Here is a 54,920-nt window from a genome sequence, read left to right on the forward strand (position 1 = left end):
TCCTCCAGGAAGCCCAGGTCGAGCATCCGGTCGGCCTCGTCGAGCACCAGGGCCTGGATCGAGCTCAGCTTCAGCTGCTTCTGCTTGCACAGGTCGAGCAGGCGGCCGGGGGTGCCGACCAGGATCTCGACGCCCTTCTTGAGCGCCTCGACCTGAGGCTCGTATGCCACCCCGCCGTAGATCGGCAGAACCCGGACACCCCGGGTGCTGCCCGCCGCGGCGAGGTCGCGGGCCACCTGAATGCCCAGCTCACGGGTGGGGACGACGATCAGGGCCTGGGGCTGCCCGGTGGCGCCCTCGACAGGGGAGGTGACCCGCTCCAGCAGTGGCAGACCGAAGCCGAGGGTCTTGCCGGTGCCGGTGGGCGCCTGGCCGATGAGGTCGGTGCCGCGCAGCGCGATCGGAAGTGCGTACTCCTGGATCGCGAACGCGTGAGTGATGCCCGCCTTGGCCAGAGCCTCCACCGTCTCGGCGCGAACGCCCAGCTCAGCGAAGGTGGGGCTGTCGGGACGGACCGGCGCGCGGGTAGTTACGGGGACTAGAGCTTGCTCGTTGTCGGTCATGAAGTTTTACGGGTGCCCTCTCGTGGTGCGCCCGTCGAAAAGCTCTGGGGCGCGGTCTCGTATAGGCGCGGGCCGCACGCTCGAAAGCGGGCCACACGCTGGCCGTCGACTCGACAGATCGACGGCGACTCAGGCCACTCTACCCGACCTGCTAGCAGACGCATCCAAGAGAGAGTTACGGGAGGGCACCCTGAGACCAGGGTGCCCTCCCGTGATGAAACTCAGCGAGCGTTTCAGCGTGTGGTGAAGCCGAACGGGCGGTGCGACGCCTCGGCGATCTCCACGTAGGCCACCTTGGTGATCGGAATGATCACCTTGCGGCCCTTCTCGTCGGTGAGTGTCAGGACACCGTCCTTGGCCAGAGCCTCCGTTACGGCCTGCTCGACCTCCGCCGGAGTCTGAGCGCTCTCCAGCACAAGCTCACGCGGCGACTGTTGCACGCCGATCTTGACCTCCACGGAGCCCCTCCTCAAGAAATCCGTCTACCCGATCGAAAGGCTATCCGATTTCCGCAGCCGTACCGGCCGTTGAACCACCCTGCAGCGGGAAGCTGGCGATCCCACGCCAGATCAGCGCAGCTACGAGCGCTTCGGCTTCAGCTTTGGGCGTACGCCGGCCGTTGGCGAGCCAGAACTGCGCCGCCTGCCCGGCCGCCCCGGCGAGGCCGGAGGCGAGCAGTTCGGCCTGGTCCGGCCGGAGGCCGGTGTCCGAGATGATGGTGTCGGTCACGGCCGCGATGCAGCCCTGCTCGACCCGCTCCACCCGCTGGCGGACCTGGGGGTCGTTGCGCAGGTCCGACTCGAAGACGAGCCGGAACGCCTCGCTCTCGTGATCCATGAAGTCGAAGTACGCCCGGACGGCGCCCTTCACCCGGTCCTTGTTGTCGGGGGACGCCAGCATGGCCCCGCGCACCTTGGCGATTATCGCGTCGCAGTGCGTGTCCAGCAGGGCCAGGTAGAGCTCCAGCTTGCCAGGGAAGTGTTGGTAGAGAACGGGCTTCGAGACGCCCGCCCGCTCCGCGATGTCGTCCATCGCGGCGGCGTGGTAGCCGTGCGCGACGAAGATCTGCTGCGCGGCGGCGAGCAACTGCTTGCGTCGCGCCGATCGGGGCAGGCGGGTGGGTCGTGCGGTCTGTTGCCCGCCGGACGCAGCGGTCATTTCTGTGAACCTCCAGGGGGTCGGTCCCCGCGGTTTGGCTTCCTGGATTGCCCGGATCGGCTCATGTCGCGGTCGTGCGGGCAATTGTCGCGACGCTGCAACTTATCGCCACTGCAACGACACGGTAGCCTCAGCGGGGGCGAGCGAGGAGCACGCGGTGGATGAATCAGGGCATTCCGGAGAAGCCGGAGCCTCAACGGGTGGCAACGGCGCCGACTCGCATGACCGCAACCGGGTGAACGGCTGGGCGAGCACCGACAGTCCGTGGTCCAGCAATGGAGCTGCATTGGAGCAGGGAGTGGACACGCCACCATGGCGGCGTCCGTCGGATGGGCGAACCTTCGGCCGGCAGCAGTTCCCACCGGAACGACCCTTCGGGGCCGCGCCGTCGTCGGCTGTTCCGGCGCCCCAGCCGGGCTCCGAGATTCCCCCGCCAGGGGACACCGCTCCGTGGCCGGACCGCAACCGCCTCGCCGACATCCTCGGCCACCGGCGGCCTCCCGCGCCGTCGTCCGGGGCGCCCGCCCCGAGCAGCGCACCCCCGTATCCGTACGAGGGTGATCTCGACGACTCGTACCGCGATCCGGGACCGCAGCGCGGCTCGGCGCCGCTGACCCGGCCCGACTGGGCTCCCGACTCGCCCGCGCCGGTCTCCTCCGAGCCGATCCGCTCCCGGCACGCCCTGGTCACCGACACGCTCGCCCAGGGACTGCCCCAGTTCGACGCCCCGCCGGCCGACGGGGACCCGGCGACGGCCCGTTCGGCGTACGATGCGTCGAGCTTCCCGCATCACCCGTCCTATGCACCGCCCCCCGCGTTCCCGGGTCTCCCGGAGCCGGCCCCCACGGCCGGCACCGAGGGTGAGCCGAGCGGGACACTGCCCCAGCGCGTCCCGGCCCAGCCGGACGTCCCGAGAGTTCCGGAGCCGCCCTCCGTGGAGCCATCGGCCGAAGCGCCCGCCCTGGCGCGCATCGCGACGCACCTGCGTCGCGGTGACGTCGTGCCGGCGCAGGAGCGTCAGGAGGGCTTCGACGTCCAGGACATCCTCGCCGCGGTCCGCGAGGTCGACGGTGTGCGTGACGCCTCGCTGCGGGCCACCCCGGCGGGGGCGCACAGCCTCCGGCTGGACCTGTCCGACGGCGCCGACCCGGCCGAGGTGAGCCGCCAGGTGGCCCGCCTCCTCCAGGACCGGATGGGCCTCGACGCGGCCATGCCCGGTGACCCGCCGGCCGCCCTGCGCCCGCCGTCGAACCCGTCCCGGACCCCGCTGCTGCCCACCCAGCCGACCCGGCCGGGCCGGGCCGCGGCCCCGGTCGCCCCGGTGTCGTCGATGCCCGTGCCCGCACCGATCCCGGTCGCTCCGGTGCCCCCGGTCGCGCCGGTGTCCGCCATGCCGCGGATCCCGGTCGAGGAACCCCGGCCGCGGATGGTGAACGCGGGCGCCTCGCTGGTGCCGGCCGACGCCTCCAGGCCACGCCCACTGGACCCGGGCGACAACCCGGGCCCCCGCGTGATCATCGAGAACGTGCACGTCAACACGTTCGGTGCGGACGCCACCGTCGAGGTGCGGCTGCGCGCCGGCGGGCGGACCGCCTCCGGCGTGGCGACCGGCCCGGCCGTCGACGGCTACCTGCTGCGCCTCTGCGCCACGGCCACCGCCGGCGCGGTCGACGACCTGCTCTCCGCCTCCCAGCACCAGGACGGCCCGGCCCGCTGCTTCGTCGAACACGCCTCCGCCGTCTCGTTCGGCCCGATGCAGGTCGCCGTGGTGGTGCTGCTGTTGTCCTGCGGCGGCGGCTGGGTCGAGCAACTGGCCGGTTCCGCCGTGGTCACCGGCGATGACCGGCACGCCATGGTCCGCGCCACACTGGCGGCGGTCAATCGGCGGCTTGAGGCACTCTTGGCTTGATGAAGGGTGCGGTTCTGGCCGACGACAGTGCGCTGTTGCCGGCGGATGTGGTTCCGCCTCCGTGGCCCGCGCGCCGGGTCACGGTCGGCGGCGCGATGCTGCATGTCCGCGACACACCGGCACAGAGCCCCGGCGCCGAGCCCGCCGTCTACGTGCACGGGCTCGGCGGCTCCGCACAGAACTTCACCGATCTCGCCGGGCTGCTCGCCGACCGGCTCGACGGCCAGGCGATCGACCTACCCGGTTTCGGCTACAGCGACCCGAGCCCGCGCTACTCCATCGCGGCCTTCGCGGCCACCGTGATCGACTACCTGGAGCACGCCGGCCGCGGCCCGGTCCACCTGATCGGCAATTCGCTCGGCGGCTCCATCTCGGTGCGGGTCGCGGCCCTGCGGCCCGACCTGGTGCGCACGCTCACGCTGATCTCCCCGGCCATGCCGTTCCTGGACCCCCGGCGGACCGCGCAGGGCCCGGTGCTGCCGCTGCTCGCGATGCCCGCCGCCGATCGCCTGATGGCCTGGGCGCTCACCCGGGTCACCGCCGAGCAGATGGCCGAGCAGGTTCTGGCCGCCTGCTTCGGCGACACCACGAGGGTGCATCCGCAGCGCCGCGCCGAGGCGCTGGAGGAGATCCAGCTCCGCTACACGGTCGCCCACTACCCGAAGGCCTATCTGGGCACGCTGCGCGGCCTGGTCAGCAGCTTCCTCCGGGCGTACCTTCCGGGAGCCGACTCGCAGTGGCGCCTCGCCGCCCGCATCCAGGCGCCCACCCTGGTCATCGGCGGCCTCAACGACCGCCTGGTCGACCCCCGCGTACCCGCCCAGGTCGCCAGGGTCATTCCGGACGGCCGCCTGCTGATCCTCCCCGGCGTCGGCCACGTCGCCCAGATGGAGGTCCCGCGTCTGGTCGCCCGCGGCATCATCGGCCTGCTCGACGACACCCGATGACCCTCCCGGCCGTCCTTCCGGCCTGCTGAGCCCTCCCTTCCTCCCGGCGACGACTTCTCCGGTACGGGCTACCCGCTCTCGATCGTGTATTTCCGGATCGCCTGCCCGGTCCGGGCCGCGGAGCGCCCGCCGGGCTGATGCGGTGGTCCGGGTCCTTTCCGGCACGTAGGCACGCCCCGGGACGAATGAGGTTGCATGTTGTAACAAAGGGCACAAGATCTTCGATGGGTGGGAAGCGGAAGCCCGGTGTGGGAATCTGGGAGCCGATGATTTCGCCTGCCGCCCCGCCCCGTGAGTCGCGGACCTCGTCCGGCACGGACCGTTGGCGGCAGTCCTGGCTGATCGTCCTGCTCGCCACCGCGGTGCTGTTCGCGGCCGTCGCGATCGGCCGGCAGTTCCTCGCCGGCGCCGCCCCGCCCGGCAACCCGGTGGCCGCGGCCTCTCCCGCCGAGGCGGCCGTTCCCGCACCGTCCGAGGTTCCGTCGATCGCGCCGGGCAGCCCGTCCCCGGCCGTCCCGGCCGATTCCACCGCGGCCGAGACACCGGTGTTCCCGGCCGACGGCGTGATGCAGATCGACGGCGCGGTCCCGGCCGAGGGGTCCGGTGATTTCGAGTACGCGGGCGGTCGCAGCCCCGTCTACGGCACGCGGGGCCCGGTGCTCCGCTTCAAGGTCGCGGTGGAGAAGGGCAGCGGCGAGGACGTGCCCGCCTTCGCCGCGCAGGTGGTCGCCACCCTCTCCGACGAGCGCGGCTGGACCGGTTCCGGCGGGCTGCGGATGCAGATGGTCGACAGCGCCGAGAAGGCGGACTTCACGATCTACCTCGCCACCCGGGAGACCGCGGGGCTGATGTGCGAGCGGGGCGGCACCAACATCCGGATCGGCGGGGTGCCGTTCACGTCGTGCCGGGCCACCGGGAAGGTCATCCTCAATCTGGACCGCTGGCGTAAGTCGGCCCGTCCCTACGTGGAGTCGGGTGCCGGTCTGGCCGCGTACCGGCAGTACGTGATCAACCATGAGGTCGGGCACGAGCTGGGCCACCGGCACGAGGGCTGTCCCAAGGCGGGCGGCCCGGCCCCGGTGATGGTCCAGCAGACCCTCACGCTTCGTGGCTGCAAGCCCTACTCGTGGCCGCGCCGCAACGACGAGAACCTGACCGGCCCGTCACTCTGACGCTGTTCCGGTACGGAAATCCGAAAGTCCTGTGACAGACGGTGAGTCATGGCAGGCTGGCGCTTGCTATGGCAAACGCGACAAATGGCCCCAATGATCCGGACGCCGGCACCGGTCGGCGTGGCCGGGCCGAGCGTTCCCGCGCCGAGGCGGATCCCGCGGCGCCCCCGGCCATGCCCGCACCCACCCCCGCCCGCCGGACACGCTCCGTGGCCGCCACCGCCAAGCCCGCCGAAGACCGGCCCACCAGGACCCGCCGTACCCCGCCACTGCCCGCCATGCCGGAGCCGGCGGAAGCGGGAGCGCCGGAACCCACGGAACCCGGAATGCCGGAACCGCCGGCCATGACCCGCGGCATCGTCGAGCTCGCCGCCTCACGGGCGGCCCTCGAACCCGAGCCGGAGCCGGCCACCCCCGCCGGCGGCGAACCGATGGCGGCGCCCGGCGCCTACCCGAATTCGCGGGCCACCGGAACCCGCCGATCGAGCCGGTCGACCGGTCCCGCCATCCGTGCCGTTCCCGGCGGCACCCGGCCCGGCACGGGCAACCGGCCACCGCCGGCCTCCCGCCCACCCACCGGCCCGCCGGAAGCCCTCCGCCCGCAGCCAGGACCGTCCGGCGAGGACGGCCGGCTCGAGACGCCCGGCGCCCCGGCGCGACCCGAGCGGGAGGACGGACCCGCGATCGTCGAGCGCCCCGGCGCCCATCGGGCCGAGACTCCGCCCGGCACCGTCGGCTCCGGCCTGGAACCGCATGCCGGCCTCGCCGGTGCGGAGTCGCACGCCGAGCAGAACCTGCGGTACCCGCCGACGCGGAACCGCCCCGGGCTGCCGCCCAGCGTCCGCCTGCCCGCGGAACTGCCGGACAACCTGTGGCCCCCGCCCGCCCTGATGGACCCGGGTCTCGCCGGGAACCTCCATGTGCCGGTGCTGGTGCCCCCGCGGGCGGAGGAGCCGTCCCCGGACGAGCGGCGCCGGCCGACGGCCGAGGCGCTCCGGGAGGAGGAACCCGACTTCCTGCCGTCCGTGCTGGCGCGCGGCGGCCACGACACCGAAACCGAATACGTGCCCGTGCACTCCCGGGACGACGAGGCTCCGCCCCGGCATGCGGCACCGCCCCGGATCCGGCGCCGCCGGAGGGCCGTGCTCGTCGCGTACCTCCTGATCGTCGCCCTGGTGTTGATCGTCGGCCATCAGCTTCGCGACCGGCCGGACCCACTCGTCCCCGGGCAGGAGGCCGCGCAGCGGGCGGCCGAACCGGCGGGTATCGGCCCGGCGGCCGGTCCGGTGCTGCCGGAGACCAGGCTGGAGCCGGCCGAACCGGCCGCACCGACGACAGGGGCGGTCGAACCGGTCACCGGGGAGGACGACGAGCCGATGGCGAAGGCGGGCGATTTCCGGTACGCGCGTGGCCGCGGCCCGATGCTGGGCACCGACGGCGAGTTGTACCGCTTCCGGGTGGCGGTCGAGAAGATCGTCGACGACACGTCGGCCAGGGAGTTCGCCGAGGCCGTCGACGGGACGCTGGGCGATGACCGGAGCTGGGTCAACGACGGGCGGCTGCGGCTGCGGCGGGTGGCGAACGGCGGTGACGACGTGGACTTCACGATCTTCCTGGCGTCGGGGCCCACCTCGGAGGAGATGTGCGCGGCAGGCGGCCTGGCCACCGAGGGGTACACCTCGTGCCGGATCCCCGGTCAGGTGATCATCAACGCGGACCGGTGGGCCGACGCGATACCGGACTACGAGGGCCGGCTGGAGCAGTACCGGGAGTACACGATCAACCATGAGGTCGGCCACGAGCTCGGGCACGGGCACGAGAAGTGCCCCGGTGACGGCGAGAAGGCCCCGGTGATGATGCAGCAGACCTTCGGTTTGAAGGGCTGTACCCCGAACTCCTGGCCCTACCTGGACGGCGAGCGGTACGCCGGTGAGCCGGTAGCCTGAGTTATTCCGCGATCCCGCATGTCGGGCCCGTGTCCAACGTCATGGATCAGCGCCCGCGAATCGAGCAACAATGGGCGGCGATCCTTACCACCGAACCCGGGGAGTGAATGTGGCTCTGCCCCCGCTCGTCGAGCCGGCCGCCGAGCTGAGCGTCGACGAGATCCGCCGCTATTCGCGACACCTGATCATCCCCGATGTCGGGATGGACGGGCAGAAGCGGCTGAAGAACGCCAAGGTCCTCGCCGTGGGCGCGGGCGGCCTCGGCTCGCCGACGTTGCTCTACCTGGCCGCGGCCGGTGTGGGCACGCTCGGCATCATCGACTTCGACACGGTCGACGAGTCGAACCTCCAGCGTCAGATCATCCACGGCGTCTCCGACGTCGGCACGCCGAAGGCCGAGTCCGCGGCCCGCAGCATCGCCGAGGTCAACCCGCTGGTGAACGTGATCATTCACAACACCGCGCTGGACCGCGACAACGTCAAGGAGATCTTCTCCCAGTACGACCTGATCGTCGACGGCACCGACAACTTCGCGACCCGTTACATGGTCAACGACGCCGCGGTGCTGCTCGGTAAGCCGTACGTCTGGGGTTCGATCTACCGCTTCGACGGCCAGGCCTCGGTGTTCTGGGAGGAGCACGGTCCCTGCTACCGCTGCCTCTACCCGGAGCCCCCGCCGCCCGGCATGGTGCCGAGCTGCGCCGAGGGCGGCGTCCTCGGCGTGCTGTGCGCGTCGATCGGCTCGATCCAGGTCAACGAGGCGATCAAGCTGATCACCGGCATCGGTGAGCCGCTCGTCGGCCGGCTGATGGTCTACGACGCCCTGGAGATGGAGTACCGCAAGATCAAGGTTCGTAAGGACCCGAACTGCGCGCTCTGCGGTGAGAACCCGACGGTCACCGACCTGCTCGAGGACTACGAGGACTTCTGCGGCGCGGTCTCCGAGGAGGCCGTGGAGGCGATCACCGGCTCCACGATCAGCGTCCGCGAGCTCAAGGACTGGCAGGACAGCGGCAAGGACATCTTCCTGGTGGACGTCCGCGAGCCGGCCGAGTGGGAGATCAACCGCATCCCCGGCGCGGTGCTGATCCCGAAGGGCGAGATCCTCTCCGGCGAGTCGCTGGCGAAGTTCCCGCAGGACAAGCAGATCGTCCTGCACTGCAAGTCGGGCGTGCGCTCGGCCGAGGCCCTCGCCGCGCTCAAGGCGGCCGGCTTCAAGGACGCCGTGCACGTCCAGGGCGGCATCGTCTCCTGGGTCAACACGATCGACCCGTCGCTGCCGTCGTACTGAGCGGACATCCGTCACACTGAGGAGTCATGATCTTGGCTCCTCAGTGTGAGGCTGCAGTGACAGAAACGGACCATTGCGACAGATGGTCGAAGGCGTCAGCGAATCACAGATTCGGCGGGTAGTTTCGTGACCGTGGTCGATATCGATGCCGCGATCGGTTACGTCATGGCTCATGGTGACCCGGTCGAGCGCGCGCGCCTGTCATATCTGCGGACCGGTCAGCCGGCTACCCCGGAGATCATCGACCGGCTGTCCGACGGGCAGATGGTGGAAGGCGGCTGGCCGGCGTCAGCCGACGGCCAGGTCCCCTCGGTCGATGCCAGCTGTTTCCGTCTCAGCGAGCTCGACGACCTCGGTGGCCTGCGGGCCGGCCCGGTCGCGGAGCGCGCGTTGCACTGGCTCGCCGGAGCCCAGCGTCCCGACGGCACCTGGCAGGAGCACGAGTCGCTGGCCGGCGAGGCCCCGGCCTGGGCGATGCCCGGCGACCCGGAGGCCACTCTCTACCTGACCTCGGTGGCCGGCTTCTGGCTGACCGCGGCGGCTGTCGAGACCGACCCCTACCAGACGCGCGGGCACTACAACGAGGTGCTCGCCCGCGCGGCCGGCTTCGTCGCCTCCCAGTTGCGGCCGGACGGCTCCTGGCCGTCGTTCCTGGCGGCCGGCTGGCACACCGCCGGCCTGCTTCACCAGCAGCAGTATTTCTACGAGTCGTCCCGGGTGCAGATCGTCCTCGGCGAGCGGCTGCCCGACATGGCCCCGGCCGATGTCGCCGCGATGGCGGCCGCTCTGCGCCGGGTCAACCTGGGCGACGACTGGCTGCTGCGGAACGCGCGCAAGCGCCTGGGGGAGACTCAGCGGCCGGACGGCGGCTGGGACAGCAACGAGGGCCCGATCTTCGACGTCAACGTCACCCTGACCGCCCTGCGCGCCTGCCGCTGAGCCCTCTCGGAGCGATCACTGCCGGCGCCGGCTGGATTTCGTCCGCTTGCTCGTGCTGGGCTGGGGCGCGGGAACGATCCGCGCGTCGTACAGGCTCAGCGTGGCGCCCTGCTCGTTCAGCTCGTGGGCGAACTGGACGAACATCGAGGTGTAGACCGACTCCGCCGGATTGCCCGCCGCCCAGTAGGACCAGTCGATGCCCTCCGGCCGGTTCGTCTTGTTCTCGGCGAAGACGTTCACCAGGACGTCGTAGCCGTTCCTGCGGAGTGTCGTCACCTGATCGGTGATGCTCTGCAGCGTGGCCTGGCGCTCACGTGCGTCGACCGCGATCTCGCCACCGTTCCTGGTCAGCTTGTGCCGGTAGCTACCGACATTCAGCAGCACCTTCTGGGTGCCGAGTGACTGCGCCACCTGCTCTGCCGCGGCCGCGGACGCGAATTCACTGGCGGAGATCACGGCCGGTCGGCTGTCGGAAGAGTCCGACGGGTGCCAGGGGAAACCCTGCACGCCTGCGAAATCAACGAGCGAATCGTCGATCAGGCGGGTGTAGGCAAGCAGTTTCGGTGTCTGGTCGGTGCCTGCCTGGGTGCCCAGCAGCACGCCGGTCTGGACCTTCGGGAAGATGGAACGCTGCAGTCGGAAGTACCGGTTCACGTTGTTGGCGAAGTCGTCGGGGTCGCCGTTGTTGTTCCAGTACGGCTGCTCGGGCTCCGGGAACGGGATCCAGAGACCCATCTGACGGTCGGAGACGCCGCGGTTCTTGAGGCGATTGAAGTACTTGGCGGTCCAGCCGTCGTACATGCCGGTCGTGTACTCGTGGAAGTCGACGAGTCCCCATTCGGACTCCGGCTCGACGATCACGATGGGCGTGATGCCCTGAGCGCTGAACTCCTTGAGCCGGGCGGCCATCGCGTCGGCCATCTCGACGGCGCTCGGCTCGGAGATCGGCATCTGGGTGAAGATCATCATGCTGTCGGCGACAGCGGACCCGCACACCTTCTCGTACTCGGGCAACGCCAGCAGCTGCGCATCGGCCGTCGGCTGCCTCTTCGGAGCCGGCTCGCCGGTGCACGCCGTCGCCGCGCTGGCCAGGGCGAGGCTCTGCCGCGATCGCTCGAACAGGCCGCTGCCGGTCAGATGCGTTATCACGATGTTGAACGTGCCCATCACCAGTGCCAGGAACAGGCACGTGGAGATCATTACGTCACGCTTCCGCATCAGACAGTCTCCCTAACAGGCTGGGCCGGCCGCACGGTGATGCCTTTTCGCTGCCACTTCTGCCACTCGACGCCGCGTGCGCGGATGCTGTTGGAGATGGATTTGAGGAGCGCGATGTACTCGATCCACACCAGGGCGTAGAAGATGATCCAGGTGAACGGGAACAGCGGAATGATCCACCAGTTCCTCGCCCGTTCGGTGAACAGCCCGACGACCACATAGAGGATGCCGATGAAGAGCGCGCCCAACAGCAGTGAGCTGTAGTCACCGGTGACGTAGCTGTAGAGCGCGAGCAGGGTCAGTCCGACGGGTTCGAACAGAAGCTGCAACTCCGCGAGCATCGCGAACGGCAGAGCGAACCAGGTGAGCCACATGCTGTGCTGCGCCCGCGTGGAGAAGAAGAGCTTCTTGTACTTCCCGAACGCCTCGAAGCGCCCCTTCTTCCACCGCAGCCGCTGCTTGAGAAGGCCCATGACCGTGCCGGCGCCCTCGGTGTAGCAGATGGCGTCGTCGGCATAGACCGCCTTGAGGCCGTGGAAACGCGTCCGCAGCGACATCTCGATGTCCTCCGTGATGCTGGACGTGTCGAACACGCCGATCGCATCGAAGACGGTGGACCTCCGGAAGGCGGCACAGGCGCCCCCGTAGATGTACTCGGCCCCCAGCAGGGACTGGGCTCGCTTGGAGTAGAAGCCGAAGAGGTACTCCAGCTTCTGCAGGAGGTTCAGGAACCCCACCTCGCCGGCGACCTTGACATTGCCGACCACGGCGTCGACCGTGTCGTCCGCAAAATAGGAGACCAGGTTCCGCACCATGTGCGGGTGCGCGATGGAGTCCGCGTCGACGGAGACCAGGATCTCGCCGCGGGCGTTCTCGACGGCGTAGTTCAGGGCCGTGCCCTTGCCGCCCTTCGCCTTGCTGAGGAACCGGATCGACTTGGTGCTGTTCGGATGGTCCGCCTCATAGGCGGCCACCAGTGCCCTGACCAGCTCAGGCGTGCTGTCGGTCGAGCCGTCGTCCACCACCACGATCTCGATGTTGCGGTAGTCGTTCTCCAGGATCGAGTTGATGGTGGCGGTGATGCCCATCTCCTCGTTCCAGGCGGGCACCAGGAGGGAAACCAGGGGCTCGTAGGCGACTCCACGCCTCTTCCTGGCGACGCGCAGTCTCCGCATCGCCTCTTTCGTGTGGTGAAACGGTGAGACCAGCAGGAAGAGGGTGTACTTGACGAGCATCAGGACGGCGAACAGCCGAGTGGTGTTGCGAATGACTTCGTAAAGGGTCGCCGAATCCATCAGGTGCGGTCTCCGACCTTCGAAAGGTGGGCGATGAAACAGGAGACGGCACCCGTTTTGTCATCGATGAAGGTGACCACGATCGCCGAGTCAGAGGCGTCGTCAAAGGGCTTCAACTGCGATACGTCCGTGCCGACCGTGGTCACCCGGTAACCCAGCTGCCAGCCCTGGGTCGTGACGATGTTCACCAGGTCACCCGGGTACACCTGACCCAGATTCTTCGTGGTCAGCGTGTTCAGGCGCATGTAGATGAAGGCGCTGCCGAATACCTTCTGGCGCGGGCCGGCGTTCAGAAAGGTGTGGGCGATGCCTTTGGTCGCCTTCCAGTGCCCACCCTGATATGTGGCCGGTGTGATGCGGATGTGCTTGCCGGCCTCGGGGAGCTTGATCATCTCGGGGGTTCCGAACATGCCCGGGCTGTACGTCGCGCGATATGCGCTGACCAGCTGATCGTCCGTAGCGTCGTCGGACGTGAAGCGGACGCTCTCGACGACGTCGGACACCGGGATGTCTCGGTTGGCCATGGCTTCGTATGTGTTCGCCGAGGCGTACGCGGAGAAGAGGCCGCTGGTGACCATGACGAGAGCGAGCGCTGAAATGCTCGTCATTCGAGCGCGGAATCGGCCCGTGCGTGACGTCTTACCCATGGTGGCTCCCGAAGCGCTCGATCATTCGTTTCGTCCGGCGGTCTATCAGGTGACTCGTCGTCGCGGCGACGATGTTCGAAAGAACGGTCAACCCGAAGACGATCAATACCAACAGGAAGAGGACGCGAAACGGTGACGCCCCGAAGTTCAAAAGGCTGAGCATGATCCTTCGAAACTGGATCGGGCCGGCCCACTGATTTGCGCCGCATTTGGGCAGGGCGCATCCAGGGTGCCGACGTTGGCTGGAAGGAAACGGGATAACGACAGCCCACGCACCGTACCGGGAGGGTCCCTTGGCGGCGCAACACTGAGTCATCCGGCCGTTGTCACCCTATGTAGTGATCGAGTCCCGGATATTGCTAGCCCTCTGTATTTGCCGCGATCGCATCGTCACTCGCCAGTTGGCCTGAGAGGCGACGCCGGGCTCCGTGGAAGCGTTGGGCCGCAACAAACTTCCATCATCGACTTTGGATCGTGAGTGCACTGTCGAGGCGGGATCGAGGGTGAGGCGTTAGGCAAGCTTTGCGGTAGAAGCCTCGATTGCCCGTGATGCACATCATGGCCGACTTGCCGGATTTCGGCGTCGGTCGGCAGGCGTGGCAGCGGAGAGTAGTCACGCTGTGGTGGCAGAGCGTTTACCTGGACGGACCGGCTGCTGTGCAGCCGGTCCGTCCGCGACCGGGCTCAGCCCCGGATGTGACCGTTGCCGGTGACGATGTACTTCGTCGAGGTCAGCTCCGGCAGCCCCATCGGGCCACGGGCGTGCAGCTTCTGCGTGCTGATGCCGATCTCCGCGCCGAACCCGAACTCGCCGCCGTCGGTGAACCGGGTCGACGCGTTCACCATCACGGCCGCCGCGTCGACACCGGCCACGAACCGCCTGGTCGCGGCGACCGACTCGCTGACGATGGCCTCGGTGTGGCCGGTGCCGTACCGGCGGATGTGGTCGAGCGCGTCCTCCAGCGTGTCGACCACGGCGACCGACATGTCCAGGGACAGGAACTCCGTACCCCAGTCCTCCTCGGTGGCCGGGACCACCGCGTCGCTGTAGCCGGCCACGCGCGGGTCTCCGTGCACGGTGACGCCGGCGGCGGCCAACTCGTCCAGGACCAGGGGCAGGAACGAGTCGGCGATCTCGGCGTTCACCAGCAGCGACTCCGCCGAGTTGCACACCGAGCAGCGGTGCACCTTCGAGTTGAGCACGATGGCGAGAGCCTTCTCCAGGTCGGCGGCGGCGTCCACGTACACATGGCAGTTGCCCACCCCGGTCTCGATCACCGGCACCGTCGACTGCTCCACCACCGTCTTGATCAGCGAGGCGCCACCGCGCGGGATCAGCACGTCGACCAGGCCGCGGGCGCGCATCAGCTCCTTCACCGAGTCGCGGCTGGTGGCGTCGAGCAGCTGGATGGTGTCGGCCGGCAGACCCGCGTCGGCGACCGCCTTGCGCAGCACCGAGACGATCGCCGCGTTCGACGAGAAGGCCGAGCCGGAGCCGCGCAGCAGGGCCGCGTTGCCGGACTTCAGGCAGATGCCGGCGGCGTCGGCCGTCACGTTCGGCCGGCCCTCGTAGATCATGCCGACCACGCCGAACGGCACCCGGACCTGCCGCAGCTCCAGGCCGTTCGCCAGGGTCGAGCCGCGCACCACGTCACCGATCGGGTCCGGCAGGGCGGCGAGCTGGCGCAGGCCGTCGGCCATCGCGGCGATCCGCTCCGGCGTCAGCACCAGCCGGTCGATCATCGCCTCGGACGTGCCGTTCTCCCGCGCGGTCGCCACGTCGACACCGTTGGCGTGCACGATGTCGTCGGTCCGCTCGACCAGCCGGTCCGCCATCAGCAGCAGGGCCCGGTCCTTCTCCGCACGGGTGGCCGCGGCTAGGTCGAATGAGGCGATCCGGGCCGCGGAGGCCTGCTCCAGCACGCTCATGGCAAACCTTTCAGAGATCAGACCCGATGAGGGGTATGGCTAAAGCAGCACCAGATCGTCCCGGTGCACGACTTCTCGTTCATATCCCGGCCCGAGCTCCGCGGCCAACTCGGGTGTGGACCGTCCGAGCAGCGCCGGAAGCTCGACGGCGTCGTAGTTGACCAGCCCGCGCGCGACCGGTGTCCCGGATCCGGCGTCCACCAGATCCACCGGGTCGCCGGCCGCGAAGGACCCGTCGACCGCGGTGATGCCGGCCGGCAGCAGCGACTTGCGGCGGGCCACCACGGCCGCGACCGCGCCCTCGTCGAGGTGTAGGCGGCCGCGTGGCGCGGTGGCGTGGGCCAGCCAGAACAGGCGGGCCGCCGGACGTTTGCCGGCCGCCTGGAAAAGCGTGCCGACCTCCTCGCCGGCAAGTGCCGCCCCGGCCAGCGGCGCCGCGGTCAGGACCACCGGGATGCCGAATCCGGTAGCTATCCGGGCGGCCTCGACCTTGGTGACCATGCCGCCGGTGCCGACACCGGATCGACCCGGCGTCGCGATGTTGATATCGGACAAGTCGGATTCGTCGGCAACATAGGAGATGCGGCGTGACAGGGGGTCCGAAGGGTTGCCGGTGTAGAGGGCGTCCACGTCGGAGAGCAGCACCAGCAGGTCGGCGTGGGCCAGCGCGGCGACCAGGGCGGCGAGCCGGTCGTTGTCGCCGAACCGGATCTCTTCGGTGGCGACCGTGTCGTTCTCGTTGACGATCGGCAGCGCACCCAGGTCGAGCAGTTTGCGCAACGTCCGGTACGCGTTGCGATAGTGCGCCCGCCGGGTCACGTCGTCGACGGTGAGCAGCACCTGCCCGACGGTCAGCCCGTGGCGGGCGAACCCCGCCGTGTACCGCCCGATCAGCAGACCCTGGCCGACCGATGCGGCGGCCTGCTGGGTGGCCAGGTCACGCGGTCGGCGGCGCAGTTGCAGCGGAGCCAGCCCGGCGGCGATCGCGCCGCTGGACACCAGAACCACCTCACGCCCACCGGTCGCCAGCGCGCCCAGCACGTCGACCAGGGCGTCGACCCGTTGCTCGTCGATGCCGCCCGTCGCGGTGGTCAGCGAGGACGACCCCACCTTCACCACGATCCGGCGCGCACCGGTCACCACTTCCCGCACCCGGCCCATTGTGCTCGGCAGGCCGGTGTCGATCGTTGTCAGATCCCATATCGTGGCGGGTGATGACACCGCAGGAGTACGTCGAAGAGGTCCTGACCCTGGTGGAGAGCATCCCCGAGGGACGGGTCATGTCGTACGGAGCGATCGCCGAGGCCCTGGCCGACCGGTCCGGCCGCAACTCGCCCCGCCAGGTCGGCCGGATCATGGCGCTGCACGGCGGCGGCGTCCCGTGGCATCGGGTGTGCAGCGGTGGCGGGCGGCTCCCACCCGGTCACGAGGCGCGGGCCAAGGCGCTGCTGACGGCCGAGGGCGTGCCGATGCGCGGCGACCGGGTGCTGATGGCCGACGCCGGCTGGATGCCCTGGTGACGGGCCGGTCCACGCCGGGTGCGCCGGTGCGGCGGGGTGCGCGGTGAAAGCGGGTTCGCCGAGCCGTACAGCGTGGAGCGCGGCCCGCTATCGCGCCGCCCATCAGCTGCTCGAAGGCGGTTCGATCTTCGCGGACGCGCTGGCCGTACCGATGCTGGGTGAAGCGGAAGCGGATCTCCTGGCCGATGCCCCGCGCCGCGGCATGCGGCTGTTCATCGCGGCCCGGCACCGGTTCGCGGAGGACGCGCTGGCCGCTGCCGTGGATCGTGGCGTGCGGCAGGTGGTGGTGCTGGGCGCGGGCCTGGACACGTTCGCCTACCGCAACCCGCACCCGGGCGTGTCGGTGATCGAAGTGGATCATCCGGATACGCGGGAGTGGAAGCGGGAACGGCTGGCCGCGGCGGGTATCGCCGTGCCGGACACGGTGCGTCACATCGGCGTCGACTTCGAGAAGGAGTCGCTGGCCGGCCGGCTGCCGCTGGACGGACCGGCCTTCTTCCTCTGGCTGGGCGTGGTGCCCTACCTGACCGCCGAGGCTTTCGCCGCGACGCTGGACGTCACGGCCGGGCACGAGGTGGTCTTCGACTACGCGCAGTCACCCGATCGGGCGGTCGGTGAGCGGCGTGCCCATCTGGAGGCCCGCGCCGAACGGGTGGCACGGCTGGGCGAGCCGTGGCTCAACTGCTTCGAGCCCGAGGAGATCGCCGCTGACCTGCGCGGGCGCGGTTTCACGCGAATCGAGGACCTGGGCCCGGCGGTGCTGGCGGCACGGTATTTCGGCCGTCCGGACGTGCCGCCGGAGACGCCCGGCGGGCACGTCCTGCACGCCTCATAGCCTTATGGCGTGAGTCCGGCCAGGGTCGCCGCGGCGCGCAGCTGGTAGTCGAAGAAGCCCTTGCGGTCCTCCTCGACCGAGTTCTTCAGCTGGCCGAACAGCTCGAAGCTGATGGCGCCGCAGATCTGGAAGAACGCGGCGATGGTGTCGGCGATGACACGCGGCGGCATCCCGGGCTGGTAGGCGGCCGCGATCGGCTCGAGCTCTTCGGCGAAACGCCCGGTCAGCGGGGGTCGCTCGACGATCACCCCGCTCTCGTACGCCTCCGCGATCGTCCTGCCCAGAAGCAGCAGCACCCGGGTCGCCGGCGCGACGGTGTCCGTGGGCGCGGCGTATCCCGGCACCGGGCTGCCGTAGATCAGCGCCCACTCGTGCGGGTTGGCCACCGCCCATTCCCGTGCCGCGTGCCCGGCGGCCAGCCACCTCTCCAGCGGGCTGTCCGCGCCGGCCGCCGCCTGCTCGGCCGCGTCGCCGACCGCGTCGTACGCGTCGATGATCAGTGCCGTGAGCAGGTCGTCCCGGCTTGCGAAGTACCGATAGACGGCCGACGAGGCCATGCCGAGGTCGCGGGCGACCGCACGCAACGACAGGTTGGCCCCGTCGGTGGCCAGGTGGCGGCGGGCCACCGACTTGATCTCTTCGGTCATCTCGGCCCGGACCCGGGCCCGCAGGTTGGCGGCGCTCATGCGGACCAGTGTGCCACAACGAGAGCAGTGCTCTTGCATTTCACCGAATCCCGTGCGACTGTTGTTCTCGACAGAGAGCACTGCTCGCAAAGGAGAACGCCATGCACCTCGTCGTCGGTTCCGGCCCCATCGGCTCCTCGGTCGCCCGCCTGCTGGCCGAGCGCGGCGAGACCGTCCGGATCGTCACCCGCGGCGGCGGTGGCCCGGAGCATCCGCTGATCGAGCGGGTCGCCGCCGACGCGTCGGACGCGCACCGCCTCACCGAGCTGGCCGCCGGTGCCGCGGTCGTCTACAACTGCGCCAACCCGAAATACACCGAGTGGGCCACCAAGTGGTTCCCGCTGAACAACGCGATGATCGCCGCGGCCGAGTCGGCCGGCGCGGTCTACGCCATCACCGGCAACCTGTACGGCTACGGCCCGCAGCCCGGCGGCCTGATGACCGAGAGCACCCCGCCGGCCGCGACCGGTCGCAAGGGCCGGATCCGCAGCCGCATGTGGCAGGACGCGCTGGCTTCCGGGGTCCGCGCCGTCGAGGCCCGCGGCTCCGACTACCTCGGCGCGGGCGCGGCGGGCATCTTCTCCGCCGTCCTGCTCCCGGCCATGAACGCGGGCCGCACCGCCTGGGCGCCGGCCGACGTCGACGTGCCGCACACCTTCACCTACACCGGCGACATGGCCCGCGCCCTGGTCGAGCTGGCCGCCGACGAGCGGGCGTGGGGTAAAGCGTGGCACGTGCCGTCCCCGGCCGCGATCACCATCCGTGACCTGGCCGACCGCTACGCCGTGATGACCGGCCAGTCCAAGATCAAGATCCGCAGGCTGCCGCGCTTCGTGATGCGCACCGCCGGCCTGGCCGTCCCGATCGCCCGCGAGCTGGCCGAGATGGACTACCAGTTCTACGCGCCGTTCATCCTCGACTCGTCCCTCACCGAGCGCACCTTCGGCCTGACCGCCACCCCGATCGAGGTGGCCCTCCGCGAAACAGCCGCCGACGCCGAAGCCATCGCCGCCCGCCGCATGTGACCACGGCAGCCCACCGCCACCCCGCCGCCGTTCCCGCGCGGCCGTCCCGCTGCCCGCGACCGGCCGCCCTACCGCCGTTCCCGCGCGGCCGTCCCGCTACTCGCGACCGGCCGCCCTACCGCCGTTCCCGCGCGGCCGTCCCGCTGCCCGCGACCGGCCGCCCCGCCGCCGCTCCCGCGCGGCCGTCCCGCTGCCCTACCGCCGGGATGCCCGGTCAGAGCAGTAGGCCCACTCCGCCGCGGCGTGGATCGCCGGCCGCCCCGGCCCGGCCCACCGCCGTCACCCCGCCGAAGTAGTGGTTGATCTCCGGCCACTCGACGATCTGCCAGCCGGCGTCCGCCAGCGCCGCGAGTTCCGCGGGCGGGCAGCCGGCTTCGGCGTGCACGGTGTCCTCGACGACGTGGAACCGCGGCCGGGCGATCGCCTCCGGCACACTCAGCCCGTCGACCAGCACCCCGAGCAGCGTGTCGACCAGCGCGGTACGGATCCGCGACGCCCCCGCCGACCCCGCCGCCACGGTCAGCCCACCGTCCGGGGCGATCACCACGAGCGGGCACATGTACGACGACATCCGCCGCCCCGGCACCAGATCGTCGGTGAGCAGCTCACCCTCCCCGAGCATCGAGTTCAGGTTGATGCCGAGGCCGGGCAGCCACACGCCGGCGCCGAGGCCCAGCGTCGTGGTGATGACGCAGGCGTTCCCCTCGGGATCCACCACCGACACGTTGGTGGTGTCACCGAGCCGCTGCTTACCCCGGTTGAGCAGTGCGGACGCCACCCCGGGGGCACGTCCCGGGCGGGACAGGTCGTCCGGTAGCGCCCCGATCGTGTCGACCGTCCGGTTCAGGTCGTGCCGGGCGTGCACGCGGTACCCGGCCATCGTGGCGTGGTCCACCGGCGTCTCGTGCACCCGGTACTCGGCCAGGTCGGCCGGCCCGATCGTGCCGCCGGCCGCCCGGACCGTCTCCACCAGCACGTCGGCGTACGCCCCGGTGTAGAACACCGCCGGCCCGTCACTGGCGAGAGCGTCCATCGCGGTCGCCAGCCCCGGGTGGAAGAGCAGTTCGTCGCCCTGGAGCAGCCGTCCACCCGGCTGGTAGAGCGCCGCCCCCTCGCCGTACGCCAGCGCCGGCGCACACGACTCCAGCGTGCGTGCGTGCGCGGCGGGCAGCAGCACCCCGGTCCGCGCCAGCCCTGCGGCCGGCGCCACCACCTCCGGCCACGGCAACCGGCCCCAGCGCCGGTGCACCTCGCCCAGCCCGGCCGGAATCCCGGGGACCGCCACGCTCGCCCCGCCGATCGAGTAGGTCTGTGGCAGCCCACCGAAGAACACGTCGACCGCCACCATCGACTCCGGCTTCCGGTCACCGTCCAGGCCGGGCACCGCGACGAAGAAGTCGAGGCAGGTGACCGCGCCGGTGCTCGCCTCGAAATAGGTGGCGAAGCCGCCGCCGCCGAGCCCCGTGTAGACCGTTTCGGCGACACAACAGGCCAGGACGGCACCCACCGCCGCGTCGGCGGCGGACCCTCCGGCCTGCAGAATCCGGACCCCCGTGCGTGCGGTCGCCGGGTGACTGGCGGCGACGCCGGCCGCAACGCTTTTCATGCGGCGAGCGTAGGAGAAACCGCCCGATCTTGGTTACGATGCGCGTCGATGACGACCAGTGGTCCCCCTCCCGAGGTAACCCGGACGAGTGTTCTGCCCCGCGACGTTTTGGCTGGGTATGCGCTCGGATCGGTGGTCACGGGCGCCTTCGGCACGGTGCCCGGTTTGCTTCTTCTGCCTTATCTGACCGACACGCTGGGTGTTGCTGCGGGTGTCGCCGGATTGTTGGTCCTCCTTCCGAAGGCTTGGGACGTCATCGTCAACCCGGTGGCCGGCCGGATCTCCGACCGCACCGGCGCCCGTCGGCCGTTCATGCTCGTGGCCGGCCTGCTGCTGGGCCTCCTCTTCGCGGCGATCTTCGCGGCGCCGTTCCCCGGCGGGGCCGCTTCCGGCGGCTACGTCGCCTTCGCCTTCCTCGCGGCGGCCACCGCCTTCGCCTTTTTCCAGGTGCCCTACGTGGCGATGCCGGCCGAACTGACCGACGGCTACGCCGAACGCACCCGGCTGATGACCTGGCGGGTCGCCGTCCTGGCGCTGACCATCCTGGTCTCCGGCGCACTCGCGCCGCTGGTGGTCGACCTGACCGGCGGCGGACGCGAGGGCCACCGGTGGTCCGGCGCGTTCATCGGCTCACTCATCGTCGCGGGCACGCTCGCCACCTTCTTCGGTACGCGTGGAGCACTCACCCACACGGCCACCGCCGCCGAGCCGAGTCTCCGTGCCCAACTGCGCGTGGCGGCCGGCAACGCCCCCTTCCTCGCTCTGCTGATCTGCTGGGTCGTGCAGGCGGCCGGCATCGGCACCATGCTGGCCGGCGTCAAGTACTTCGCCGACCACGTGATCGTCCAGGAGGCCGGAGCGACCTTCCTCTTCGCCGCCTTCGTCGGCCCGGCCCTGCTGGTCATGCCCCTCTGGACGGCGGTCGGGAAGCGGCACGGCAAACTCCGCTCGCTGGTGGCCGCGTCGTTGCTCTTCGCCACCGGCGCCCTGCTCCTGCTCGCCGCCCCGGCTCTGCCCGGCGTCGCGGTCTATCTCATCGTCGCGCTGGTCGGCGCCGGTTACGCGGGTCAGCAGGTGTTCGCCATGGCGATGCTGCCGGACTGCATCGCCCACGACACCGAGCGCACCGGCCGCCGCCAGGCCGGCGTCTTCACCGGCCTGTGGACCGCGGGGGAGACCCTCGGGCTGGCGCTCGGCCCCGGTATCTACGCATTGATCCTCCAGATCTTCGGCTACGTCTCGTCGGCCACCGGTGAGTCGGCCGTGCAGAGCGACACGGCACGGCTCGGGGTGCTGCTGGGTTTCACGGTCGTCCCGGCCCTGCTGGTCGGCGCGGCCGTGCTGTTGCTGCGACGCTACGACGACCGGACCGGCGCCGCCGGTGGGCCTGTGGACAACCCGGCGGTGTGGACAACCGAGAACCGGACGCCCGGGGAGGGGTAGCGTCGCGGGCATGATCAATGCGCTGCCGGAGAAGGGCGTGCCGGGCGAGCAGATCCTCGCCGAGCTGCGTGAGCTGCGCGGCGGTGACCTGCCGACACACGGCGGGCGCCTCTTCGCCTATGTCTACGACCCCGCTCTGGACGGCCTGGACGACCTGGCCCGGGCCGCCCACGCCACGTCGGCACACGTCAACGGCCTCGACCCGACCGCCTTCCCCTCCCTGCTGGCGATGGAGAACGCCCTGGTCGCCGCGGCCGCCACGGTGCTGCACGGCGGCCCGGCGACGGTCGGCAGCGTGACCAGCGGCGGGACGGAGTCGCTGATCCTGGCGGTCAAGGCGGCCCGTGACGCCCACCCCGAGATCGCCAGGCCACGCCTGGTCGTCCCGGCCACGGCACACGCCGCCTTCGCGAAGGCGGCGCACTACCTGCGGGTGGAGCTCGACACCGTGCCGGTGAAGGGTCTGCGGGCCGACCCGGTGGCGATGGCCGCCGCGATCACCCCGGAGACCGTGCTGGTCGCGGCCTCCGCCCCGAGCTATGCGCACGGCGTGGTCGATCCGATCCCCGAGCTGGCGGCCATCGCCGCCGGGCGTGGCGTGCGATTCCACGTGGACGCGTGCTTCGGCGGCTGGATCCTGCCCTATCTGCGACGGCTCGGCGCCGACCTGCCCGATTTCGACCTCTCCGTGCCCGGCGTCACGAGCATCTCGGTCGACCTGCACAAATACGCGTATGCGCCGAAGGGCGTCTCGATCCTGCTGCACCGGGACGAGGAGCTGCGCCGCCCGCAGTATTTCGCCTACGCCGACTGGCCCGGCTACACCATGATCAACCCGGTGATCTCGTCCACCCGCTCGGGCGGCCCGATCGCCGCGGCCTTCGCCACGCTGCGCTCCATCGGCGACACCGGCTATCTGGAGCTGGCCACCCGCACCCGCGAGGCGGTCGCGATGCTGGCCGCCGCGGTCGAGGCGACCGACGGCGTCCGCCTCTACGCCCCACCCGAGACCAGCGTGGTCTGCCTGGCCGCCGACGGCGTCGATCTGTTCGTCCTGGCCGACGAGCTGGCGGCCCGAGGTTGGCACACCCAGCCCCAGATGGCCTACGCCGATCTCCCACCGACCATCCATCTCACGGTGACCGCAGCCGTCCGCGCGACCGCCGCCGACTTCGCCCCCGACCTGACTGCGGCCGTGGCCGCGGCGAAGGCCCGCGGCCCGGTCGACCTGCCACCGCTGCCCCCGCTGACGCCCGAGATGATCACCCCCGAGCTGATCGCCTCCCTGGCCGAGGGGCTGGGCCTGGCCGGCGGCGACTTCACCCAGATGGCCACGGTGAATTCCATCCTGAACGCCGCCCCACCCGCGCTCCGCGAGGCCCTCCTGACCGGCTTCCTGAGCCTCCTCCAACACCCGCCGACGCAATGACGCAATGTTTACGTCAGGTAGGTAGGCTGGTGGGATGCTTTACCCATCCCCGCCGCTGACCACCGTCGACCAGAAGGTTCTGGTCGACATCGAGGCGATGCGGCAGGGGCTGCGGCACCAGATCCAGGCCAACCCGGCGAAATGGACGCTCGGTCTGCGTAAGTACCTGACAGCCGACACCATCGCCGCGTCGAACTCCATCGAGGGTTTCCGCGTCTCAACCATCGACGTCCAGGACCTCATGGATGGTGAGAAGGATGTCGAGGTCTCCGACGAGAACCGCGAGGAGACCCTCGCCTACCAGCGCATGATGACCTATGTGCAGACGCTGCACGACGTCACCGACTTCGTCTACAGCAAGGGCTTGCTGAACGCGCTGCACTGGATGCTTCAGGGCCACCGGCATGCCCAGCGGAAGCCCGCCGGCCAGTGGCGTAGCGGCCCGGTCTACGTCACCGATCCGCGTGATGCGAGCATCGCCGCCTACACCGCCCCGCCCGCCGACGAGGTCGCGGGGTTGATGGGTGAGCTGGTCGACTGGCTCAACAGCGACGACGGCAGTCACCCGCTGGTCCGGGCGGCGTTGGCGCACCTGCATCTGGTGTCGATCCACCCGTGGGCCGACGGCAACGGCCGGATGTCCCGATCACTACAGACTCTGCTGATCGCCCGGGAGGGTGTGCTCGCCCCGGAGTTCTCCTCGATCGAGGCGTGGTTGGGGCGCCCCGGCAATACCTGGGAGTACTACAAGGAACTCCAGCGCCGCGGCGCAACCTACCGGCCTGACCAGGACGTTTCCAGCTGGATCCGGTTCAACCTCACCGCGTACCACCAGCAGGCGCAGACCGTGCGCGGGCGGATGGACCGCTCGGCGGCGGTCTGGCGATCGCTGTTGTCCTTCGCCGGCCGGGCCGGTCTGGAGGAGCGGGTTCTGTCCGCCCTGCACGACGTCGCCGTGATCGGGCGGGTCCGCCGGTCCCACTACGAACAGGCCGAGGGGCTGACCTTGCAGCAGGCGCAGCGCGATCTTCGCGACCTGGTCGCCGCCGGGCTGTTGGCGCCGGTCGGGCGCACACGGGCGCGGTATTACACCGAGGGGCCGAGTTTTCCGGAGCCGGTGCTGGAGGTGGCTCGCACGCCGATGACGCTCAGCGAGCCGTACCAGGATGCAGTAGGTTGACGCCGTGGCCCTTCCTGGAGTGCTCGGAGAACCCATCCGGTTCGTGCTGAACTGGGGGCGCCGCTATTCGCTCTGGGTGTTCAACTTCGGGCTCGCCTGCTGTGCGATCGAGTTCATCGCGTCCAGCATGGCCCGGCACGACTTCATGCGGCTCGGGGTGATCCCGTTCGCGCACGGGCCGCGTCAGGCCGACCTCATGGTGGTCTCCGGCACGGTCACCGACAAGATGGCGCCGGCCATCAAGCGGCTCTACGACCAGATGCCCGAGCCGAAGTACGTGATCTCCTTCGGCTCCTGCTCGAACTGCGGCGGGCCGTACTGGGATTCGTATTCGGTCACCAAGGGCGTCGACCAGATCATCCCGGTCGACGTCTACGTGCCCGGCTGCCCGCCCCGGCCGGAGGCGCTGCTGCACGGCATCCTGCGCCTCCAGGAGAAGATCGCCGCCGAGCGGTCCGGCCCGGGTGGCGTGCACCGGCCCGATCCGCTGGCGCTGACCGCCCCGGTGGTCCGCCCACCGCAAGACCCGCGGTAAGGCCGCGGCGGACTCCGTTGTGAGGCCGCGGCCGTAAACGGCATAGCAAGAAGTCTGTCAATGCCTTGCCGTGGGTCGGGTCCAGGCTGGAAGGCTGAACCCCGTTCGTGTGGAAGCACCGATCGGGGGGTTCAATGGCACGCATTCTCCGCAGCACGCTGGGCGCGATCATCGCGACCGTACTGGCGCTGACCTCACCCGACTGGGCCACACCGGCCGCGGCGCGGGGCGCCGCGACACCCAATGCCGTCGTCACCTGGCACATCCACGCCCAGACCGCCATCTACGACGTCGGCCGGCAGACGCCTAACGCGGCGGCCCGAAGTTTCGCGATGGTCCAGGGTGCCGTCTTCGACGCGGTCAACGCGATCAGCGGTGCCCCTTACGAGCCGTACCTGGTGGCGCCCCGGAGCCGTCGCGGCGATTCGGTTCCCGCGGCGGTCGCGGCCTCGGCGTACCGGGTGCTGGTCTCGCTCTTCCCGGCCCAGGCCGACGCGTTGCGCGCGCGGTACGACGAAGAGCTCGCCAAGATCCCGGATGGTCGCGCGAAGCGCGGCGGGACAGCCGTCGGCGAGGCCACGGCGGCCGCGATGGTCGCCGACCGCGCCGGTGACGGCGCCTTCGACACCAGCGTGACCTGGCCGGTCAGCGAGGTTCCGGGCGAATACCGGCTCACCCCGCCGGGCTACGTGCAGTCCGGCGCCTGGTACCCCTACCTCAAGCCGTTCGTGGTCCGCGATCCCACCCGCTACCGGGTCTCCGGTCCGCCCTCGTTGACCAGCGCCGACTACGCCCGTCAGTTGAACGAGGTGAAGTCTCTCGGCTCGGTCGCCAGTACGGCCCGCACACCGGACCAGACCGAGGCCGCGATCTGGTGGGACGACTTCCACATGGTCGAGTGGGAGATGCGGCGGGTGCTGGCCACCGGACAGCGGCTCGGCAACCTGGCGACAGCCCGCCTGTTCGCCCAGACCGACATGGCCACCGTCGACGCGCTGATCTCCTGCTACCAGCAGAAACGCCACTGGAATCTGTGGCGGCCGGTGACCGCGATCCCGCTGGCCGACACCGACGGCAACCCGGCCACGGTCGCCGACCCGGCGTGGCGGCCGCTGCGGGTGACCGCGCCGTCGCCGGAGTGGCCTTCCGGGCACGCCTGCTACACCTCGGCGACCATGGTCAGTTTCCGGACCTTCTTCGGCCGGGACGGGCTTCCGTTCCACGCCTACAGCCCGGACTCCGGCACCACCCGCTACTTCGACAGTTTCGCGAAGGCGCAGGCCGAGGTGCAGCTGGCCAGGATCTGGGCGGGCGTGCACTATCGCGGCGCCACCGTCCTCGGCGATCAACTGGGCACGACCGTCACCCGCGAGGTGATCCGGAACTTCGCCCCGACGAAGAGCCCGACGAAGAGCCCGGCGAAGAGCCCGGCGAAGAGCCCGGCGAAGAGCCCGGCGAAGAGCCCGGCGAAGAGCCCGATGGGGAACTAACCGAGGATCTCCCGCGCGCCCTGGCGCAGCAGCGAGGCGGCCACCGACGTCCCGAGGACCACCGGGTCGGCGGCCCACTCGTGCGCGTCCAGCACGGTCTTGCCGTCCAGGCTGATCACCCGGGCCCGCAGGCTGATCCGCCCGTCCGGCTCGGTGCGCGCGTAGCCGCCGATCGGCGAATGGCAGCTGCCCTGGAGGATGTGCAGCATGGTCCGCTCGGCCTCGGTCTCCCGCCCGGTCCGCGGGTCGGCGAGAAGCTCCGCGATCTCCAGCGCCGCCTCGTCGTCCTGCCGGCATTGCAGCACGAGAGTCCCGCTCCCGACGGCGGGCACGAACGTGTCGACGTCGATCGTGTGCCCGACACGTGAGGGCATGCCGATCCGGTGCAGGCCGGAGACCGCGAGGAGCAGCGCGTCGTACTCTCCCGCGTCGAGCCGGGCCAGGCGGGAGTTGGCGTTCCCGCGGATCGGCACCGGGGTCAGGTGCGGCCAGTGCAGGGCGAGCTGGGCGATGCGGCGGACGGCCGACGTGCCGACACGCGCCCCGGCCGGCAGTTCGTCGAGGCTCAGCCCTCCGGGGTGGACCAGGCAGTCGCGTACGTCGTCCCGGCTCAGGTAGGCGGCGAACACGGTGCCCGCGGGCGCCGGCCGGTCGCCCGGGACGTCCTTGACGCAGTGCACGGCCAGGTCGGCCCGCCCGTCCAGCAGCGCCTGGTCGACCTCCTTGGTGAAGGCGCCCTTGCCGCCCAGTTCGGAGAGCGCCCCCTGCCATCGATCGCCGCTGGTGGTGAGGGACACCACCTCGACGGTCACCTCCGGCCGCCGCTCGGCGAGCATCCGGCGGACTCGCTCGACCTGAGCGAGCGCCATCGGTGAGGATCGGGTGCCGATACGCAGCAGGCGTGATGCGGGCATAGCGGAAAGGGTAGCGGCTGACGGCGGATCAGTGAGTAGCGTGACCCGCATGGGTTCCCAGTCACGAGCCGACTTCATCATCGATGTCCTCACCCGCGAGTTCGGTGAGCTGATGGCGCTCGATCCGCTCGCGTTCCGCCGCAAGTTCCGGAAGATGGCGGCCTCGCCGTTCGCGTTCTACCGCGGCAGCGCCTCGCTGTTCTACGCCGACCTGACCGGTGACCACCGGGACGACAGCTTCCTCGACGAGCGGACCAGCCGGGTCTGGATCCATGGTGACCTGCATGCCGAGAACTTCGGCACCTACATGAACTCGTCCGGCCGCCTGGTCTTCAACGTCAACGACTTCGACGAGGCGTACGTCGGCCCGTACAGCTGGGATCTGAAGCGCTTCGCGGCCAGTGTCGCGCTGATCGGGTATTCGAAGGCGCTGTCCGACGACGCCATCACGGCGCTGGTGACCACGTTCGCGCGGGCGTACCTGATCGAGCTACGCGCGATCGCCCAGGGGGGTGACGACGCGATCGGCTCGATCACCCTGGAGAACGCGACAGGTGTGCTGCGGCGGGTGCTCCAGCAGGCGCGGCTCAACACCCGGGTGGATCTGCTCGGCCAGCAGACCACGATCGACGACTTCGACCGCCGGTTCTCGCTGGGCGACGGCGTGTACGAGGTGGACACGGTCACCCACGCCAAGGTCCGGGAGGCGTTCGACCGCTATCTGGGCACGCTGCCGCAGGGCACCCGGCCGGTGGCGATGCGCATCAAGGACATCAAGCTGCGCAAGGGCGTCGGGATCGGCTCGGCCGGGCTTCCGTCGTACAACCTGCTGCTCGAAGGGAACACCGAGGCCCTCGAGAACGACGTGATCATCTACATGAAGCAGGCCCAGGTCCCGGCCGTCGCCCGGTGGATCGACGACGAGCGGGTGCGCGGCTACTTCCAGCATCAGGGCCACCGGACGAGTGAGTCGCAGCGGGCCCTCCAGGCGCACGCCGACCCGTGGCTGGGCTTCACCGAGCTGGACGGGGTGGGGCAGTTGGTCGCCGAGGTCTCCCCGTACGCCGCGGATCTCGACTGGTCCGATGTGAGCGAGCCGGAGGAGCTGACCGGGGTGGTCGCCGACCTGGGCCGTGCGGTGGCCCGGATGCATTCGGTCGCCGACGACGAGTCCAGCCACGACCTGGTCGACTTCTCCACCGAGGAGGCGATCGTCGCGGTCGTCGACAAGGACGAGGCCGGGTTCGTCCGGCACCTGGTGGAGTTCGCGCACCGGTACGGTGACCAGGCCCGCGAGGACCACCAGGACTTCGTCGACGTGTTCCGCAACGGCCGCCTCCCCGGCCTGTAGACGGCTACTTCGGGACGAACTGCACGGCGAAGTCGGTCGAGGGCATCGTGATGTGCTTGTACGAGATCCGGTAGTAGAGATCTCCGGTGCCCCGGGCCGGTTCGAAGTCGTACCGTTTCGGCGGCCAGTGACACGGCACCCGCACCGTGTCGACCACCTTCCCGGACTTCTTCAGGATCTCCACAACGAGCGTGCCGTCCCCGGTGCAGGCGGCGAGTATCCGGAAGTCACCGCCGACGTGGCTGGGAAGGTCATCCTTCCAGCCAGGTCGGCGGGCGCTGAGGCTGCCGCCGGTCCCGAAACCTTCGTCGGACGTCAGGTGCAGCGCGGCCGTCGGGTTCGCCTGGTCGTCTCCCATGGCGAACGGCTTACCGGTGTCGCTGGTGAGCCTGTAGGCGAACCCGGCGGAGCGGGAAGCGATCGTGCTTTCCACGATCTTGTAGTCGAGGTTGATGGCGCCGCTCGGCTCGAACGCGGTCTCCACCGGTTCCGGCCGTTGCGAGCAGGGCACCTTGAGCCGGGCCAGCTCGAAGGGCTCGGTCTGCGAGCTTTCGCTGCCCGGATTGCCTATGACGGCGAGCGTGATCTCGCCAGCCCCGGCGCAGGCGGCACGCAGGGTCAGCTCACCGTGGTAGACGGGGCTCGACGACGACCAGTTCGGCGTCACCTCGGCGGCCTTCTCCACGGCGGCCGGCAGGGTGGACGTGCCCAGCGCGACCTTCGCGGTCTGCGTCAGCCGCACCGGGTCGGCGGGAAGCGACGGCCCGGGAGCCGGCTTCCGGACGAGTACCCCACCGACGACGGCGAGCACCAGGACGGCGGCGAGGCCCACGGCCCGTCGCCGGCGGCGGATCCGTACCGTGCGGCGGGCCGCCTCGGCGCCCGGCGGGCGGATCGCCTGGACCGCCGTCGGGCGGGTCCGCGCGAAGATCTCCTCCAGCTGGTCAGACATGGGTCACCCCCTCCGCATCGGTGCCGAGCAACACGGCGAGCGTGCCGCGCGCCCGGTGCAGCCAGGACTTGACCGTCCCCTGGGCCACGCCCTCCCGCTCGGCGATCTCCGCGATCGTCAGGTCGCCCAGGTAGTGCAGCACCATGGCGCGCCGCTGGGTGGCCGGCAGCTCGGCCAGGGCGGCGACCACCGCCGTCCACTCACCGGTCGGCCCCTCCAGCCGGGGTTCCTCGGTGCGCTGCTTACGCAGGAAGTTCAGGGCGGTACGGGCCCGGCGCCACCGGCTCACCGCCAGGTTCCAGGCGGTACGGCGGACCCAGGCGGCCGGATCGTCGTACCGGGAGATCGTGGACCACCGGGGCAGGGCCCGGCAGAACGCCTCCTGCACGACGTCCTGGGCCTCCTGGCGGTCACCGAAGTACGCGTACAACTGCACGGTCAGCCGTGCGTAGTGCGCGGCGTAGACCTCATCGAACGTCGGTGGATCGTGGTGCACGGCGGCCGGCGTCTCCGATCGTTGGTCGGCGATGGCTGTCACGGCGACTACACGCGCGTGCCCGGCGGAAGGTTGCGGAAGCCGCCCGGATCATAGGATGAGCGGCATGACGCCCGAAGAGGTCGGTGAGCGCCTGGTCGCCCTGCTGGCGACGGACGATCCGGAGACGGGCCCGGTGACGGCCGAAATCTCCGGCGGCGGCCCGGGCCACGCCCGTGCGGTGGTGGACGTGCCGGCCGCCCGGTGGTGGTTCGCGGCCGAGACCGCCCGCGACGCCGGGGCGCTGGGCTGTGACTTCTTCGACTGGCTCTCGGCCGTGGACGAGGTGGACGGCGGCTTCTCGGTGCTGGCCCACCTGTGGTCCACCCGCCGCCGGCACGGGCTGCTGCTGCGCACCCGGGTGCCGCGGGAGCATCCGGAGGTGGAGTCCCTGGTGGACCTCTATCCGGGCGCCGCGTGGCACGAGCGGGAGACGTACGAGATGTTCGGCATCTCCTTCGCCCGGCATCCCGGCCTGCGCCCGCTGCTGCTGCCCCCGGAGTTCGAGGGGCACCCGCTGCGCAAGGAGTTCGTGCTGGCCGCCCGGGTGGCCAAGCCGTGGCCGGGCGCCAAGGAGCCGGGCGAGTCGGAGGGCGGTACGGCCAAGCGCGCCCCGATGCGCCCACCCGGCGTCCCCGCGCCGAACGAGTGGGGCCCGCAGAAGAGCGAGAAGGAGGAGAAGCCGTGATGGAGCTCCTCCTCCGGGTCGGCGCCGTGATGGCCGCCTTCCTGGTCCTGCCGCTGGTCATCGGCCAGGCCGAGCACAAGGTGATGGCACACATGCAGGGACGGGTCGGCCCGATGTACGCCGGCGCCTTCCACGGCTGGGCCCAGCTCGTCGCCGACGGGGTGAAATTCGTCCAGAAAGAGGACATCACTCCGCGCGAGGCGGATCGGACCGTGTTCCGGCTGGCCCCGATCGTGGCGCTTTTCCCGTACCTCATCGTGATTTTGACTTTGCCGCTCGGCCCGGACCTGGTCGCGCAGAGCTTGGACATCGGGTTGTTCCTGGTCCTGGCCGTGCTCGGGATCGGCGTGGTGGCCGTGCTGATGTCCGCGTGGGCCTCGGCGAACAAGTACAGCCTGCTCGGCGGCGTCCGCGGCGCCGCCCAGCTGCTCGGCTACGAGCTGCCGCTGGTCCTGGCCGCGGCGAGCGTCGCGATGGCGGCCGGCACGCTGAGCCTGCCCGGCATCGTCGAGGCCTGGCGGCCCTGGTGGCTGATCTGGCAGGCGCCGGCCGCGCTGGTGTTCTTCATCGCCGGGCTGGCCGAGATCCGGCGCCCACCCTTCGACATGCCGATCGCCGACTCCGAGCTGGTCTTCGGCTACATGACCGAGTACACCGGGCTGCGCTTCGCGTTCTTCCTGCTGGCGGAGTACGTCGGCATCGTGGTGATCGCCGGTCTCACCACGGTCCTGTTCCTGGGCGGCTGGCACGGGCCCTTCGCGGAGCAGCTGGGCTGGCTGTGGACGCTGCTGAAGGTCGCCGCCCTCTCCTTCGTGATCATCTGGTTCCGGGTCACCTACCCCCGCCTGCGCGAGGACCAGTTGCAGCGCCTCTGCTGGCTGATCCTGGTCCCCGTCGCGCTCGCCCAGCTTGTCCTGACCGTCGCGGTGAAGTCCCTGCTTTAAAAGGATCTGAAACGCCGGGGCAAGGTCGCGCCGAATTGGCCGAGCGGGCAGGATGTTCCCTTGTGAGTGAGAACGGCGACCGCAACGTGCCCGGCAAGGGCCTGCTCGACGGGCTCGCCGTAACGCTGAAGACCCTGACACGGCGATCCGGCACCCAGCAGTACCCGGACGTGCAACCCGATCTGCCGCCGCGCTCCCGCGGCGTGATCGCGCTGTCCGAGGAGAACTGCACGGTTTGCATGCTCTGCGCCCGCGAGTGCCCCGACTGGTGCATCTACATCGACTCGCACAAGGAGGAGGTCGTCGTCCCGGGCGCCGCGCGCGCCCGCCAGCGCAACGTGCTGGACCGGTTCGACATCGACTTCTCCCTCTGCATGTACTGCGGGATCTGCATCGAGGTCTGCCCGTTCGACGCGCTGCACTGGACCCCCGAGTTCGAGTACGCGGAGACCGACGTCCTCTCCCTGCTGCACGACAAGACCCGGCTGGGGGAGTGGATGCGCACGGTGCCCCCGCCGCCGGCCCACGACGTGCTCGGCGAGCCGTCCAAGGAGGAGGCCACGGCGGCGCGCAAGGCCGCGGGCCCGGGCGCGGCCACTGCCGCCAAGACCGCAAGACCGGCGACGGTACGCCCACCGCGCGCCGAAACCACGGAGGACGGGAAGTGACCGTCGCCGACGTGCTGCTGCTGGCCCTCGGCACGGTCGCTGTCGGGTCCGGCGCGCTCGTCGTCACCAGCGCCCACCTGGTCCGCTCCGGCCTCTACCTGGTGGTGAGCCTGGGCGCGATCGCCGGCCTCTACCTGGTCCTCGGCGCCGAACTGGTGGCCTGGGTGCAGGTCCTGGTCTACGTCGGCGCGGTCGTGGTGCTGCTGCTGTTCGCGGTGATGCTGACCCGCGCCCCGATCGGCCCGTCCGCCGACCTGGACCGGCCCGCCCTCCCGGCCGTCCTGATCGGGGGCGGCCTCGGCGCCGGCCTGGCGGTGCTGTTCGCCGACGCGTTCCGCTGGGTCCGCTACCCGGAGGTGGATCCGGGCACCGCCGAGCGGGTCGGCGAGCGGATCTTCGGCGCCTGGGTGCTGCCCTTCGAGGTGATCTCGATCCTGCTGCTGTCCGCCCTGGTCGGCGCGATCGTCCTGTCCCGGCCGGACGTCGGCGCCCGCCCCACCCCGGAGGCCTGATGCACGTCGTCATCCCGTACGTGGTGGCCGCCCTGCTGTTCGGACTGGGCGTCTACGGCGTGCTCCGCAGGCGCAACGCGATCCTGGTGCTGATGGCCGTCGAGCTGATGCTCAACGCGGTCAACCTGATCCTGGTCACCGCGGACGTCTCGCTACGGTCGGCGTCACCCGGCACCGGTGGGGTCCTGGCCCTGTTCGTGATCGTGCTGGCCGCCGCCGAGGTGGGCGTCGGGCTGGCGATCGTCCTCCAGTTCTACCGGATGCGTAAGGCGGTCGTGGTCGACGAGGTGCGGCTGGACGGCGACGAGGAGCGGGTGGCCGGGTGAGCATCGACGTTGCCGGGCCGCTGCTTCCCCTCGTACCCCTGATCGTGGGTTTGATCGGTCTTGTCCTGCCGCCGGGCGACGGTGGCGCGACCCGGAGGCGGCTCGCCGCCGGTCTCGGTGTCACCGGCGCCGCGGTGGCCCTCCTCCTCGCGGTCCGTCTGGTCCTCGACCCGGCGGACGACCCCCAGAACAGCGGCCTCACCCTGGCGAACTTCGGCTATCTGGAGGTGCGGTTCGGCACCTTCGTCGACGCCGCGGCCGGTTATGTGGCACTCGCCGTCACGGTGGTCGCCCTGTTCGTCCAGATCTACTCGATCGCCTACCTGCACGACGACCGCCGGTACGCGCCCTACGCCGCGCAGGTCAGCCTCTTCACCGGCGCGATGCTGCTGGTCGTCGCCAGCAGCGACCTGATCCTCATGCTGGTCGGCTGGGAGGTGATGGGCGCCTGCTCCTACCTGCTGATCGGCCACGACCGGCGGCTGCCGGAGGCGCCGGCCGCCGCGGTGAAGGCCTTCCTGGTCACCCGGGTCGGTGACGTCGGCTTCCTGCTCGGCATCGCCGTCCTGATCGCCGAGGCCGACAGCACCTACCTCGGCGACGTGCTCACCCACGACCATCCGGCCGGCACCCTGACCGCCGCCCTGCTGCTGATCCTGGCCGGGGTGGCCGGCAAGAGCGCCCAGTTCCCGCTGCACACCTGGCTCCCGGACGCGATGGCCGGCCCCACCCCGATCTCCGCGCTGATCCACGCCGCCACCATGGTCGCGGCCGGCGTCTACGTGGTGTTCCGGCTCTACCCGCTCTACCGGCAGTCCCCGGCCGCACTGGCCACCCTCGCCGTGCTGGCCGCGATCACCATCCTGCTCGGCGCGCTGTCGGCGATGGCCCAGGACGACCTGAAACGGGTGCTGGCCTGGTCGACCGTGTCGCAGATCGGGTACATGACCGGCGCCCTGGCCGTCGGCTCGCCTGCCGCCGCCCTGTTCCACCTGCTCACCCACGCCGCGTTCAAGGCGCTGCTGTTCCTCGCGGCGGGCGCGGTGATCCACGCGGTCGGCACCAACCTGATGTCCCGGATGGGCGGCCTGCGCACCCACATGCCGGTCACCTTCTGGTCGTTCGTGATCGGCCTGGGCGCGCTCGCCGGCCTGCCGCCGCTCTCCGGCTTCTGGTCGAAGGAGAACGTGCTGACCGCCGCCGCCCACGCCACCGAGGGCGGCGAGACGGCGCCCGCCTGGGCCGCGTGGATGGTCTGGCTGGCCGCGATGCTCTCGGTCGGCCTCACCGCGTGGTACGCGACCCGCCTCCTGCTGCGCACGTTCTTCGGCGTCTCCCGAGCGTACGGACCGGACGGCCCGGACTGGGAGATCGGTTTCGCCGACGGCGCCCACCGGACCCCGGCCGCCCCGCACGATCCGCCGGCGCTGATGCGCTGGCCGCTGATCCTGCTCGCGATCCCGGCCGCGCTGCTCGGGCTGGCCGCCTTCGCTCCCGGCTTCCGGACCGCCCTGGAGTTGGAGGATCCGCACCTCGGCGTGGCCGTGGCCCTGCCGATGCTGCTGCTCGCGGCCGGCGCCGGGACCGCGTGGTGGCTCTGGCGGGCGGCGCCCGGCGCCGACCCGGCTCTCGTCCTCGGCCGTGCCGGGCCGCTCCTGGCCGCCGGGTTCCGCCTCGACGAGGTCCAGGACCGTTTCGTGGTCCGCCCGGTCAAGGCGCTCGCCCGCGTGGTAACCGCGTTCGACACGAACGACGTGGACGCCGTCGTCATGGCCACCGGCACCGGCACGTCACGTGCCGGTGCCGCACTCAAGGCAGCGCACCGGCTGCCACTGCCCGCCGCCGCGGTCGCCGTCTGCGCGGCCGCCCTGCTGCTCGGCGCCATCGCCTGGTGGGGAGCCTGACATGTACCGCTACGACGTGGAACCGGCCTGGTTCGCCGGGCAGATCCTGCTTCTCGCCCTGCTTCTCGTGCCGGCGGTGGGCGCGGCCGTCGTCGCGTTGCTCCCGGACCGGCGTGCCCGGCTCGTCTCCACCGGCTTCGCCGCCGTCACGTTCGTACTCTCGGTGCTGCCGGCCCTGGTCCGCCCGACCGAGTACGGCTGGTTCGACTACGGGCCCGGCGACGGCCCGCCGATGCTGCCCTGGGCCGAGGTGAACCTGCCCTGGGTGCCCGCCCTCGGGCTGGAGTTCCACCTCGGTGTGGACGGGATCTCCTACCCCCTGATCGTCCTGACCGGGCTGCTCACCCTGCTCTGCTGCGCGTACAACCGGAAGGGCCGCGCCCTGGCCGCGCTCCTGCTGGTTCTGGAGGTCGGCGTCCTCGGCACCTTCCTGGCCCTGGACCTGATCCTGTTCTTCCTGTTCTTCGAGGTCGTCCTCCTGCCGATGTACGCGGTGATCGCCGGTTGGGGCGGCCCGAACCGCCGGGCGGCGGCCCGCAAGTTCGTCCTCTACACGCTGGCCGGCTCGGTCCTGCTGCTGCTCGGCGTGCTGCTCGTGGTGACGTCGGCCGGCACCGGCGACCTGGTCACCCTGAGCGCCGCCGCCGAACTCAGCCAGGACACCCAGCACGTGGCCTTCGTCCTGCTGGCCCTCGCGTTCGCGGTGAAGGCCCCGCTCTGGCCGCTGCACACCTGGCTGCCCGACGCGCACACCGAGGCCCCCACGGTCGGTTCGGTGATCCTGGCCGGCGTGCTGCTCAAGATGGGCACGTACGGGATGATCCGGGTCGGGGTCGGCGCGACCCCGGAGGGCGCCGCCTGGGCCTCGCCGGTCCTCGGCGGCCTGGCCGTGGTCGCGATCGTCGCCGGCGCGCTCATCTGCCTGCGCCAGACCGAGCTGAAACGCCTGATCGCCTACTCCAGCGTCGGCCACATGGGTTTCGTGCTGCTCGGCATCGCCACCCTGTCGATCACCGGCGTCCAGGCCGCCCTGGTCGGGAACGTCGCCCACGGCCTGATCACCGGCCTGCTGTTCTTCCTCGCCGGGACGATCAAGGACCGTACCGGGACGGGCTCCCTCGACCTGATCGGCGGCCTCCGGGAGACCGCCCCGCGCCTGGCCGGGCTGCTCGGTTTCGCCGCCATCGCCTCGCTCGGCCTGCCCGGCCTGGCCGGGTTCTGGGGCGAGGCGTTCGCGGTGGTCGCCGCGGTCAAGCGCGGCGGCCCGTTCTGGCTCGTCCTGGCGGCGATCGCCGCGGTCGGCGGGGCCCTGACCGCCGCCTACTTCCTGCGCCTGCTGCGCCGGGTGACGCACGGCCCGGCCACCCCGGCGGTGGCCGCGGCGAGCCCGGCCGTCACCCGGATCGAGTGGCTGGCCTGGACCCCGCTGATCCTGCTGACACTGGCCGTCGGCGTGGTCCCGGCCCTGGTCCTGAACGACACCGTCGAGCCGCTCGCCAACCTGCTGGGAGTGAAGCTGTGACCAGCCAGGCCGTCGACCACGTCGCCCTGCTGCCGCTGTACGCCGCGGCCGCCACCGCGATCCTGGCCCTGCTCGCCGACCTGTTCGCCGGCAGGCGCGCGGTGACGATCACGGCCACCCTGCTCGGCGCCCTCGCCACCGGGGTGACGGCCCTGGCCGTGGGCCCGTGGGACCCCACCTTCTGCGTCCCGGGCGGCTGCTCCTGGGTGCCGTCCTGGCCGGCCGCGGTGACCGCCGCGCTGTTCGCCGGCCTGACCGCCGGGGTCCTCGCCCTGTCGGTCCCCGCGCTGCGCCTCGGCACCGCCCCGGCCGGCGAGTTCTGCTTCCTGCTGGCCTGCTCGATGACCGGCGGCGTCACCGTCGCCTACGCGGGTGACCTGCTCACCCTGATCGTCGGCCTGGAGACCCTCACCCTCCCGCTGTACGTGCTGGTCGGCCTCCGCAGGTTCGCCCCCGGGGAGCGGACCACCACCGACGCGGCGTCCGCCTCGGTCACGTTCTTCCTGATCAGCGTCATCTCGACGGCGATCGCCCTGCTCGGGATCGCCCTCAACTACGCCGCCACCGGCGCCGTGCACCTGGCCCTGCTGGGTCCCGCCCCGGCCCCGTTCGCCGCCCTGGCCGGGGTCGGCGCCGCGCTGCTGGTGATCGGCCTGTCCTTCAAGGTGGCCGCCGTGCCGCTGCACGCCTGGGCGCCGGCCACCTACGACGGCGCCCCGGTGCCGATCGCCGCGTACCTGTCGACCGCCTCCAAGCTGGGTGGTGTGCTGGCCCTGGCCGCGGTGGCCGCCCGGCTGGACACCAGCGTCGTGGTCGCGGTCCTGGCCGTACTGACCATGACCGTCGGCAACCTGGTGGCGCTGCGCCAGACCCGCATGGTGCGGCTGCTCGCCTGGTCGTCGATGGCCCAGGCCGGCTACATCCTGGCGGCCCTGGCTCTCGGCGCCCCCGGTGTTCCGGCGGCCCTGGCGTACGCCGTGTTCTTAATGGTCCTGGAGTTGATCGCCTTCGGTGTGGTGGTGGCGTTGCGCCCGGCCGCGGCGGACGGCGGCACCCTCGACGACTTCCGTGGCGCGGCCCGCCGGCACCCGTGGCTGGGCGCGGCTCTCGTGCTGGCGCTGGCCGGTCTGGCCGGTCTCCCGCCGGGCCTGGCCGGCCTGTTCGCCAAGGTGTCCGTGGTCGAGGCCCTGGTGGCCGAGGGCTGGATCTGGCTGGCCGGGGTGGTCGTGGTCAACGCGGTGATCGCCCTGGCCTACTACGTACGGGTCGGCGCCCTGCTCTACGCCCCCGGCGCTCCGGTGGCCCGTCCGGTGGCCCGCCCGGTGGCCGCCGCGCTGGTCGCCACCACGATCGTGGCCGTCGTTCTCGGCTTCGCCCCGCAGTTGCTTCTTGGCGCCTTCTGAGAACCGGGTTCAGCGAACTCACAGCGTCTACACGGATGAACGCCCTGGTCAACGTTGTTCTCTGGAGTGCGGGCCACAAGTTCGCCAGCCGAAGGAGTGAACGTTGCACAGCCACCACAACGGCCTCAAGACCGCCGCCCTGCTCGGACTGCTCACCAGCCTGATCCTCGCTGTGGGCTACTGGCTGGGCGGCAGCGCCGGCCTCGTCATCGCCGTGATGATCTCGCTGGCGACGAATGCCGTCAGCTACTTCTACTCCGACCGGATCGCCCTGCGGGCCATGGGCGCACGCCCGGTGACCGAGGCGGAGCTGCCCGGCCTCTACCGGATCGTCCGGGAGCTGGCCACCGAGGCGGGCCAGCCGATGCCCCGCCTCTACGTCTCGCCGGCGCTCCAGCCCAACGCGTTCGCGACCGGCCGCGACCCGGAGCACGCCGCGGTCGCGGTGACCGTCGGCATCCTGAACCTGCTGGAGCCGCGTGAGCTGCGCGGTGTCATCGGGCACGAGCTGTCGCACGTCTACAACCGCGACATCCTGATCTCCAGCGTCGCCGCCGGCCTGGCCGGGATCGTCACGATGCTGGCCAACCTGGCGATCTTCCTGCCGCTCGGCGGCTCGGACGACGACGACAGCCCGAACCCGGCCGGCCTGCTGCTGATGATGATCCTGGGCCCGCTGGCCGCGTCGATCATCCAACTGGCGATCAGCCGGAACCGGGAGTTCGAGGCGGACGCCTCCGGGGCCGCGCTCACCGGTGACCCGCTCGCTCTCGCGAGCGCCCTCGAGAAGATCCATTACGGTACGGCCCGCGCGCCCCTGCCGGCCGGGGGACAGCTGACCAGCGCCGCCCACCTGATGATCGCCAACCCGTTCTCCGGTGGCGGGATCGCCGGGCTGTTCTCCACCCACCCGCCGATGGCCGAGCGGATCCGCCGCCTCCAGGAGCAGGCCGCGCTGACCCGTCACTGGTGACGCGCGCGACAACGGCCGATCTTTCAGGTCTGTCGACCGACCGCCGACGTTAGCCTCGAAACTCGTTTCGCTCGTTACCGTCGGCAGTCGGAGGCCAGCTCGTGACCGCATTGCGTCAGTACCTTGGCGTATGGCACCTACCGGGCGCGAAGGTCCTTCTGCTGGTCGGCATCCTGGCCCGCCTCGGTATCGGGATGACCCCGCTGGCCCTGCTCCTGCTCGTCGAGCAGGCCACCGGACGGTATGCGGCGGCCGGTCTCGCCGGTGGCGTCTACGCGCTGGCCGGCGCCGCGGTCAGCCCGTTCGCCGGCCGCCTCGCCGACCGGATCGGCCCGGCCCCGATCCTGCTGACCACCGCGATCCTGCACCCGCTGGCGCTGGCCGCCCTGCTGCTGGCCAGCCGGGGCGGCGCCGGCGCCCTGGAGTGGATCTTCGTGGCCTCGGCGGCAGCCGGCGCCACCTACCCGCCGCTGACCGCGGCGATCCGCCGCGCCTGGACCGACATGACGTCACCCGGCACCGGCCGGCACCAGCTGCGCTCGGCCGCCATCGCCGCCGAGACCTCGCTGTTCGAGCTGGTCTTCGTGCTCGGCCCGATGCTGGTGGCGGTCCTCATGGTGATCTCCGGGCAGCCCGAGGCGGCGCTGATCAGCGCCGCCGTCGCCACCCTCGCCGGTACGGCGTGGATCGCCCGCCTCCCGGTGATGCGGCACCGCGGCGGCCACGATCCGGAGGCCGCCGCGAAGGGCCTGGGCCCGCTGCGGACCGGCGGTTTCCCGGCGCTGCTGCTGTGCGTCGGCGCGCTCGGCGTCGCGTTCGGGGCGGCCGGCGTGATCCTCCCGGCGTACGCCGCACAGCACGGCGGCGGCGAGTCCCTCGGCGGGGTGCTGCTCGGCGTCTGGGGCATCGGCAGCGCGATCGGCGGCATCTGGTTCGGCACCCGCCGCCCGGCGATGGCCCTGTCCCGCCAGTTCGCCTGGCTGCTGGCCGCCGTGTCGATGAGCTTCCTGCTGCTGGCGTTGATGCCGAGCCCGCTCTGGCTGGGCACGGCCCTGGTCTTCGGCGGCGCCACTGTCGCGCCCGCCCTGACCGTGGAGAACAGCCTGGTCGGCCGGATCGCCCCGGCCGGGATGATGAACGAGGCGTACACCTGGATGATCACCGTCTCGGTCGGCGGCAGCGCGGCCGGCGGCGCCGTGGCCGGTGCGATCGTCGACCAGCCGGGCGGTCTGCCCTGGTCGTTCGTGTTCGCCGCGGTGGTTCTGCTGCTCGCCGCCGGGGTCGCAGCGATCCCCGAAGGGTCGATGGCCCGCGCCGACCGGCACGCCACCGAGCGACTCGCCGCCGAACCGGTGTGAGCGTCGCGCGATAGCCTGGCGACAGGCTTGGTGTGGCGAGGGGGGCGGCTGTGTCCAAAGAGGTCGAGAGCATGCGAGCGGCGGATTCGGACCGCCAGCAGATCGCCGACCAGCTGAAGGCCGCGCTCGACGTGGGCCGCCTCTCCCTGCACGAGTACGACGAGCGCATCGGCGCCGCCTACGCCGCCCGCACGTACGCGGAGCTGCTCGTGCTCGTCGAGGATCTGCCGCGCCCCGGCCTCAGCGCCACCGAGGTGCGCGCGCAGGCGCGGAAGGCCGCCCGTCGCCTGCCGACCGCTCTGCTCGTTCTCTGGACCATCTGGGGTGCTCTCGCCGCGGTCAACGTGGTGATCTACGCCCTGGTCGCGGTCTCGATCACCGAGTTCGTCTACCCGTGGCCGATCTGGCTGCTGGTTCCGGGTGTCGCGCTCGGTGCGGTGACCGTCGGAGTGCAAGTGATCCGCAATCAGAAACGGGGAGACTGAGTCCCGCATGACCGCACCGACCCGCGTTCCGCTCTCCGTGCTCGACCTGGCCACGGTCCGCGAAGGGCACGGCAGCGCCGACGCGCTGCGCGGCACCATCGAGATCGCCAAGGCCGCCGACGAACTCGGCTACCGCCGGTTCTGGGTCGCCGAGCACCACAACATGCCGGCCGTCGCCTCCACCTCGCCGCCGGTGCTGATCGGCGCCGTGGCCGCGCACACCCGGCAGATCCGGGTCGGTTCCGGCGGCGTGATGCTGCCCAACCACATGCCGTTCGTGGTGGCCGAGCAGTTCGCCCTGCTGGAGGCGCTCTACCCGGGCCGGGTCGACCTGGGCATCGGCCGCGCGCCCGGCACCGACCAGGCGACCGCGGCGGCCCTGCGCGGGGTCTCGCCCTACCTGACGGTCGAGCAGTTCCCGGAGCATCTGCGCACCCTGCTGGGTCTGCTCGGCGACGAGCGGGTGCCGACCGAGCGGCTCACCGCCACGCCCGCCGCGGAGAGCTTCCCCGAGGTGTGGATGCTCGGCTCGTCGACCTATGGGGCCCAGGTGGCGGCCGCGCTCGGGCTGCCGTTCTGCTACGCGTACCACTTCGCCGCGAGCTCGGACGTCGACGGCGCCCTCCGCCTCTACCGCAACGGGTTCCAGCCGTCGCCGCGCCACCCCCGGCCGTGGGTGATGGTCAGTGCCTCCGTGCTGGCGGCAGAAACAGGCGAGGAGGCCCGCTTCCTGGCCGGTCCCAGCCGGGTGATGGCCCTCAGCCTGCGCACCGGCCGGCTCGGCCCGATGATCTCCCCGGAGGCGGCGGCCGAACGCGAACTGTCCGACCTGGACCGCGCCGTGCTCGAGTCGCTGCCCGGCACCCAGTACGCGGGCACCGTCGAGGAGGTCGTCTCCGGCCTCGACACGCTGGTCGCCCGGACCGGCGCCGACGAACTGATCCTGGCCGGAGCGGTTCACGACCCGGCCACCCGCGTCGACAGCCTGGCCCGGATCGCCAAGGCCTGGGGCCCGGTCGCCGGATGACCTGGCACCTGACCTCCGACGTGGAGACCTTCGCCGCCACGGCGGGCACATTCCTCAGCTCGTCGCCGGTCCGGCACACCGTCCTTCTCACGGTGGTCGCCGCGTTGCGCTTCAAGGGCCCGCACGCGTACGGGGAAAGCGATCCGATCCTGGGCTGGTGGACGACCCCGTCCGGGGAGGTGTCCGGCGCCCTGGTGCGGACCCCGCCCTACCCGCTCACCCTCACCGGGACACCACCCGAGGCCGTCCCCGCAGCGGCCGAGGCCCTGGCCACCACCCCGCTGACCGCGGTGAACCTGCCGGCCGAGGCCGTCCCCGCCTTCATCGAGGCCTGGACGTCCCTGGTGGGCGGCACGGCCCGCCTCGGCCGCCGAACCCGCCTGTTCCGCCTGGAGCGACTCACCCCACCGGCCGAGTTCCCACCCGGCACCGCCCGCCTCGCGACCGCCGCCGACCGTCCACTGTTGCTGGACTGGTTCCAGGCCTTCCACGACTACATCGGCGAGCAGCCCCCCGACCTCACCGCCCTGGTCGACGACCGCATCGAGTCCCGCGGTGTCACCCTGTGGGAACGCGACGGAACCCCGGTGTCGATGGCCGCCCGCTCCCGCCCCGAGGCCGGCATGACCCGCATCCAGTTCGTCTACACCCCACCACCGCATCGCCGGCACGGCTACGGCGCCGCCGCCACCACCGAGGCGACCCGATATGCGCTGGACGCCGGAGCCACCGAGGTGGTCCTCTTCACCGACCTGGCGAACCCGGCCAGCAACGCCCTCTATCCCAGGCTGGGCTACCGGCCGACAGAAGACCGAGCGGTGGTGGAATTCTCCCCATGACCAGTGGCATCGTCCTCTCCCTGAACGTCGGCGGCTCCGAACCCAACCCGGCGAAGAAGGACTCCGGCCGGACCGGCATAGGCAAGCGCCCGGTGGACCACCCGATAACGGTCCGCCGCCCCGGCCCGAAGACCACCGGCCTGCACAGCGGCGTGGTGGGCGACTTCATCGGCGACATCCAACATCACGGCGGCGACGACCAGGCGGTGTACGCGTACGCCGTGGAGGACTACGCCTGGTGGTCCGCAGAGCTGTCCCGAGACCTGGCCCCCGGCCTGTTCGGCGAGAACCTGACCACCCAGGGCCTGGACCTCTACAACGCCGTACTGGGCGAACAGTGGCGAGTAGGCGACACGGTGATCCTGGAGACCACCTTCGGCCGCATCCCGTGCTCCACTTTCCAGCACCGCATGGCCGAGCCCCGCTGGATCAAGCGCTTCGCCGACTCCAACCGCACCGGCGCCTACCTCCGCATCCTCCAGGAGGGCGAAATCCACCCGGGCGCCCCCATCGAGGTGATCCACCGCCCCACCCACGGCCTGACCCTCGCCGAGGCCTTCGACATCTACATGCACACCCCGGAAAACCTGTCCCGCCTCCTGGTGGCCGAAGCCCTGCCCCCCGATCTCCGAGCCGAGATCGAAAAGCGCCTGACCCCCTCACCCTCCTGACGGACCCCGGAACCGAGAACGGCCCCGGACCCGCGTCTCCGGGGCCGTTTCGAACCTCTGTAGCTTTCGTGTCGGATTCACCGTGTGCCGATCATCTGCCTCTGACCAGCTCAAACGGCCCTGATAGTCGGTACGCCGACACGGATGCAACAACAGGCCCCGTAGCGGCTGCCGGTGGGTGAGACGACAGAGCGCTGAAACCCGGTTGCCGGGTGGCGGAGGATGTTGTCGATGAGGAAAACACAGGCCGAACGTGATCGGGCTGACCTTGAGCGGCGGCTGGAGGTCTTGAAGCTGCCGGTCGTGCCGCTCGAACACCATGGGTTTCTGACGCCGTTGGACCGTGCGGCGATGGAGGGCGAGCCTGAGGCGGTCGGAGTTGGGCCTGATGGCACGGCCTTTGCCGTTTGGCGGCACCGAGAGGAGTCCCGCCGCAAGCAGGTGACCTGGCACTTCGGTGGGAAGGAAGTTGCTGGTGCGATCGATGTGGAGACGGACCTTCGCGTGTCGTTCGTGCAACCGCTGCCGGAAGGGCGGGTCGTGCTGGTGGCGGCTCGCGCTCGGCGTGGCGCGCCCAACGGCGAGGTGTGGACGCGCGACGGCGGTTTGGAGCGTAGGGGCCACCTTGGTGATGCCATCGAGGAACTCCAGACGACGCCGTCGGGCAAGGTATGGGCCGGCTACTTCGACGAGGGTGCGCTGGGCGGAGCCGGGCCGGAGGGACATGGCCTTGCCCGGTTCAACCAAGACCTGACCGTCGACTGGCTCTACCCGCGAGGTGCCGGGCTTCCCTACATCTCCGACTGCTACACCCTCAACCTTCAGGGCGAAACTGCCCATTTTTGCCCTTACACCGACTTCCACATCCAGTCGGTGTCAGGTGACAAGGTCACGGACTGGGGAGCGTCTCCCTACCAGTTCGCACACAGCATGCTGGTCAGTGGCGCAGACCGTGCGCAGCTAGGGGGATTCGGCTCAGAGTACGACGCCGTGACTCTGCTGCGAATCGACAGAGACGGTGTGCGCCGCGTCGGCGGGCAGTGCCGCATCGTTCTGCCCAACGGCATCGAAGCGCAACGGCTTCGTTACACCTGCCGGGGCAGCGATCTGCACGCTTTCGGCAAGTGGGGAAAGTGGTACCGCACCAGCTTGGATGCACTGAGTGCGGTGGCTGGCGCTGCTGAGGTATGACGGTGATCCCGCAAGTGTGACCAGAGGCGCTTCGGGGACAGGCGTCGTCACTCGGCGCGGCCCCGGCGGTCGCTACGTGCCGACGCTCGGTCAGCCCATCCCGAGCAACTCCTACGGCAAGGCGTGGCGCGATGCCCGCGAGGCCACCCTCACGCCCGTGCAACTCCGGTCCCCGATGGCGAAGCGCCCGTACGACCTGCGGCACGCCGCCGTGTCGCTCTGGCTGAACGCGGGCGTCCCCGCGACCCAGGTCGCCGAGTGGGCCGGGCACAGCGTCCACGTCCTTATGCGGGTGTACGCGAAGTGCAATCTACGGCCACGTCGCAGTGCACCCAGACCAGCGAAAGCGTGGCGTTTAGCGCGCTGAACCGCTCGCGGGCGCGGTTGATCCAAGCCGTGTCGGTGTACTCCCGGATGAACGGCGCGGTAGCGATCACGCTGTTTCCGCACTCGACGTTCTCGACCATCGTCGCCATCAGCGCCTCGTACTCGCGTGGGCGGATGAGGGTCATGTACTGCTCGGACTCCCGGTCGTTGGGGGAGTGGCCGATCATCTCCAACGCGGCTTCGACGACCGGCCGCGTGATCGTGTCCTTGTCGATCATCGGCCACCCGGTCTCGCGGGTGAGGATGCGGCCTAGGCCGTGTTTCGTAACGGTTCGTGTTGTGGTGCGGTCGCGGCGTGGCGGTGATCGATAAAGGTTGAGGTCTCCGGTAGATCGGTTAGCGACCAAGCAAACCGAAGACCTTCCGGAGACCTCGTGCCGAGCGTAGCGGCAGCGAGGCGCTTCGACTTGACCGACTCGCAGTGGGCGGCGTTGCAGCCGCTGCTGCCTGCGGAAACAGGTCGTGGGCGGCCGCGCAGATGGGCCAGCAGAGATGTCATCGACGGGATCCGGTGGCGGATCCGGACCGGGACGCCGTGGCGGGACGTGCCTGAGGCGTACGCGCCCTGGCAGACGTTGTATCGCTGGTTCCGACGCTGGCAGCGCGACGGCACCTGGGCGAAGGTCTTGGCCGGGCTGCAAGCCGAGGCTGATGCCGAGGGACGCATCGACTGGAAGGTGAGTGTCGACTCGACCATCAGCCGGGCTCACCAGCACGCCGCGGGCGCTCGCCGCGATGGTCATCTGCAGAGGGAACCGCCGGGTGGCGTACAGACCGAACCCGACGATCACGGGTTGGGACGCTCCCGGGGCGGGTTCACCACCAAGACGCATCTGGCCTGCGAACAGGGCCGCAAGACGCTCTCACTGGTGATCACCGCCGGGCAGCGCGGCGACAGCCCGCAGCTGGTCACGGTGCTGGAGCGGATCAAGGTCTACCGGGTCGGCGGCGGCCGGCCGCGGACCCGCCCGGACCTGCTGCTGGCGGACAAGGCGTACACCAGTCGGGGTAACCGCGGGTACGCCCGCCGACGCAAGATCCGGGTGTGCATCCCGAGCAAGAAGGACCAGGACGCCAACCGCAAGGCCAAGGGGTCCAAAGGCGGACGGCCACCCGCCTTCGACCCGCAGGAGTACCGGCTGCGTCATGCCGTGGAATGCGGTATCAACCAGCTCAAACAGCACCGGGCGATGGCCACCCGCTACGACAAACTCGCCGTCCGCTACGAAGCCACCGTCACCATCGCCGCCATCAATCAATGGCTTCGACCCTTACGAAACACGGCCTTAGCTCGCTCTTGCCGCTTCCGGCGTAGCCACCGATCAGGATCACGTGCGGCGTTGTGGTGCGGACCTCGGTGCGCTGCCGCTGGTTGGGCGCGTTCACCGTGCGCTTGGAGCGGGATTCGCTGACCACCAAGCCCTCCTCGATGAGCAGCTGCTGTCGTATTCGGCGACCAGGCGCGGGCTTACCGGACTCTCGGCTCAGAGGTCCTGATCGCCGTAGAGGCGTTTTTGCGTCTCCGTCACGAGCCGGGCTTGCTCTTCCTCGTCGACCTGCGACCGCCATCGTAGAAAGGCTTCTTGGGCTTTCAGCAGTGGTTCAGCGTAGGCGGAGCTGCGCGCGACGTCCCGGAAGCTGATCCGCCCTTCGAGTACGTCCCGGGCCATCTCAGCCAGTTCGGGGCCGGCGCTGCCGTCTCGCAGAGTGACCAGAGTCCGCTTCACTTCCTCGGCGGCCTCGCGGCTTCCGGCCATCCGCTCGAGTTCCTGGTCTACGGGATCGTCACTCAACTCATGCCCCTGGGGTGGTGTACGCAGCGGCGGGAAGCTTGATGTCGGACAAGTCGCCGCTGCGGTAGGCGATGGTCATGGGCACAGCGAAGATGGCCATGATGGCGGTTCCGCCAGAGTTGATTTTGAGCGAGGCATCGTTGATGAGCTTGACTATCCGAACCGCCTGTACGCCGGCGACGGCGTAGCCCGCGACTGCTCCGGCCCCGGTAGCTGATAGAGCCGCCCCGGCGCCCGCAGCGGCAAGGCCGATCAGCCAGGCATCGACGATTGCCTGGAGGATGTTGCCGAGCTGGTTGGCCAACTGCCACGCACCGAGTGCCGCCTTTTGGTAGTCATCCTCGATCTGGCGGAAGTCGTGCTGGGACCCACTGATGCCGGCGGCGAGGTTGGAGAAGTAGAGGTATGCGGCATCGGCGGCGTTGCCGTCCCAGCTGTCGTCGACCTGGAGCATTCCCTGCTGAACATCGATGCCGAGTTCGGCCATGCAGTCTGCGAGGTGGCCCATCGCCTCACCGAACTTCCAGACCGCTTCCCAATCCCCGCTGACCGCTTCCATGAACGAGCCGATGACGTCGAAGCCGGTAGCCGCTTCGATGCCCTTGTTGATCCATGCCGTCGGGCTGACGTAGTTCAAGAGGTCGATCGGGTTCAGGAACCCATTGCTCAAGCTCTCGTCCGGCAAACCAGGTGGGACGAGGTTGGCGCCCGGATCACTCATCTTCCTGTCCTCTCATCGGCGATCAGCCGCGGAACAGCGGGTCACGGTGTACCGGTGGATAAGACGCGTCCAGTTCGGCCGCCGAGCGCTCGTCGGTGTTCACGTAGGTGTCGGCGGCACTCCGCAGGGCTGCCTGCGAGCCGGCGCCGAGATCCCCGAGCCGGGCGAAGAGGTCATGTAGCTGGCCCATCAGCTGCCGATGGCCGGGAGCGACGAAGCCGATCAGCCCTTGGTCGAGGATCGTGAAGCTGCCGTGGGCCGAGACGTACCGGTCGGCCTCTTCGGCGACGCGTTCCACGTCGCCGAGCTTGCGCGCGTACTCCCGCACCTGGAAGGGATCAACTCGGAAGGTCATAGCGGCGTGATCCTGTTTGTGATGACGACCGCCAGGACCATCAGGCCCGTTCCGACGACCGCGAGGAGCAGGCTTCGCCGCCAGAGCCGCGTGGTCTCGGCGATGTCGCTGCTCCGGTGCAGTTTGACCGCGTCGATGATCGAGTAGGTGAACGCGGCCGCCGGTAGGAGCAGGATCGGCCAGCCGATGAGCGGAATGGGGCTGCCCGAGGCAGTGGAGACCACGACGCCGAACAGCACCAGCAGATAGATCCCGGCAAGGAAGATCGCCAGCTTGCCGGCGCTGCGCTGCATATCGAGTCTCGGACTGTCCACAGCCGTCCTCCGGTGACTACCTGGATCCGAGGGCTACCAACTTGGTCAGGCAAGTTGAGACCCGTGGCCGCCATCGATGCGACCGGCGTTGTTCTCATATACCGGCCGCACTCGGTTTCGGTTCAACCGGCCGCAGGCTTCGGAAGAGAGTTGTGCCTGGTCAAGATCGAGGTACGCAGGGGTCTCGGGCAGGTCAGGGTGGTCCCGTTCGAGTGATTCCCGCGGGGCCGGCCCCCGCGTTGGCGGTCCGGCTTGCGTCCATGAGGCTGGGCCAGCCTGCCGCCGTACCCGTCCTATGTCTGTGGGGTGTTCGATGACGGTCGGCCGCCGGTGCGGATCGTCTCGGCGGGCGGTCAGGAGAGGGGCAGGAATGGCCTCTAAGGATCTCCGCGTGTTCCCGTCATGTTCCCGTGGAGGGTCGTAGACGGCCGGATCTTGCCGGACTCGCTAGATCACAACGAGAACGGCCCCGGTCAGCGTTTCCGCTGGTACCGGGGCCGTTTCCCTAGCCTGTGGCGGGTAGAGGATTCGAACCTCTGTAGCTTTCGCGACGGATTTACAGTCCGCTCCCATTGGCCGCTCGGGCAACCCGCCTGGGCTACCACCGCGGCTTCCCGCGGCAGCGGACACAACAATAGCCGTACCGCGGACAGGTTCAACAACCGGGTACGGTCGGCATGTCGCGGGCTCTCCGGGGGTCCGCTGTAAGCATCGACAAGAATCCAGCCGCAGGAGTCTGATCATGGCAGCCAACCCGTCGTTCGACATCGTCAGCAAGGTCGACCGGCAGGAGGTCGACAACGCTTTCAACCAGGCGGAGAAGGAGCTCGGCACCCGGTTCGACTTCCGGGGCACCGGGACTGGTCTCGCCAAGTCGGGGGAGGCGTTCACGATCACCTCGGAGACGGAGGAGCGGGCGACCGCCGCGCTCGATGTCTTCAAGGAGAAGCTGGTGAAGCGGAACATCTCGCTGAAGAGCCTGGACGCCGGTGAGCCGCGCCAGTCCGGCAAGACCTTCAAGATCGACCTCAAGGTGGTCGAGGGCATCGAGACCGAGAAGGCCAAGGCGATCAGCAAGAAGATCCGGGACGAGGGCCCGAAGGGTGTGCAGGCCCAGATCCAGGGTGACCAGCTTCGGGTGACCGGTAAGAAGCGGGACGATCTGCAGGCGGTCATCGCTCTGCTGAAGCAGGAGGACTTCGGCGTCGCGTTGCAGTTCACGAACTACCGCTGATCTCAGTGGCCGCCGAGCGGGGTCCGGGCCGAGAATCGCTGGCATGGACCTGACCGACGCCGTTCTCTCGTTCGCCCTGCTCGGCGCGCTGTTGACGATTACTCCCGGCCTGGACACCGCGCTGGTTCTGCGGGCCGCGGTCACGATGGGCCGGGGTCCGGCGTTCGCGACCGCACTGGGTATCGGTGCGGGGGCGCTGGCCTGGGGTGCGGCCGCCGCGGTGGGCGCGTCCGCGCTGTTGGCGGCGTCGAGTGTGGGCTACACGATCCTTCGGGTGGCCGGTGCCGCGTACATGATCTTCCTCGGGGTGCGGATGATCGCCGCCGCGTTGCGCCATGGCGATCGCATCGCGGAGGCCGGGACGGCGAGGACGGTTCCGACGTTCTGGAGCACTTTCGGCCGGGGTTTCCTGACCAACCTGCTGAACCCGAAGGTGGGCGCCTTCTATCTGGCGGTCATCCCGCAGTTCGTGCCGGAGGGTGCCGACCCGCTGGCGACCGGTCTGCTGCTGGCCCTGGTGCACGACGTGGAGGGCCTGCTCTGGTTCGCCGTCATCATCATGGGCGCTCAGGCGGCGCGTGGCTTCCTGGCCCGGCGCGCCGTCCGGCGTACCGTCGACGCCGGAACCGGCGCGGTCCTGCTCGGTTTCGGCTTGCGGCTGGGATTGTCCAGCCAGTAGAGAAAGTCCGGTGGGGACGTGATCGACCCGGTAGTGGACGAGTCCTGGCTGCGGGATCACCGTGTGGTCCTGGCCGACGTGCGGTGGTATCTGGACGGCCGTTCCGGCCGGGAGGCCTACGAGCGCGGCCATCTGCCGGGCGCGGTCTTCATCGATCTGGACACCGCGCTGGCCCGGCACGCGTCGCCGGCCGAGGGCCGGCATCCGCTTCCGGATCCGGAGACTTTCGCGGCTGCGATGGCGGCGGCCGGGATCGGCGATCAAGATCAAGTGATTGGGTACGACGACGCCGGCGGGGTCGTGGCGGCCCGGCTGGTGTGGCTGCTCCGGTCGATCGGGCACGACGCCGCACTGCTGGACGGGGGCCTGACCGCCTACCGGGGCGAGTTGACCACCGAGGTTCCGCGGCGCCCCGCCGCGACGTTCACCGCCCAACCGTGGCCCGCCGACCGGCTGGCCTCGCTGGAGGAGACGGTGGCGGCGCCCGGCGTGGTGCTGGACGCGCGGGACCGTTCCCGGTTCCGTGGCGATGCCGAGCCGGTGGATCCGCGTGCGGGTCACATCCCGGGCGCCCGCAGTCTGCCCTGCCGGGACAATGTCGACGCGGAGGGCCGTTTCCTGCCGGTGGTGGCGTTGCGCGAGCGGTTCGCCGCGGTGGGTGTGGACGGCTCGGGTGACGTCATCTCCTACTGCGGCTCCGGTGTGACCGCCTGCCACAACCTGATCGCCCTGGAGCATGCCGGTCTGGGCGCCGGCCGTCTCTTCCCGGGTTCCTGGTCGCAGTACTCCCACACCGATCGTCCCGCCGCCACCGGGGACTGATTCAGGCCCGGTCGACGCCGGCCTGGTCGTCGATCCACCGTTGGTGTGACTCCCAGGCGGCCTGCTTGCTGGTGCCGAGGGCGGCGCCGATCCGGGTCCAGGAGGCGCCGGCGGCCCGGGCGGAGCGGACCATCGCCTGCCGCCCGTACCCCGCCTTACGAATGATCACCTCGCTGAGCGCGAGCATCTCGAGGGTCTCGTCGGGGGATAGGGCGGTTTCGTTGTCCGGGTCCATGGCGGCGAGGGCGTCGCGCATCCGGAGGGCGTCGTAACGATCGGTCGCCGTGGTTAGTGTGTGCCGCCGTTCCAGTTCGTCGGGGGAGGCCATGAAGGCAGTCTTTCGTCAGGCTGTCTTGACGTCAAGCAGCCTTGACGCCCGAGTGCGAGTTTGCCTCACTTCTCCGCCTAAATGGGCTATAAAGCCGTCAATTCTTCAGCAGTAGGCGTGAGGGTCTGTTCAGCCGTTCGGCCAGGATTTACCGGAGCGTCGCCACGACCCGCCGCTGAACGCTGCCTGTCGCACAACTGGTGTGGCACCATCATGTGACCCCCACCCTGATGCGATTCCCCGACTCGAGGAGCAGGACTATGTCTGCAAAAAAGCTGGGCCGCTTCGCTGGCTTGGTTTTTGTGCTTGCCGTTGTCTTCGGTGGCGTCACCGTTGGGGCATCGACAGCTGATGAGGCGACCAGCGCGGTCCAGGTTCAGAGCAACCCGGCGCTTGACTGGGCCTGATGGGTCAGACACGTTGACGGACTAGGGGCCGATCGGCTAGAGAGGATTCTCGATGGTCGAGCGGTCCCCGGTCCGGCATGGTGGCGCGCAGCGGGCGTGGTTGATCACGTGGCCGCTGGTGGTGTTCGCCCTCGTTTGCACGGCGGGCTTCTGGGTGGCGGAGCCTGGGTGGTATAGCGCTTGGCCGGCCGGCCTCGCGTTCTTCATCGCGTACCTGATCGCCTATCGGGACGTTTTCAACGTCGTCATCTGGCGCAGCAGTTTCACGGTCGCGGTGACCGACGTGCCGCTCGTCCTGGCACTGTTCTACCTCCCACCGGTGATGGTGGTCCTGGTGGTGAGCGGCGCCAATCTGGTGCACCACTACCGGGCGAACTATCCGGTCACGAAACTCTCCTTCAACGTCGCCAAATCGGCCGCCGGCAACTGCGCGGCCCTGCTGCTGATCGCCTCCTTCGCGCCCATCGAGGACGCGGGCCCGCGCACCTGGGCCATCCTGGCCGCCGCGGTCGGCCTCAGCTATCTGGTCGAGCTCCTCAGCCTCGCCGGTGTGTTCACGCTCGTGCAGAGCCCGCGCACCGGCCGGGACGCGCTGCGCGCCGGCTTCTCGGCGATGACCGTCGACGGCATCAACATCGTGGTCGGCCTCATCTTCCTGGTCGCGCTCGAGGCGACCGCCTGGTCCGCCATCCTGCTCGCCATCCTGGTCGCCGCCCTGGTGATGGTCCTCCGGTCGTACGCGGAGTTCTTCCGCCGCCACCGGACCCTGGCCGAGGTCTACGAGCTGACCCAGGCGGTCCGGGACGAGAGCGGCCGCAGCGGTCTGCCTGACGTGCTGCTGGGCCGGGTGCGCTCGCTGATGCAGTCGGAGTTCGCGACGCTCTGGCTCGCCCCGCAGGGCCGGCACCCGGAGGTGCTGCTGACCGCCCGGGTCGAGCACCGCGGCCTGCTGGACATCGCACCCATACCGGAGGAGGTCCGCCAGCGGGCGGTCGAGATGAAGTCGGCGGTCGGTGTCGGCGCCCGCTTCGCCGAGACCGAGGACCTGCGGCCCTGCCTGCGGTCGGCGAAGGTCAAGGACGCCCTGGTCATCCCGTTGCGCTCGGGTCAGGCCATCATCGGCACGCTGGAGGTCGTCAACCGGGTCGGCGACAACCGTACCTTCCGGGAAGCCGACGTGCAGGTGCTTGAGACGATCGCCGCGCACGCCGCGGTCGCGGTGGAGAATTCGCGGCTGGTCGACCGGCTGCGCTACGACGCGTACCACGATCGGCTGACCGGCCTGCCCAACCGGCGCCGGGTGATCGACGCGCTCGCCGAGTCGGTCAAGGTCCGCGCCGAGGACGAGGTCGTCGCGATCATGCTGTTCGACGTCGACGGCCAGCGGAACGTGAACGAGTCGATGGGCCATGCGGCCGGCGACAAACTGCTCGTCGAGGCCGCCGACCGGATCCGCGGTATCGCCGACCCGGGAGCGCTGGTCGGCCGGATCGGTGGGGACGAGTTCGTGGTCACCCTGCGGGCCGCGAGCATCGACGCCACGATCGAGATCGCCACCCGGATGCGGGAGCGCCTGCGCGGCCCGATGGCGGTGGGCTCGCTCACCCTGGACGTGAACACGGCGGTCGGCGTCTCGATCTATCCCGACCACGGCAGCGACCCGGAGACCCTGCTCCAGCGGGCCGAGCTGGCCGCCAACGCGGCCAAGGTCCTTCCGTACGGCGTGCAGCCCTTCCATCCGGCCCTGGAGTCCCGTGCGGTCCGTCGCCTGGGCATCGCCGCGGACCTGCGCCGGGCCCTCGACAACGAGCAGCTGGAGGTCTACTTCCAGCCCAAGGTGACGCTCGCCGACCGGCACGTGCTGGGCGTCGAGTGCCTGGCCCGCTGGGTGCACCCGGCGCACGGCGAGGTCGCCCCGGAGGACTTCGTGGCGGTCGCCGAGCACACCGGCCAGCTGGCCCGCCTCACCGAGGTGGTGCTCGTCGCCGGCCTGCGCCGCTGCCGGGCCTGGACCGACGCGGAGCGGCCGCTCGCCATCGCGGTCAACCTCTCCGCCCGCACCCTGCTCGACTCGCACTTCCCGGAGCTGGTCCGGGACCTGCTGGAGGAGCACGGGGTGGATCCCGGCCTGGTCACCTTCGAGGTGTCCGAGCCGGGCATGCTGGGCGACATCGAGCGGGTCCTGCCGTCCCTCTACCGGCTGCGCGACCTGGGGGTGCGCCTCAGTGTCGACGACTTCGGGACGGGCGCCTCGTCGCTGGCCTATCTGCGCCAGTGGCCGGTCCACGAGGTGAAGATCGACGACAGTTTCGTCCAGGGCATGGCCACCGATTCGGGTGACCTCGCGATCGTCCGCGCGGTGATCGGCCTGTCCCGGGAGTTCGGCCTCACCGTGGTCGCCGAGGGTGTGGAGAGCGAACTGACCCTGGAGCTGCTCGAGGAGATGGGCTGCGAGATCGGTCAGGGCTATCTGTTCAGCCGGCCCCTGCCGTTCGAGCGTCTGGAGGCCTGGCTGAGCGCTCAGACCGAGCCGGAGTCCACTCCCACCGGTGAGGTCCGCCGGCTTCGAGCAGTCATCTGACCAGGCGATTCCCGGTAATGGGGATACTGATTTCACCCCCGCCGACAGGCCGTGTAGTCTTACTCCAGCAGCGAGCGAGAGATCGCAAGCAGCAAGCCCCCTTAGCTCAGTCGGCAGAGCGTCTCCATGGTAAGGAGAAGGTCTACGGTTCGATTCCGTAAGGGGGCTCTACCGGGTTCGTTCCGCCTCGCCAGGCGCTGAACTGATGAGCCTGGCTCGGCGGTGTAGCTCAGTCGGTAGAGCAAACGACTCATAATCGTTGTGTCGCCGGTT

General features: G+C 70.3%; 53 protein-coding genes, 3 tRNA genes and 2 pseudogenes (2 of these 58 only partly in view). 38 read left to right on the plus strand and 20 right to left on the minus strand.

Annotated elements, in window-relative coordinates:
- From BJ964_RS12865 to BJ964_RS12875, 3 genes are all read right to left on the minus strand, one after another.
- Positions 1-563, minus strand: the 5' end (the start) of a protein-coding gene (locus BJ964_RS12865) for a DEAD/DEAH box helicase (protein WP_188120891.1). The gene continues 1,243 nt to the left of window position 1, outside the view; 563 of the gene's 1,806 nt are visible here — the first part of the coding sequence; the start codon lies at positions 561-563; its stop codon lies beyond the left edge, outside the window.
- Positions 564-796: 233 nt separating this feature from the next.
- Positions 797-1,021, minus strand: a complete 225-nt coding sequence (locus BJ964_RS12870) for a DUF3107 domain-containing protein (protein WP_188120892.1) — start codon at positions 1,019-1,021, stop codon at positions 797-799.
- Positions 1,022-1,061: 40 nt separating this feature from the next.
- The gene (locus BJ964_RS12875; RefSeq protein ID WP_188120893.1) at positions 1,062-1,721 is read right to left on the minus strand and encodes a TetR/AcrR family transcriptional regulator; all 660 of its coding nucleotides are present in this window, start codon (positions 1,719-1,721) and stop codon (positions 1,062-1,064) included.
- Between the two features lie 298 nt (positions 1,722-2,019).
- Between BJ964_RS12875 and BJ964_RS12880 the strand changes: the two genes are divergently transcribed.
- The 6 genes from BJ964_RS12880 to BJ964_RS12905 all read left to right on the plus strand — a co-directional run bounded on the left by BJ964_RS12880 (position 2,020) and on the right by BJ964_RS12905 (position 9,925).
- The gene (locus BJ964_RS12880) at positions 2,020-3,630 is read left to right on the plus strand and encodes a Daple (protein WP_239163840.1); all 1,611 of its coding nucleotides are present in this window, start codon (positions 2,020-2,022) and stop codon (positions 3,628-3,630) included.
- Positions 3,630-4,577, plus strand: a complete 948-nt coding sequence (locus tag BJ964_RS12885; protein WP_188120895.1) for an alpha/beta fold hydrolase — start codon at positions 3,630-3,632, stop codon at positions 4,575-4,577. The genes BJ964_RS12880 and BJ964_RS12885 overlap by 1 nt, the downstream gene beginning before the upstream one ends.
- A 266-nt stretch (positions 4,578-4,843) precedes the next feature.
- Positions 4,844-5,749 (plus strand): DUF3152 domain-containing protein, encoded by a 906-nt coding sequence (locus BJ964_RS12890; protein ID WP_188120896.1) that lies wholly within the window; start codon positions 4,844-4,846, stop codon positions 5,747-5,749.
- Positions 5,750-5,817: 68 nt separating this feature from the next.
- Positions 5,818-7,695, plus strand: a complete 1,878-nt coding sequence (locus tag BJ964_RS12895; protein WP_188120897.1) for a DUF3152 domain-containing protein — start codon at positions 5,818-5,820, stop codon at positions 7,693-7,695.
- Between the two features lie 70 nt (positions 7,696-7,765).
- Entirely contained in the window at positions 7,766-8,986 is a 1,221-nt protein-coding gene (gene moeZ / locus BJ964_RS12900; protein WP_188120898.1) for an adenylyltransferase/sulfurtransferase MoeZ, read from the plus strand.
- A 126-nt stretch (positions 8,987-9,112) separates the two neighbouring features.
- Complete coding sequence (locus BJ964_RS12905; RefSeq protein WP_316253943.1) at positions 9,113-9,925, plus strand: prenyltransferase/squalene oxidase repeat-containing protein; 813 nt, start codon at positions 9,113-9,115, stop codon at positions 9,923-9,925.
- Between the two features lie 15 nt (positions 9,926-9,940).
- On the opposite strand, the gene BJ964_RS12910 is transcribed toward BJ964_RS12905, so the two are convergent.
- The 5 genes from BJ964_RS12910 to proB all read right to left on the minus strand — a co-directional run bounded on the left by BJ964_RS12910 (position 9,941) and on the right by proB (position 16,166).
- Entirely contained in the window at positions 9,941-11,143 is a 1,203-nt protein-coding gene (locus tag BJ964_RS12910) for a hypothetical protein (RefSeq protein ID WP_188120899.1), read from the minus strand.
- Positions 11,143-12,438 carry a glycosyltransferase gene (locus BJ964_RS12915; protein WP_188120900.1) on the minus strand — a complete coding sequence of 432 codons (1,296 nt, stop codon included), beginning with the start codon at positions 12,436-12,438 and terminating at the stop codon, positions 11,143-11,145. Before BJ964_RS12915 ends, BJ964_RS12910 begins: the two co-directional genes overlap by 1 nt.
- The gene (locus tag BJ964_RS12920; RefSeq protein ID WP_188120901.1) at positions 12,438-13,085 is read right to left on the minus strand and encodes a hypothetical protein; all 648 of its coding nucleotides are present in this window, start codon (positions 13,083-13,085) and stop codon (positions 12,438-12,440) included. The genes BJ964_RS12915 and BJ964_RS12920 overlap by 1 nt, the downstream gene beginning before the upstream one ends.
- A gap of 684 nt (positions 13,086-13,769) precedes the next feature.
- The gene (locus BJ964_RS12925) at positions 13,770-15,014 is read right to left on the minus strand and encodes a glutamate-5-semialdehyde dehydrogenase (RefSeq protein WP_188120902.1); all 1,245 of its coding nucleotides are present in this window, start codon (positions 15,012-15,014) and stop codon (positions 13,770-13,772) included.
- 39 nt (positions 15,015-15,053) lie between these two features.
- Complete coding sequence (gene proB / locus BJ964_RS12930) at positions 15,054-16,166, minus strand: glutamate 5-kinase (protein WP_188120903.1); 1,113 nt, start codon at positions 16,164-16,166, stop codon at positions 15,054-15,056.
- Positions 16,167-16,228: 62 nt separating this feature from the next.
- Here proB and BJ964_RS12935 point away from each other — a divergent pair, with 62 nt between their 5' ends.
- The gene (locus tag BJ964_RS12935) at positions 16,229-16,534 is read left to right on the plus strand and encodes an MGMT family protein (protein WP_188120904.1); all 306 of its coding nucleotides are present in this window, start codon (positions 16,229-16,231) and stop codon (positions 16,532-16,534) included.
- A 43-nt stretch (positions 16,535-16,577) separates the two neighbouring features.
- A complete protein-coding gene (locus BJ964_RS12940) occupies positions 16,578-17,369 on the plus strand; it encodes a class I SAM-dependent methyltransferase (protein ID WP_188120905.1) in 792 nt (263 codons plus the stop codon).
- Between the two features lie 2 nt (positions 17,370-17,371).
- On the opposite strand, the gene BJ964_RS12945 is transcribed toward BJ964_RS12940, so the two are convergent.
- Complete coding sequence (locus BJ964_RS12945; RefSeq protein WP_188120906.1) at positions 17,372-18,055, minus strand: TetR/AcrR family transcriptional regulator; 684 nt, start codon at positions 18,053-18,055, stop codon at positions 17,372-17,374.
- Positions 18,056-18,156: 101 nt separating this feature from the next.
- Here BJ964_RS12945 and BJ964_RS12950 point away from each other — a divergent pair, with 101 nt between their 5' ends.
- Positions 18,157-19,080: an NAD-dependent epimerase/dehydratase family protein gene (locus BJ964_RS12950; RefSeq protein ID WP_188120907.1), complete on the plus strand. Its 924-nt coding sequence runs from the start codon at positions 18,157-18,159 to the stop codon at positions 19,078-19,080.
- Positions 19,081-19,294: 214 nt separating this feature from the next.
- Here the strand turns inward: BJ964_RS12950 and BJ964_RS12955 are convergent, their stop codons facing one another.
- Positions 19,295-20,686 carry a gamma-glutamyltransferase gene (locus tag BJ964_RS12955; RefSeq protein WP_188120908.1) on the minus strand — a complete coding sequence of 464 codons (1,392 nt, stop codon included), beginning with the start codon at positions 20,684-20,686 and terminating at the stop codon, positions 19,295-19,297.
- Positions 20,687-20,734: 48 nt separating this feature from the next.
- On the opposite strand from BJ964_RS12955, the gene BJ964_RS12960 reads away from it, so the two are divergent.
- From BJ964_RS12960 to BJ964_RS12980, 5 genes are all read left to right on the plus strand, one after another.
- On the plus strand, positions 20,735-22,129 hold the full coding sequence (locus BJ964_RS12960; protein WP_188120909.1) for an MFS transporter: 1,395 nt from the start codon (positions 20,735-20,737) through the stop codon (positions 22,127-22,129).
- Positions 22,130-22,139: 10 nt separating this feature from the next.
- On the plus strand, positions 22,140-23,558 hold the full coding sequence (locus tag BJ964_RS12965; RefSeq protein WP_188120910.1) for a pyridoxal phosphate-dependent decarboxylase family protein: 1,419 nt from the start codon (positions 22,140-22,142) through the stop codon (positions 23,556-23,558).
- Between the two features lie 34 nt (positions 23,559-23,592).
- Complete coding sequence (locus BJ964_RS12970) at positions 23,593-24,738, plus strand: Fic family protein (RefSeq protein ID WP_188120911.1); 1,146 nt, start codon at positions 23,593-23,595, stop codon at positions 24,736-24,738.
- A gap of 4 nt (positions 24,739-24,742) precedes the next feature.
- Positions 24,743-25,273, plus strand: a complete 531-nt coding sequence (locus tag BJ964_RS12975) for an NADH-quinone oxidoreductase subunit B (RefSeq protein WP_188120912.1) — start codon at positions 24,743-24,745, stop codon at positions 25,271-25,273.
- A gap of 134 nt (positions 25,274-25,407) precedes the next feature.
- A complete protein-coding gene (locus tag BJ964_RS12980) occupies positions 25,408-26,763 on the plus strand; it encodes a vanadium-dependent haloperoxidase (protein ID WP_188120913.1) in 1,356 nt (451 codons plus the stop codon).
- Here the strand turns inward: BJ964_RS12980 and hemC are convergent.
- On the minus strand, positions 26,760-27,677 hold the full coding sequence (gene hemC / locus BJ964_RS12985; protein ID WP_188120914.1) for a hydroxymethylbilane synthase: 918 nt from the start codon (positions 27,675-27,677) through the stop codon (positions 26,760-26,762). The genes BJ964_RS12980 and hemC overlap by 4 nt on opposite strands.
- Positions 27,678-27,726: 49 nt before the next feature.
- Between hemC and BJ964_RS12990 the strand changes: the two genes are divergently transcribed.
- Positions 27,727-29,028 (plus strand): DUF2252 domain-containing protein, encoded by a 1,302-nt coding sequence (locus tag BJ964_RS12990; RefSeq protein ID WP_188120915.1) that lies wholly within the window; start codon positions 27,727-27,729, stop codon positions 29,026-29,028.
- A gap of 4 nt (positions 29,029-29,032) precedes the next feature.
- Here BJ964_RS12990 and BJ964_RS12995 read toward each other — a convergent pair whose 3' ends face one another.
- Both BJ964_RS12995 and BJ964_RS13000 read right to left on the minus strand, forming a co-directional pair.
- Entirely contained in the window at positions 29,033-29,980 is a 948-nt protein-coding gene (locus tag BJ964_RS12995) for a hypothetical protein (protein WP_188120916.1), read from the minus strand.
- Positions 29,973-30,509: an RNA polymerase sigma factor gene (locus BJ964_RS13000; protein ID WP_229806646.1), complete on the minus strand. Its 537-nt coding sequence runs from the start codon at positions 30,507-30,509 to the stop codon at positions 29,973-29,975. The genes BJ964_RS12995 and BJ964_RS13000 overlap by 8 nt, the downstream gene beginning before the upstream one ends.
- 73 nt (positions 30,510-30,582) lie before the next feature.
- On the opposite strand from BJ964_RS13000, the gene BJ964_RS13005 reads away from it, so the two are divergent.
- The 16 genes and pseudogenes from BJ964_RS13005 to BJ964_RS47915 form a co-directional block, all read left to right on the plus strand.
- Positions 30,583-31,203, plus strand: a complete 621-nt coding sequence (locus tag BJ964_RS13005; protein WP_188120917.1) for an NADH-quinone oxidoreductase subunit C — start codon at positions 30,583-30,585, stop codon at positions 31,201-31,203.
- Complete coding sequence (gene nuoH / locus BJ964_RS13010) at positions 31,203-32,147, plus strand: NADH-quinone oxidoreductase subunit NuoH (protein WP_188120918.1); 945 nt, start codon at positions 31,203-31,205, stop codon at positions 32,145-32,147. Before BJ964_RS13005 ends, nuoH begins: the two co-directional genes overlap by 1 nt.
- A gap of 62 nt (positions 32,148-32,209) precedes the next feature.
- Complete coding sequence (locus BJ964_RS13015) at positions 32,210-32,815, plus strand: NuoI/complex I 23 kDa subunit family protein (RefSeq protein ID WP_188120919.1); 606 nt, start codon at positions 32,210-32,212, stop codon at positions 32,813-32,815.
- Positions 32,812-33,327 (plus strand): NADH-quinone oxidoreductase subunit J family protein, encoded by a 516-nt coding sequence (locus BJ964_RS13020; RefSeq protein WP_188120920.1) that lies wholly within the window; start codon positions 32,812-32,814, stop codon positions 33,325-33,327. Before BJ964_RS13015 ends, BJ964_RS13020 begins: the two co-directional genes overlap by 4 nt.
- Positions 33,327-33,653, plus strand: coding sequence for an NADH-quinone oxidoreductase subunit NuoK (nuoK, locus tag BJ964_RS13025; RefSeq protein ID WP_188120921.1), 327 nt, complete (start codon positions 33,327-33,329; stop codon positions 33,651-33,653). The genes BJ964_RS13020 and nuoK overlap by 1 nt, the downstream gene beginning before the upstream one ends.
- Positions 33,650-35,557 (plus strand): NADH-quinone oxidoreductase subunit 5 family protein, encoded by a 1,908-nt coding sequence (locus BJ964_RS13030; RefSeq protein ID WP_188120922.1) that lies wholly within the window; start codon positions 33,650-33,652, stop codon positions 35,555-35,557. Before nuoK ends, BJ964_RS13030 begins: the two co-directional genes overlap by 4 nt.
- Position 35,558: 1 nt before the next feature.
- The gene (locus BJ964_RS13035) at positions 35,559-37,079 is read left to right on the plus strand and encodes a complex I subunit 4 family protein (protein WP_188120923.1); all 1,521 of its coding nucleotides are present in this window, start codon (positions 35,559-35,561) and stop codon (positions 37,077-37,079) included.
- Positions 37,076-38,482, plus strand: coding sequence for an NADH-quinone oxidoreductase subunit N (locus tag BJ964_RS13040; RefSeq protein WP_188120924.1), 1,407 nt, complete (start codon positions 37,076-37,078; stop codon positions 38,480-38,482). The genes BJ964_RS13035 and BJ964_RS13040 overlap by 4 nt, the downstream gene beginning before the upstream one ends.
- 103 nt (positions 38,483-38,585) lie before the next feature.
- On the plus strand, positions 38,586-39,455 hold the full coding sequence (gene htpX / locus BJ964_RS13045; protein WP_188120925.1) for a zinc metalloprotease HtpX: 870 nt from the start codon (positions 38,586-38,588) through the stop codon (positions 39,453-39,455).
- Between the two features lie 101 nt (positions 39,456-39,556).
- Positions 39,557-40,813, plus strand: coding sequence for an MFS transporter (locus BJ964_RS13050; RefSeq protein ID WP_188120926.1), 1,257 nt, complete (start codon positions 39,557-39,559; stop codon positions 40,811-40,813).
- Positions 40,814-40,884: 71 nt separating this feature from the next.
- On the plus strand, positions 40,885-41,298 hold the full coding sequence (locus BJ964_RS13055; protein WP_188120927.1) for a DUF1707 SHOCT-like domain-containing protein: 414 nt from the start codon (positions 40,885-40,887) through the stop codon (positions 41,296-41,298).
- A gap of 7 nt (positions 41,299-41,305) precedes the next feature.
- Positions 41,306-42,325, plus strand: coding sequence for an LLM class flavin-dependent oxidoreductase (locus tag BJ964_RS13060; protein ID WP_188120928.1), 1,020 nt, complete (start codon positions 41,306-41,308; stop codon positions 42,323-42,325).
- Positions 42,322-43,164: a GNAT family N-acetyltransferase gene (locus BJ964_RS13065; RefSeq protein WP_188120929.1), complete on the plus strand. Its 843-nt coding sequence runs from the start codon at positions 42,322-42,324 to the stop codon at positions 43,162-43,164. Before BJ964_RS13060 ends, BJ964_RS13065 begins: the two co-directional genes overlap by 4 nt.
- Positions 43,161-43,835 carry an MOSC domain-containing protein gene (locus BJ964_RS13070; RefSeq protein ID WP_188120930.1) on the plus strand — a complete coding sequence of 225 codons (675 nt, stop codon included), beginning with the start codon at positions 43,161-43,163 and terminating at the stop codon, positions 43,833-43,835. Before BJ964_RS13065 ends, BJ964_RS13070 begins: the two co-directional genes overlap by 4 nt.
- Before the next feature lie 231 nt (positions 43,836-44,066).
- Complete coding sequence (locus tag BJ964_RS13075; RefSeq protein ID WP_188120931.1) at positions 44,067-45,026, plus strand: hypothetical protein; 960 nt, start codon at positions 44,067-44,069, stop codon at positions 45,024-45,026.
- A gap of 25 nt (positions 45,027-45,051) precedes the next feature.
- Positions 45,052-45,393 (plus strand): annotated as a pseudogene (locus BJ964_RS47915) (integrase); the annotation flags it as partial.
- On the opposite strand, the gene BJ964_RS13080 reads toward BJ964_RS47915, so the two are convergent.
- Positions 45,311-45,631: an AAA family ATPase gene (locus tag BJ964_RS13080; protein WP_188120932.1), complete on the minus strand. Its 321-nt coding sequence runs from the start codon at positions 45,629-45,631 to the stop codon at positions 45,311-45,313. The pseudogene BJ964_RS47915 and the gene BJ964_RS13080 sit on opposite strands and share 83 nt — an antisense overlap.
- Before the next feature lie 156 nt (positions 45,632-45,787).
- Here BJ964_RS13080 and BJ964_RS13085 point away from each other — a divergent pair.
- Positions 45,788-46,681: pseudogene (locus tag BJ964_RS13085) on the plus strand (IS5 family transposase); the annotation flags it as partial.
- A gap of 216 nt (positions 46,682-46,897) precedes the next feature.
- On the opposite strand, the gene BJ964_RS13090 reads toward BJ964_RS13085, so the two are convergent.
- The 5 genes from BJ964_RS13090 to BJ964_RS13110 all read right to left on the minus strand — a co-directional run bounded on the left by BJ964_RS13090 (position 46,898) and on the right by BJ964_RS13110 (position 49,190).
- Complete coding sequence (locus BJ964_RS13090) at positions 46,898-47,206, minus strand: hypothetical protein (protein WP_188120933.1); 309 nt, start codon at positions 47,204-47,206, stop codon at positions 46,898-46,900.
- Position 47,207: 1 nt separating this feature from the next.
- Positions 47,208-47,927, minus strand: coding sequence for a hypothetical protein (locus tag BJ964_RS13095; RefSeq protein WP_188120934.1), 720 nt, complete (start codon positions 47,925-47,927; stop codon positions 47,208-47,210).
- 22 nt (positions 47,928-47,949) lie between these two features.
- On the minus strand, positions 47,950-48,282 hold the full coding sequence (locus BJ964_RS13100; RefSeq protein ID WP_188120935.1) for a WXG100 family type VII secretion target: 333 nt from the start codon (positions 48,280-48,282) through the stop codon (positions 47,950-47,952).
- Positions 48,279-48,575 carry a hypothetical protein gene (locus BJ964_RS13105; protein ID WP_188120936.1) on the minus strand — a complete coding sequence of 99 codons (297 nt, stop codon included), beginning with the start codon at positions 48,573-48,575 and terminating at the stop codon, positions 48,279-48,281. The genes BJ964_RS13100 and BJ964_RS13105 overlap by 4 nt, the downstream gene beginning before the upstream one ends.
- Positions 48,576-49,109: 534 nt before the next feature.
- Positions 49,110-49,190 (minus strand) — tRNA-Tyr (locus tag BJ964_RS13110).
- A gap of 148 nt (positions 49,191-49,338) precedes the next feature.
- Between BJ964_RS13110 and BJ964_RS13115 the strand changes: the two genes are divergently transcribed.
- From BJ964_RS13115 to BJ964_RS13125, 3 genes are read left to right on the plus strand one after another with little or no spacing between them, the layout of a single operon-like run.
- Positions 49,339-49,830, plus strand: a complete 492-nt coding sequence (locus tag BJ964_RS13115) for a YajQ family cyclic di-GMP-binding protein (protein ID WP_188120937.1) — start codon at positions 49,339-49,341, stop codon at positions 49,828-49,830.
- 43 nt (positions 49,831-49,873) lie between these two features.
- On the plus strand, positions 49,874-50,509 hold the full coding sequence (locus BJ964_RS13120; protein ID WP_188120938.1) for a LysE family translocator: 636 nt from the start codon (positions 49,874-49,876) through the stop codon (positions 50,507-50,509).
- Between the two features lie 18 nt (positions 50,510-50,527).
- A complete protein-coding gene (locus BJ964_RS13125) occupies positions 50,528-51,331 on the plus strand; it encodes a sulfurtransferase (protein WP_188120939.1) in 804 nt (267 codons plus the stop codon).
- Between the two features lies 1 nt (position 51,332).
- On the opposite strand, the gene BJ964_RS13130 is transcribed toward BJ964_RS13125, so the two are convergent.
- Complete coding sequence (locus tag BJ964_RS13130) at positions 51,333-51,659, minus strand: hypothetical protein (protein ID WP_188120940.1); 327 nt, start codon at positions 51,657-51,659, stop codon at positions 51,333-51,335.
- A 459-nt stretch (positions 51,660-52,118) separates the two neighbouring features.
- Between BJ964_RS13130 and BJ964_RS13135 the strand changes: the two genes are divergently transcribed.
- The 3 genes from BJ964_RS13135 to BJ964_RS13145 all read left to right on the plus strand — a co-directional run.
- Positions 52,119-54,647, plus strand: a complete 2,529-nt coding sequence (locus BJ964_RS13135; RefSeq protein WP_188120941.1) for a putative bifunctional diguanylate cyclase/phosphodiesterase — start codon at positions 52,119-52,121, stop codon at positions 54,645-54,647.
- A gap of 95 nt (positions 54,648-54,742) precedes the next feature.
- Positions 54,743-54,815: transfer RNA gene (locus BJ964_RS13140), tRNA-Thr, on the plus strand.
- Between the two features lie 50 nt (positions 54,816-54,865).
- A tRNA-Met gene (locus tag BJ964_RS13145) sits at positions 54,866-54,920 on the plus strand; it runs 18 nt beyond the window's last position.

Origin of the sequence: Actinoplanes lobatus (assembly GCF_014205215.1) — a bacterium.
Lineage (GTDB): Bacteria > Actinomycetota > Actinomycetes > Mycobacteriales > Micromonosporaceae > Actinoplanes > Actinoplanes lobatus.

Bases quoted from the DNA above. Each gene is read 5' to 3' on its own strand.
- BJ964_RS12965 (WP_188120910.1), top strand. From the start codon at position 22,140: ATGATCAATGCGCTGCCGGAGAAGGGCGTGCCGGGCGAGCAGATCCTC.
- BJ964_RS12955 (WP_188120908.1), bottom strand. From the start codon at position 20,686: ATGAAAAGCGTTGCGGCCGGCGTCGCCGCCAGTCACCCGGCGACCGCA.
- BJ964_RS12885 (WP_188120895.1), top strand. From the start codon at position 3,630: ATGAAGGGTGCGGTTCTGGCCGACGACAGTGCGCTGTTGCCGGCGGAT.
- BJ964_RS13130 (WP_188120940.1), bottom strand. From the start codon at position 51,659: ATGGCCTCCCCCGACGAACTGGAACGGCGGCACACACTAACCACGGCG.
- BJ964_RS12925 (WP_188120902.1), bottom strand. From the start codon at position 15,014: ATGAGCGTGCTGGAGCAGGCCTCCGCGGCCCGGATCGCCTCATTCGAC.
- BJ964_RS12970 (WP_188120911.1), top strand. From the start codon at position 23,593: ATGCTTTACCCATCCCCGCCGCTGACCACCGTCGACCAGAAGGTTCTG.
- BJ964_RS12920 (WP_188120901.1), bottom strand. From the start codon at position 13,085: ATGGGTAAGACGTCACGCACGGGCCGATTCCGCGCTCGAATGACGAGC.
- nuoK (WP_188120921.1), top strand. From the start codon at position 33,327: ATGCACGTCGTCATCCCGTACGTGGTGGCCGCCCTGCTGTTCGGACTG.
- BJ964_RS13005 (WP_188120917.1), top strand. From the start codon at position 30,583: ATGACGCCCGAAGAGGTCGGTGAGCGCCTGGTCGCCCTGCTGGCGACG.
- BJ964_RS13065 (WP_188120929.1), top strand. From the start codon at position 42,322: ATGACCTGGCACCTGACCTCCGACGTGGAGACCTTCGCCGCCACGGCG.
- BJ964_RS13135 (WP_188120941.1), top strand. From the start codon at position 52,119: ATGGTCGAGCGGTCCCCGGTCCGGCATGGTGGCGCGCAGCGGGCGTGG.
- BJ964_RS12945 (WP_188120906.1), bottom strand. From the start codon at position 18,055: ATGAGCGCCGCCAACCTGCGGGCCCGGGTCCGGGCCGAGATGACCGAA.
- BJ964_RS12915 (WP_188120900.1), bottom strand. From the start codon at position 12,438: ATGGATTCGGCGACCCTTTACGAAGTCATTCGCAACACCACTCGGCTG.
- BJ964_RS12890 (WP_188120896.1), top strand. From the start codon at position 4,844: ATGATTTCGCCTGCCGCCCCGCCCCGTGAGTCGCGGACCTCGTCCGGC.
- nuoH (WP_188120918.1), top strand. From the start codon at position 31,203: ATGGAGCTCCTCCTCCGGGTCGGCGCCGTGATGGCCGCCTTCCTGGTC.
- BJ964_RS12935 (WP_188120904.1), top strand. From the start codon at position 16,229: ATGACACCGCAGGAGTACGTCGAAGAGGTCCTGACCCTGGTGGAGAGC.
- BJ964_RS12895 (WP_188120897.1), top strand. From the start codon at position 5,818: ATGGCAAACGCGACAAATGGCCCCAATGATCCGGACGCCGGCACCGGT.
- BJ964_RS13120 (WP_188120938.1), top strand. From the start codon at position 49,874: ATGGACCTGACCGACGCCGTTCTCTCGTTCGCCCTGCTCGGCGCGCTG.
- BJ964_RS13035 (WP_188120923.1), top strand. From the start codon at position 35,559: ATGTACCGCTACGACGTGGAACCGGCCTGGTTCGCCGGGCAGATCCTG.
- BJ964_RS13115 (WP_188120937.1), top strand. From the start codon at position 49,339: ATGGCAGCCAACCCGTCGTTCGACATCGTCAGCAAGGTCGACCGGCAG.
- BJ964_RS12950 (WP_188120907.1), top strand. From the start codon at position 18,157: ATGCACCTCGTCGTCGGTTCCGGCCCCATCGGCTCCTCGGTCGCCCGC.
- BJ964_RS13105 (WP_188120936.1), bottom strand. From the start codon at position 48,575: ATGCAGCGCAGCGCCGGCAAGCTGGCGATCTTCCTTGCCGGGATCTAT.
- BJ964_RS13080 (WP_188120932.1), bottom strand. From the start codon at position 45,631: ATGATCGACAAGGACACGATCACGCGGCCGGTCGTCGAAGCCGCGTTG.
- BJ964_RS13070 (WP_188120930.1), top strand. From the start codon at position 43,161: ATGACCAGTGGCATCGTCCTCTCCCTGAACGTCGGCGGCTCCGAACCC.
- BJ964_RS13100 (WP_188120935.1), bottom strand. From the start codon at position 48,282: ATGACCTTCCGAGTTGATCCCTTCCAGGTGCGGGAGTACGCGCGCAAG.
- BJ964_RS13060 (WP_188120928.1), top strand. From the start codon at position 41,306: ATGACCGCACCGACCCGCGTTCCGCTCTCCGTGCTCGACCTGGCCACG.
- BJ964_RS12980 (WP_188120913.1), top strand. From the start codon at position 25,408: ATGGCACGCATTCTCCGCAGCACGCTGGGCGCGATCATCGCGACCGTA.
- BJ964_RS12960 (WP_188120909.1), top strand. From the start codon at position 20,735: ATGACGACCAGTGGTCCCCCTCCCGAGGTAACCCGGACGAGTGTTCTG.
- BJ964_RS13095 (WP_188120934.1), bottom strand. From the start codon at position 47,927: ATGAGTGATCCGGGCGCCAACCTCGTCCCACCTGGTTTGCCGGACGAG.
- BJ964_RS13075 (WP_188120931.1), top strand. From the start codon at position 44,067: ATGAGGAAAACACAGGCCGAACGTGATCGGGCTGACCTTGAGCGGCGG.
- BJ964_RS12990 (WP_188120915.1), top strand. From the start codon at position 27,727: ATGGGTTCCCAGTCACGAGCCGACTTCATCATCGATGTCCTCACCCGC.
- BJ964_RS12910 (WP_188120899.1), bottom strand. From the start codon at position 11,143: ATGCGGAAGCGTGACGTAATGATCTCCACGTGCCTGTTCCTGGCACTG.
- BJ964_RS13055 (WP_188120927.1), top strand. From the start codon at position 40,885: ATGCGAGCGGCGGATTCGGACCGCCAGCAGATCGCCGACCAGCTGAAG.
- moeZ (WP_188120898.1), top strand. From the start codon at position 7,766: ATGGGCGGCGATCCTTACCACCGAACCCGGGGAGTGAATGTGGCTCTG.
- BJ964_RS12875 (WP_188120893.1), bottom strand. From the start codon at position 1,721: ATGACCGCTGCGTCCGGCGGGCAACAGACCGCACGACCCACCCGCCTG.
- hemC (WP_188120914.1), bottom strand. From the start codon at position 27,677: ATGCCCGCATCACGCCTGCTGCGTATCGGCACCCGATCCTCACCGATG.
- BJ964_RS12995 (WP_188120916.1), bottom strand. From the start codon at position 29,980: ATGTCTGACCAGCTGGAGGAGATCTTCGCGCGGACCCGCCCGACGGCG.